52 protein-coding genes and 3 tRNA genes (1 of these 55 cut by a window edge) are annotated in these 57,052 nt (G+C 61.5%); 33 read left to right on the top strand and 22 right to left on the bottom strand.

The genetic code is table 11. The annotated features are described in order from the left end of the window. On the top strand, positions 1–247 hold the 3' end of the coding sequence (locus ACM64M_RS05675) for a glycosyltransferase (protein WP_416227700.1). Its footprint begins 980 nt before the window's first position; only the last 247 of its 1,227 coding nucleotides appear in the window; its start codon lies off the left edge, out of view; it ends in the stop codon at positions 245–247. A 7-nt stretch (positions 248–254) separates the two neighbouring features. Here the strand turns inward: ACM64M_RS05675 and secF are convergent, their stop codons facing one another. The 3 genes from secF to yajC all read right to left on the bottom strand — a co-directional run bounded on the left by secF (position 255) and on the right by yajC (position 3,242). Further along, the gene (gene secF, locus ACM64M_RS05670; RefSeq protein WP_416227699.1) at positions 255–1,235 is read right to left on the bottom strand and encodes a protein translocase subunit SecF; all 981 of its coding nucleotides are present in this window, start codon (positions 1,233–1,235) and stop codon (positions 255–257) included. A 15-nt stretch (positions 1,236–1,250) separates the two neighbouring features. After that, positions 1,251–2,843 (bottom strand): protein translocase subunit SecD, encoded by a 1,593-nt coding sequence (secD, locus tag ACM64M_RS05665; RefSeq protein WP_416227698.1) that lies wholly within the window; start codon positions 2,841–2,843, stop codon positions 1,251–1,253. Between the two features lie 72 nt (positions 2,844–2,915). Beyond that, positions 2,916–3,242: a preprotein translocase subunit YajC gene (yajC, locus tag ACM64M_RS05660; RefSeq protein WP_416227697.1), complete on the bottom strand. Its 327-nt coding sequence runs from the start codon at positions 3,240–3,242 to the stop codon at positions 2,916–2,918. 261 nt (positions 3,243–3,503) lie between these two features. Here yajC and ACM64M_RS05655 point away from each other — a divergent pair. The 4 genes from ACM64M_RS05655 to ACM64M_RS05640 all read left to right on the top strand — a co-directional run bounded on the left by ACM64M_RS05655 (position 3,504) and on the right by ACM64M_RS05640 (position 7,233). Then, a tRNA-Pro gene (locus ACM64M_RS05655) sits at positions 3,504–3,580 on the top strand. Positions 3,581–3,697: 117 nt separating this feature from the next. After that, complete coding sequence (locus tag ACM64M_RS05650; RefSeq protein ID WP_416227696.1) at positions 3,698–5,827, top strand: TonB-dependent receptor plug domain-containing protein; 2,130 nt, start codon at positions 3,698–3,700, stop codon at positions 5,825–5,827. Between the two features lie 35 nt (positions 5,828–5,862). Next, a complete protein-coding gene (locus tag ACM64M_RS05645) occupies positions 5,863–6,756 on the top strand; it encodes an HpcH/HpaI aldolase/citrate lyase family protein (RefSeq protein ID WP_416227695.1) in 894 nt (297 codons plus the stop codon). Between the two features lie 63 nt (positions 6,757–6,819). Beyond that, positions 6,820–7,233, top strand: coding sequence for a holin family protein (locus ACM64M_RS05640; protein WP_416227694.1), 414 nt, complete (start codon positions 6,820–6,822; stop codon positions 7,231–7,233). 16 nt (positions 7,234–7,249) lie between these two features. Here ACM64M_RS05640 and ACM64M_RS05635 read toward each other — a convergent pair whose 3' ends face one another. Then, positions 7,250–7,651 (bottom strand): hypothetical protein, encoded by a 402-nt coding sequence (locus tag ACM64M_RS05635; protein WP_416227693.1) that lies wholly within the window; start codon positions 7,649–7,651, stop codon positions 7,250–7,252. Positions 7,652–7,796: 145 nt separating this feature from the next. Between ACM64M_RS05635 and ACM64M_RS05630 the strand changes: the two genes are divergently transcribed. From ACM64M_RS05630 to ACM64M_RS05605, 6 genes are all read left to right on the top strand, one after another. Next, a complete protein-coding gene (locus ACM64M_RS05630; protein ID WP_416227692.1) occupies positions 7,797–8,237 on the top strand; it encodes a type II 3-dehydroquinate dehydratase in 441 nt (146 codons plus the stop codon). A gap of 143 nt (positions 8,238–8,380) precedes the next feature. Continuing rightward, a complete protein-coding gene (accB, locus tag ACM64M_RS05625; protein WP_416227863.1) occupies positions 8,381–8,824 on the top strand; it encodes an acetyl-CoA carboxylase biotin carboxyl carrier protein in 444 nt (147 codons plus the stop codon). Positions 8,825–8,835: 11 nt separating this feature from the next. Further along, positions 8,836–10,185 (top strand): acetyl-CoA carboxylase biotin carboxylase subunit, encoded by a 1,350-nt coding sequence (accC, locus tag ACM64M_RS05620; protein ID WP_416227691.1) that lies wholly within the window; start codon positions 8,836–8,838, stop codon positions 10,183–10,185. Positions 10,186–10,598: 413 nt separating this feature from the next. After that, entirely contained in the window at positions 10,599–11,255 is a 657-nt protein-coding gene (locus ACM64M_RS05615; RefSeq protein ID WP_416227690.1) for a hypothetical protein, read from the top strand. Next, positions 11,255–11,941, top strand: coding sequence for a toll/interleukin-1 receptor domain-containing protein (locus tag ACM64M_RS05610; protein ID WP_416227689.1), 687 nt, complete (start codon positions 11,255–11,257; stop codon positions 11,939–11,941). The genes ACM64M_RS05615 and ACM64M_RS05610 overlap by 1 nt, the downstream gene beginning before the upstream one ends. 207 nt (positions 11,942–12,148) lie before the next feature. Then, positions 12,149–13,489 (top strand): NAD(P)/FAD-dependent oxidoreductase, encoded by a 1,341-nt coding sequence (locus tag ACM64M_RS05605; protein WP_416227862.1) that lies wholly within the window; start codon positions 12,149–12,151, stop codon positions 13,487–13,489. Between the two features lie 15 nt (positions 13,490–13,504). Here ACM64M_RS05605 and ACM64M_RS05600 read toward each other — a convergent pair whose 3' ends face one another. Both ACM64M_RS05600 and ACM64M_RS05595 read right to left on the bottom strand, forming a co-directional pair. Further along, a complete protein-coding gene (locus ACM64M_RS05600) occupies positions 13,505–13,951 on the bottom strand; it encodes a GFA family protein (RefSeq protein WP_416227688.1) in 447 nt (148 codons plus the stop codon). Next, positions 13,948–14,409 (bottom strand): Lrp/AsnC family transcriptional regulator, encoded by a 462-nt coding sequence (locus tag ACM64M_RS05595; protein WP_416227687.1) that lies wholly within the window; start codon positions 14,407–14,409, stop codon positions 13,948–13,950. The genes ACM64M_RS05600 and ACM64M_RS05595 overlap by 4 nt, the downstream gene beginning before the upstream one ends. A 278-nt stretch (positions 14,410–14,687) precedes the next feature. Between ACM64M_RS05595 and ACM64M_RS05590 the strand changes: the two genes are divergently transcribed. From ACM64M_RS05590 to ACM64M_RS05565, 6 genes are all read left to right on the top strand, one after another. Next, positions 14,688–16,499, top strand: coding sequence for a histidine kinase dimerization/phospho-acceptor domain-containing protein (locus ACM64M_RS05590; protein ID WP_416227686.1), 1,812 nt, complete (start codon positions 14,688–14,690; stop codon positions 16,497–16,499). A gap of 135 nt (positions 16,500–16,634) precedes the next feature. Then, positions 16,635–17,633, top strand: coding sequence for a polysaccharide deacetylase family protein (locus tag ACM64M_RS05585; protein WP_416227685.1), 999 nt, complete (start codon positions 16,635–16,637; stop codon positions 17,631–17,633). A gap of 132 nt (positions 17,634–17,765) precedes the next feature. Continuing rightward, positions 17,766–17,841, top strand: a tRNA-Ile gene (locus ACM64M_RS05580). 54 nt (positions 17,842–17,895) lie between these two features. Further along, positions 17,896–17,972, top strand: a tRNA-Pro gene (locus tag ACM64M_RS05575). Between the two features lie 167 nt (positions 17,973–18,139). After that, complete coding sequence (locus ACM64M_RS05570) at positions 18,140–19,597, top strand: DUF1800 domain-containing protein (protein ID WP_416227684.1); 1,458 nt, start codon at positions 18,140–18,142, stop codon at positions 19,595–19,597. 5 nt (positions 19,598–19,602) lie between these two features. Further along, positions 19,603–20,787 carry a DUF1501 domain-containing protein gene (locus tag ACM64M_RS05565; RefSeq protein WP_416227683.1) on the top strand — a complete coding sequence of 395 codons (1,185 nt, stop codon included), beginning with the start codon at positions 19,603–19,605 and terminating at the stop codon, positions 20,785–20,787. Positions 20,788–20,791: 4 nt separating this feature from the next. On the opposite strand, the gene ACM64M_RS05560 is transcribed toward ACM64M_RS05565, so the two are convergent. The 3 genes from ACM64M_RS05560 to ACM64M_RS05550 form a co-directional block, all read right to left on the bottom strand. Next, a complete protein-coding gene (locus ACM64M_RS05560) occupies positions 20,792–21,913 on the bottom strand; it encodes a lysylphosphatidylglycerol synthase transmembrane domain-containing protein (protein ID WP_416227682.1) in 1,122 nt (373 codons plus the stop codon). Beyond that, positions 21,910–23,145, bottom strand: coding sequence for a glycosyltransferase (locus tag ACM64M_RS05555; RefSeq protein ID WP_416227681.1), 1,236 nt, complete (start codon positions 23,143–23,145; stop codon positions 21,910–21,912). Before ACM64M_RS05555 ends, ACM64M_RS05560 begins: the two co-directional genes overlap by 4 nt. Before the next feature lie 216 nt (positions 23,146–23,361). After that, positions 23,362–24,810, bottom strand: coding sequence for a M28 family peptidase (locus tag ACM64M_RS05550; protein ID WP_416227680.1), 1,449 nt, complete (start codon positions 24,808–24,810; stop codon positions 23,362–23,364). Positions 24,811–24,924: 114 nt separating this feature from the next. Here ACM64M_RS05550 and ettA point away from each other — a divergent pair, with 114 nt between their 5' ends. After that, the gene (gene ettA, locus ACM64M_RS05545; RefSeq protein ID WP_416227679.1) at positions 24,925–26,598 is read left to right on the top strand and encodes an energy-dependent translational throttle protein EttA; all 1,674 of its coding nucleotides are present in this window, start codon (positions 24,925–24,927) and stop codon (positions 26,596–26,598) included. Positions 26,599–26,709: 111 nt separating this feature from the next. Further along, complete coding sequence (locus ACM64M_RS05540; RefSeq protein WP_416227678.1) at positions 26,710–27,390, top strand: GGDEF domain-containing protein; 681 nt, start codon at positions 26,710–26,712, stop codon at positions 27,388–27,390. On the opposite strand, the gene ACM64M_RS05535 is transcribed toward ACM64M_RS05540, so the two are convergent. After that, on the bottom strand, positions 27,387–27,968 hold the full coding sequence (locus ACM64M_RS05535; protein WP_416227677.1) for a pyridoxamine 5'-phosphate oxidase family protein: 582 nt from the start codon (positions 27,966–27,968) through the stop codon (positions 27,387–27,389). The two genes, ACM64M_RS05540 and ACM64M_RS05535, sit on opposite strands and share 4 nt — an antisense overlap. A 191-nt stretch (positions 27,969–28,159) precedes the next feature. Here ACM64M_RS05535 and ACM64M_RS05530 point away from each other — a divergent pair, with 191 nt between their 5' ends. Together ACM64M_RS05530 and ACM64M_RS05525 are read left to right on the top strand one after the other, a co-directional pair. Beyond that, complete coding sequence (locus ACM64M_RS05530) at positions 28,160–29,248, top strand: RcnB family protein (RefSeq protein WP_416227676.1); 1,089 nt, start codon at positions 28,160–28,162, stop codon at positions 29,246–29,248. 110 nt (positions 29,249–29,358) lie between these two features. Further along, positions 29,359–30,027: a prolyl hydroxylase family protein gene (locus ACM64M_RS05525; RefSeq protein WP_416227675.1), complete on the top strand. Its 669-nt coding sequence runs from the start codon at positions 29,359–29,361 to the stop codon at positions 30,025–30,027. Between the two features lie 48 nt (positions 30,028–30,075). On the opposite strand, the gene ACM64M_RS05520 is transcribed toward ACM64M_RS05525, so the two are convergent. Next, positions 30,076–31,683, bottom strand: coding sequence for a lysine--tRNA ligase (locus tag ACM64M_RS05520; protein WP_416227674.1), 1,608 nt, complete (start codon positions 31,681–31,683; stop codon positions 30,076–30,078). 308 nt (positions 31,684–31,991) lie between these two features. On the opposite strand from ACM64M_RS05520, the gene ACM64M_RS05515 reads away from it, so the two are divergent. The 6 genes from ACM64M_RS05515 to ACM64M_RS05490 all read left to right on the top strand — a co-directional run bounded on the left by ACM64M_RS05515 (position 31,992) and on the right by ACM64M_RS05490 (position 39,178). Continuing rightward, positions 31,992–32,390, top strand: a complete 399-nt coding sequence (locus ACM64M_RS05515; RefSeq protein WP_416227673.1) for a hypothetical protein — start codon at positions 31,992–31,994, stop codon at positions 32,388–32,390. A 33-nt stretch (positions 32,391–32,423) separates the two neighbouring features. Continuing rightward, positions 32,424–33,524 carry a transporter gene (locus tag ACM64M_RS05510; RefSeq protein ID WP_416227672.1) on the top strand — a complete coding sequence of 367 codons (1,101 nt, stop codon included), beginning with the start codon at positions 32,424–32,426 and terminating at the stop codon, positions 33,522–33,524. 144 nt (positions 33,525–33,668) lie between these two features. Beyond that, positions 33,669–36,461: an ATP-dependent DNA helicase gene (locus tag ACM64M_RS05505; protein ID WP_416227671.1), complete on the top strand. Its 2,793-nt coding sequence runs from the start codon at positions 33,669–33,671 to the stop codon at positions 36,459–36,461. Further along, the gene (locus ACM64M_RS05500; RefSeq protein ID WP_416227670.1) at positions 36,458–37,525 is read left to right on the top strand and encodes a helix-turn-helix domain-containing protein; all 1,068 of its coding nucleotides are present in this window, start codon (positions 36,458–36,460) and stop codon (positions 37,523–37,525) included. The genes ACM64M_RS05505 and ACM64M_RS05500 overlap by 4 nt, the downstream gene beginning before the upstream one ends. Positions 37,526–37,628: 103 nt before the next feature. Further along, positions 37,629–38,477 (top strand): sterol desaturase family protein, encoded by an 849-nt coding sequence (locus tag ACM64M_RS05495; protein ID WP_416227669.1) that lies wholly within the window; start codon positions 37,629–37,631, stop codon positions 38,475–38,477. 161 nt (positions 38,478–38,638) lie between these two features. Beyond that, complete coding sequence (locus ACM64M_RS05490; RefSeq protein ID WP_416227668.1) at positions 38,639–39,178, top strand: SixA phosphatase family protein; 540 nt, start codon at positions 38,639–38,641, stop codon at positions 39,176–39,178. Positions 39,179–39,184: 6 nt separating this feature from the next. On the opposite strand, the gene soxR is transcribed toward ACM64M_RS05490, so the two are convergent. Next, on the bottom strand, positions 39,185–39,634 hold the full coding sequence (gene soxR / locus ACM64M_RS05485; protein ID WP_416227667.1) for a redox-sensitive transcriptional activator SoxR: 450 nt from the start codon (positions 39,632–39,634) through the stop codon (positions 39,185–39,187). Between the two features lie 111 nt (positions 39,635–39,745). On the opposite strand from soxR, the gene ACM64M_RS05480 reads away from it, so the two are divergent. Next, the gene (locus ACM64M_RS05480; protein ID WP_416227666.1) at positions 39,746–40,150 is read left to right on the top strand and encodes a VOC family protein; all 405 of its coding nucleotides are present in this window, start codon (positions 39,746–39,748) and stop codon (positions 40,148–40,150) included. 2 nt (positions 40,151–40,152) lie between these two features. Here ACM64M_RS05480 and ACM64M_RS05475 read toward each other — a convergent pair whose 3' ends face one another. The 3 genes from ACM64M_RS05475 to ACM64M_RS05465 are packed head-to-tail and all read right to left on the bottom strand — an operon-like array spanning position 40,153 to position 42,086. Next, positions 40,153–40,782 (bottom strand): SOS response-associated peptidase, encoded by a 630-nt coding sequence (locus tag ACM64M_RS05475; RefSeq protein WP_416227665.1) that lies wholly within the window; start codon positions 40,780–40,782, stop codon positions 40,153–40,155. Positions 40,783–40,788: 6 nt separating this feature from the next. Continuing rightward, positions 40,789–41,706 (bottom strand): 4-hydroxybenzoate octaprenyltransferase, encoded by a 918-nt coding sequence (gene ubiA, locus ACM64M_RS05470; protein ID WP_416227664.1) that lies wholly within the window; start codon positions 41,704–41,706, stop codon positions 40,789–40,791. Further along, the gene (locus tag ACM64M_RS05465) at positions 41,703–42,086 is read right to left on the bottom strand and encodes a hypothetical protein (protein ID WP_416227663.1); all 384 of its coding nucleotides are present in this window, start codon (positions 42,084–42,086) and stop codon (positions 41,703–41,705) included. The genes ubiA and ACM64M_RS05465 overlap by 4 nt, the downstream gene beginning before the upstream one ends. Before the next feature lie 39 nt (positions 42,087–42,125). Between ACM64M_RS05465 and ACM64M_RS05460 the strand changes: the two genes are divergently transcribed. The 4 genes from ACM64M_RS05460 (at position 42,126) to ACM64M_RS05445 (ending at position 45,057) form a co-directional block, all read left to right on the top strand. Beyond that, positions 42,126–42,896 (top strand): 16S rRNA (uracil(1498)-N(3))-methyltransferase, encoded by a 771-nt coding sequence (locus ACM64M_RS05460; protein WP_416227662.1) that lies wholly within the window; start codon positions 42,126–42,128, stop codon positions 42,894–42,896. Between the two features lie 80 nt (positions 42,897–42,976). Then, positions 42,977–44,374 (top strand): glutamate--cysteine ligase, encoded by a 1,398-nt coding sequence (locus ACM64M_RS05455; RefSeq protein ID WP_416227661.1) that lies wholly within the window; start codon positions 42,977–42,979, stop codon positions 44,372–44,374. A 34-nt stretch (positions 44,375–44,408) separates the two neighbouring features. Further along, positions 44,409–44,711 (top strand): putative quinol monooxygenase, encoded by a 303-nt coding sequence (locus ACM64M_RS05450; RefSeq protein ID WP_416227660.1) that lies wholly within the window; start codon positions 44,409–44,411, stop codon positions 44,709–44,711. 43 nt (positions 44,712–44,754) lie between these two features. Next, positions 44,755–45,057 carry a putative quinol monooxygenase gene (locus ACM64M_RS05445; protein ID WP_416227659.1) on the top strand — a complete coding sequence of 101 codons (303 nt, stop codon included), beginning with the start codon at positions 44,755–44,757 and terminating at the stop codon, positions 45,055–45,057. Between the two features lie 6 nt (positions 45,058–45,063). Here the strand turns inward: ACM64M_RS05445 and ACM64M_RS05440 are convergent, their stop codons facing one another. The 5 genes from ACM64M_RS05440 to ACM64M_RS05420 all read right to left on the bottom strand — a co-directional run bounded on the left by ACM64M_RS05440 (position 45,064) and on the right by ACM64M_RS05420 (position 51,039). Further along, positions 45,064–46,488, bottom strand: coding sequence for a methyltransferase family protein (locus tag ACM64M_RS05440; RefSeq protein WP_416227658.1), 1,425 nt, complete (start codon positions 46,486–46,488; stop codon positions 45,064–45,066). A gap of 106 nt (positions 46,489–46,594) precedes the next feature. Then, the gene (locus ACM64M_RS05435; protein WP_416227657.1) at positions 46,595–47,953 is read right to left on the bottom strand and encodes a PQQ-binding-like beta-propeller repeat protein; all 1,359 of its coding nucleotides are present in this window, start codon (positions 47,951–47,953) and stop codon (positions 46,595–46,597) included. A gap of 51 nt (positions 47,954–48,004) precedes the next feature. Further along, positions 48,005–48,808 (bottom strand): tetratricopeptide repeat protein, encoded by an 804-nt coding sequence (locus tag ACM64M_RS05430; RefSeq protein WP_416227656.1) that lies wholly within the window; start codon positions 48,806–48,808, stop codon positions 48,005–48,007. Positions 48,809–49,013: 205 nt separating this feature from the next. Continuing rightward, positions 49,014–50,165: a glycosyltransferase gene (locus ACM64M_RS05425; RefSeq protein ID WP_416227655.1), complete on the bottom strand. Its 1,152-nt coding sequence runs from the start codon at positions 50,163–50,165 to the stop codon at positions 49,014–49,016. A 10-nt stretch (positions 50,166–50,175) separates the two neighbouring features. Further along, positions 50,176–51,039 carry an alpha/beta fold hydrolase gene (locus ACM64M_RS05420; protein ID WP_416227654.1) on the bottom strand — a complete coding sequence of 288 codons (864 nt, stop codon included), beginning with the start codon at positions 51,037–51,039 and terminating at the stop codon, positions 50,176–50,178. An 86-nt stretch (positions 51,040–51,125) separates the two neighbouring features. On the opposite strand from ACM64M_RS05420, the gene ACM64M_RS05415 reads away from it, so the two are divergent. Next, a complete protein-coding gene (locus ACM64M_RS05415) occupies positions 51,126–52,523 on the top strand; it encodes a protein adenylyltransferase SelO family protein (RefSeq protein WP_416227653.1) in 1,398 nt (465 codons plus the stop codon). 16 nt (positions 52,524–52,539) lie between these two features. On the opposite strand, the gene ACM64M_RS05410 is transcribed toward ACM64M_RS05415, so the two are convergent. Beyond that, positions 52,540–53,088, bottom strand: a complete 549-nt coding sequence (locus ACM64M_RS05410) for a hypothetical protein (RefSeq protein ID WP_416227652.1) — start codon at positions 53,086–53,088, stop codon at positions 52,540–52,542. A 28-nt stretch (positions 53,089–53,116) separates the two neighbouring features. Continuing rightward, a partial coding sequence (locus ACM64M_RS05405) for a hypothetical protein (protein WP_416227651.1) occupies positions 53,117–57,052 on the bottom strand: 3,936 nt, incomplete at its 5' end.

Genomic DNA, 57,052 nt, shown 5'->3' with positions numbered 1-57,052 from the left:
GGCGCTCGCCTGCGGCACGCCGGTGGTGACCTGCGACGTCGGCGGTGCGCGCGAACTGATCGCCAGTGACACAGCGGGGCGGTTGGTTGCACGCGATCCCGACAGCGTGGCAGCAGGGGTCAATGAAGTGCTCAACAACCCGCCCCCGCGCCGCGCGGTGGCGGATCTGGTCGAGCGTTTCAGCTGGGAAAACAACGCCGCAGAGCTGGCCGCGCATTACAACCGGATATTGCGCGCGGCGGCTTAGCCAGCTTTTAGATCTTGCCGAGAACAATCTTTTCCTGCTTGTCCACGTCGCTTTCCTGCGGGACAAAACTGTCCGAGTTGACACCCATCCAGATCAGCAGCGGCGCAGCGAGATAGACGCTCGAATAAGTGCCGACAAACAGGCCGAAAGTGATCGCGGCAACCATTCCGAACAGGCTGGCCGGGCCAAAGAACAGCAACGGCAGCAGCGCCACCAACAGGGTCAATGATGTCATTGCCGTGCGAGCAAGCGTTTCGTTGACCGACAGATCGAGCAATTCGGGCAGCGGCATCTTGCGAAATTTCTTCAGGTTTTCGCGGATGCGGTCGAAAATGACAATCGTGTCGTTGAGCGAATAGCCGATGATGGCGAGGATAGCGGCGATGATCTGCAGACTGAATTCGAGCTGAAACACCGCGAACAGGCCCAGCGTCAGCGAGACGTCATGAAACAACGCGAACAGCGCGCCCACGCCAAACTGCCATTCAAACCGGATCCAGATATAGATCGCCACCATCACCATCGCAGCCAACAGCGCGAGCGCGGCATCGTTGCGGAATTCTCCAGAAACCTTGCCCGAAACGCTATCGACGCCGTCGATCCTGACATCGGGATGGCCAGCGCTCATGGCGGTAACGATGGCGTTGGTCATCTGGTTGGCAAATTCGGGATTGCCTTCTGCCTCGGGCGGCAGCTTGACCCGGATCGAAACTTCGTTGGGCTCGCCAAACCGCTGAACGATGGGATCATCGACATTTTCGACCGCGGCGATGGTTTGCCGGAGTTCGGCGACCGGTGCCTCGGCGCTTTCGGTAAAGGTCGCGCGAATTTCCTGCCCACCGGCAAAATCGACCCCGAAATTCAGCCCCATTGTCGCCACAGCCGCCCAGCTCAGAGCGATCATCAGCATGCTGGCGATAAACAGCGGCACGCGCGGCTTGAGGAACTTGATATTGGTACCGTCGGGCACGAGCTTCAGCAGTTTCATTTCTCGCCTCCCTTTCTAGATATTGAGGTCTTTGGGGCGTTTCGCGCTGAGATAGCCCGAAACCCACATCTTGGTCAGCGTCACCGCCGTAAACACCGAGGTCATCAGCCCGATCACCAACACCACGGCAAAGCCGCGGATCGGTCCAGAGCCGAACCAGAACAGCAATACACCGGCAATCAGATTGGTGATGTTGGCATCGTAAATCGCGCGGCTCGCTTCTTTATAGCCGTTTTCGATTGCCGTGATGACCTTGCGTCCGCGCTTGCGTTCCTCGCGGATGCGTTCGTTGATGAGCACGTTGGCATCGACCGCTGCGCCGATTGTCAGAACAAAGCCCGCAATCCCCGGCAAGGTCAGCGTGAAATTGCCGATCGCCATGACACCGAGCAGGATCAGCACGTTGAACACCAGCGCAATCGTCGCATAAACCCCGAACCGGCCATAGCTTGCGATCATCAAGGCGATCACTGCCATGCTGCCGATAATCATCGCGATCAGCGCGCTGCGGATTGATTCCGCGCCCAGGTCCGGCCCGACCGTGCGTTCCTCGATCACCGTCAGCGGCACCGGCAGTGCGCCCGATTGCAGCGAAATCGCCAGCTGATTGGCGCTTTCGGCGGTGAAACTGCCCGAAATCTGCGCCGACCCTCCCAGGATCGGTTCGTTGAAAAACGGCGCAGAAATCACCTCGCCATCCAGGATGATCGCAAAGCGCTGGCCCACGTTCTCGGTCGAAAGCTGCGCAAACTTCTGTCCACCCTGCTGATCGAACTGAATGTTGACGATGTTTTCGTTGTTGCGTTGATCGACCCCGGCGCGGGCATTGATCAGGCTGTCGCCGCGAATTCCGCCCAGCCGTTTGACCGCCTCGAACTGCCCTTCCATGTCGGAGCCTGTCTGATACGGAAATATCTGGCTCCCCGGATTGGCGATCCCGGCTTGGGTGTTGGTGGGAAGCGCCTGTTGATCGACCAGCTTGAATTCGAGCTGCGCGGTCTGGCCAAGCTGTTCCTTGAGCGCTAGCGGATCTTGCAGACCCGGCACCTGCACCACGATGCGGGTATCGCCCTGACGGATGATCGTCGGTTCGCGCGTGCCGAGCAGGTCGATCCTGCGGCGCACAACTTCCACTGCGCCCTCCATCGCCGAATTGAGCGCGGTCGCCTGACCGCTATCGGTCGGTGTCAGCACCATGCGCTGCCCGTCAACCACGCTCAGGTCCCATTCCTGCCGCAGCCCTTCGCCCATCATCAGCGGTTCGAGCACGCCGCGCGCCCGGTCGATGTCGGCCGCAGAATCGAGGATGAAGGAAAACACCCCATCCGCGCGCGATGTATCGCCGTATTCAATCTCTGGGCTGGCTGCTTCGAGTGCGGTCTTGACCGCCTCTTCCATGTTTTCCAGCCGCTGCTGCGCGACATCTTCGGGTTTAGCCTCCAGCAACAGATGCGATCCGCCCGCCAGATCGAGCCCAAGATTGACCTGTGGCGCATCCTCGCCAAGGTCGATCCCCTCAGGCGCAAGCAGCGATGGCAGCGCCGCAGCGGCCAGCGCCAACGTCACGGCCCATAGTGAAATCTTTTTCCAGAGTGGAATTTCAAGCATTGCAGCCCAGTCTAACCCTTATGAAGAACATCTTTGCGGTCTGCCGACAGCGGTCTGGTGATCGACGGAACATCAGTCGTTGGCGGGCTTGCCGCCCGGTTCGATCAGATCAGCAATCGTATGCTTGACCGCTTTGACCTTTACATTCGGGGCCAGCTCAATTTCGGCATAGGTTTCATCAACCTTGACCACTTTGCCGACAAGGCCGCCCTGCGTGACCACCTGATCGCCCTTTTTCAGACCGCCAATGCGCTGCTGATGCTCTTTCTGACGCTTCATCTGCGGTCGGATGATGAGAAACCAGAAAATCACCACCATGCCGACAATCGGCAGCCAGTTGATCCACGCCGGTGGCGCTCCGGCAGCGCCCGCTCCAGCAGCGGCAAGAAGGTCAAACATGTGTCTACGAGCCTATCGATGATGGTCAGATATTTGCCGACAGGGCTGGATCAAGGTCGCTTTCGCCCACCTCTTCCCATCCCGTCTGCGATGTAAGTGGGCGCGGTTAGCAGCAATGCAAGCGCGCGGCAATTGACGCTGTGGGCAAGCACGCAAATGGCGCGCCCGGACCGCGCCTGATCTGGTCGCCGCGAAATTCGCTTGCGGAAGCGGCTTGCCAGACAAAAACCCCCGCCCTATAGCGCGCGCCTCCACTGGATACGGGAAGTAGCGCAGCCTGGTAGCGCATCACACTGGGGGTGTGGGGGTCGCAGGTTCGAATCCTGTCTTCCCGACCAGTGGAGCATTCACCTTGACGTCAGACGAAACGGCTGCACCATTGCGTTTGTCGATGCGAGTGGGCCGTTGGTCCCCTGTGGCTATTCCGATGTTTCGTTCAGGCGCAAGGAACTTTCATGTACGCCTTTCGTCTTTGTAGCCCTTTGAACCCTGCTCTGCTCCTTTCAGGTGCTGCTGCGCTCAGCCTGTTTGCGGCCCCGGCGCTTGCAAAAGGGTCGGCGTCCAACGAAACCAGCGAAGATTCCATCGACGAAACCGGCGCAGCATCGACCGAAGCAGGAACCCGCCGCACCTTTACGCCAGAGGATTTCGCCCGCTTCGCCCCGCGCAGCGCGCTCGATATGGCGCAGCAAATACCGGGATTCTCGATCCAGTCAGGCGGCGGTGCACGCGGTCTGGGACAGGCCGACACCAATGTCCTGATCAACGGCCGCCGCGTTTCGGGCAAATCGAACGGCCCGCGCGAAGCACTCCAGCGAATTCCCGCCGAAGAGGTCGTGCGGCTCGAACTGGTCGATGGCGCGGCGCTCGAGATTGGTGGGCTTTCGGGGCAAGTGCTCAATGTCATTACCCGCAGCACCGGCGGCATTACCGGACAGTTCCGTTTTCGACCTGAATTTCGTAGCAAGGGCACACCGGCGCGATTGTTGGACGGTTCGCTATCTTTGGCCGGCGGCGGTGAAAAGACCGAATGGACCCTCGCGCTGGAAAACGATTCAAACCGGCGCGGCGATCAAGGCGTAGAGCGCGTCTTTGATGCCGCAGGCGCATTGATCGACACCCGCGAAGAACAAAGCAATTTCAATTCCGACCGGCTCAGCCTGTCGGGCTCCTATGCCCGCATCGCAGACAATGGCAATGTGTTGAATGCGACCGGCGAAGTGCACGGCTTTTTCTTCTCAGAGCGTGAGACATCCGAGCGATCGGGACTGATTTCGCCCTCTCGCCGTAGCCGGTTGTTCACCAGCGAAGAGGACGAATTCAGATTTGAAGTCGGGATGGATTACGAATTTGTCCTGGGCGCCGGGCGGTTCAAACTGATTGCACTGCACAGCTATGAAAACAGCCCGACCCTATCGCATTCTCTGACCACATTTGCCGATGGCAGCGCGCCATCAGGTTCTGTGTTTGAACAGGATGCCAACGAATATGAAAGCATCGCGCGCACCGAATATTCTGCCGCCGGACTTGGCGGGAATCTGGTGTTTGCCGCCGAGGCCGTGCGCAATATTCTGGACATCACCGCCGCGCTGCAGGAACGCGATTTTGCCGGCGCGCTGCAACCCACCCCGCTGCCAGGAGCGAGCGCCCGCGTGGATGAAGACCGCGCCGATCTGAGCGTCACCTATGGCCGCGCGCTTGCGCCGACATTGCAATTCCAAAGCTCGCTCGGGGCGGAATATTCAAAGATCAGCCAGACCGGCGCGCTGGGGCTGACGCGAACATTTTACCGCCCCAAAGGCTTTGTGTCGCTCGATTGGAAAGCGGGAGAGAGCCTCAACATTTCCGGGCGTGCCGAACGGGTGGTGGGACAGCTCGACTTCTTCGATTTCCTTAGCACGGTTGATCTCAATCAGGACCGCGAGAATGTCACCAATGCGCAATTGGTCCCGCAGCAAAGCTGGGTCTTCGAAATTGAGGCGACGGTTGGGCTGGCGGCGCTTGGTTCGATCAATCTGCGGACATTTTATGAAGACATCTCCGACATCGTCGACCAGATCCCGATTGCGGGCGGCGGTCAGGCTCCGGGCAATATTGCAGCGGCAAAATTCTATGGGTTGAGCGGCGATCTGACGCTGCTTTCCGAAGGGATTGGCTGGCGCGGTACGCGGCTTGATGTGCGGCTGGAACTGACCGATTCCTCGGTGCTCGACCCGTTGCTGGGCACACCGCGCAAATTATCGAACAACACGCTTAGCGAAGTGGACGTGGATCTGCGCCACGATTTTTCCGGCACTGCTTGGGCCGTGGGCGGCTCTGCCCGCGTTGAGGAACTGGCGAAGGACGTGCGGATCGATGAGGTCTCACTGCGCAGCGAAGGCGGCGCATTTGTTTCCGCCTTTGTCGAAAACAAGGATATCGCCGGGCTAACCATGCGCGCCAGCGTGGGCAACCTGGCGGGGCGCGCCAACCGCTTTGACCGGACCGTGTTCATCGACCGCGCGGCGGGAATCGTCGATTTCACCGAGGACCGCGACCGCAGCTTTGGCGCGATCTTCACGCTAGCGATTGAAGGTTCATTCTGAGACTTCTACGCAGTCCGATGAGAAAAGGATTTGCGATGAGTGATTGCCCTGCCCCCTGCCCGCCTCTGCGCATGCGCAGCTGGCTGTTCGCCCCTGGCGACAGCGAAAAGAAGATGAGCAAGGCGATTGCGAGCGAGGCGGACATTGCATTGCTCGATCTGGAGGATTCGGTGGTCCCGGCACGCAAGGCCGAGGCGCGGTCCATGGTCGCAGCGGCGATTGCGGCTGCGGAAAACCGGGCGCGCGTTTGGGTTCGAGTAAACCCGCTATCTGGCGGATTGACCGAGGCCGATCTGGACGCAGTGATCCCAGCTGGTCCCGGCGGCATTTTCCTGCCCAAGGCAGAGGGCGGCCATGATGTCGCGGCGCTTGACGCAATGTTGACCCCGCGCGAGGCGGCGGCGGGGATTGCTCCCGGCTCCACCAGAGTGGCTGCGCTGGTGACCGAGACCGCCGCCGCAATGTTTACCACCGGCACCTATGATGGCGCGCCTCGGCTGGTGGCGATGAGCTGGGGCGCGGAGGACCTGTCGAGCGAGTTAGGCGCGAGCCAGCAGCGCGGGGCGGATGGCGAATACACCCATGTCTATGAACTGGCGCGCAGCCTGTGCTTGCTCGGCGCGGTCAAGGCCGGGGTCGCTCCGATCGAGACAGTGCAGCCTGAATTCCGTGATCTTGAGGCGCTGGAACGGCGCGCGCGCAGCGTCCGCGCGTCGGGTTATCGCGGGATGTTGGCGATTCACCCGGCGCAGGTCGGCCCGATCAACGCCGCCTTCACCCCAAGTGCGGATGAAATAGCCCATGCCCGCGCCGTGGTGCAGGCCTTTGCCGATGCTCCCGAGGCGGGCACGGTGGCGCTGGATGGCAATATGCTCGACCGTCCGCATCTGGCGCTGGCCGAACGCTTGCTGGCAGAGGTCGGCGGTTAGGGCACTTTCCTACACGAACCTATTTGGTTATTCGTGGCGCGACTCAGCACAGGAGCGCGCATTATGGCCATACTCGAAACCCTGATCGGCCCGATCACCTCGATCCTCGACAAGATTATTCCGGACAAGGAAGCGCGGGCCAAGGCGCAGTTTGAACTGCTCAAACTCGAAGGGACTCAGGAAATGGCGCTGATCGAGGCGCGTTTGCAGGCCATCGTCGCAGAGGCGCAGTCGCCCGACCCCTGGACCAGCCGCGCGCGCCCCAGCTTTCTGTATGTGATGTATGCTCTCATCCTGTTTGCCGTGCCAATGGGGGTGATCGCCGCCTTCGACCCGATCACTGCGCATGCCATCGGCGAAGGCATGACCGCCTACCTCGCCGCCCTGCCAGAGCCGCTCTATGCGCTGTTTGGGACGGGGTATCTGGGTTACACAGCGGCGCGTCAATGGGGTAAGGTCAAGGGCGTGGATCGGTAGCACCATCCGACCTGCGTCATTGCGGGAAGTGCTCCACATGAGTCTCCGCCGTGCGACCATAATAGACAACCCGGCGGCCGCTGAACGAGGCCAGATAACCTGCACAGCCCGCGGCCTTCGCCTGCGCGCAAAAGTCGGCATAGGTGTAGTCGACGCTGCCGCTTTGCGCCCAGCGCACCAGCGCTTGGACCCCGGCGCTATCAAAATCTGCCGCAACCACGTCGCCGGCCGGCAAAAGCGCAAATTCCGCGCTCGTGCCGTCAGGCGTGTAATAGATTTGAGTGCTGCGCCGGTAATCGACGGCATAGCCCTCAAACCCGGAACTGGCGAGTTTACCGATGATCTCGGGAAAGCTGAGCGTATCGTCGCAAGCAGCCTTTTGGCATGCTTCCGCCGTAGCAAACTGTAAGTCGTCCATGCGCAATTCCTTTCGGTGATGTTGAGTCGTGGCCGGGCAGCAAATTCTGATTCTCGCGTTGCAAAACAAGGGCGCAAACTGCAACCACGATCCTGCTGGACGCCTCGCCCTTTCCCGCATAGGCGATCCGCGTTAACACCCCTCAATGACCAACACCATCTACGTCCTGAACGGCCCCAATCTCAACCTGCTCGGCACGCGTGAGCCGGAGATATACGGCACCACCACGCTCGACGAAATCGCCGGTGACCTTGAGGATCGCGCCCGTGAACTGGGCCTCACCATCGACATGCGCCAGACCAATCACGAAGGCATGTTGATTGACTGGCTGCATGAGGCGCAGGCGGAAGGCGCGCGGGCAGTGCTGCTCAATGCGGCGGCCTATACTCACACTTCGATTGCCCTGCTCGACGCGATAAAGGCGATCCGCACCCCCGTGATTGAGGTCCATCTGTCCGATCCCAAGACCCGCGAGCATTTCCGTCACCTGTCCTATGTCGGCATGGCAGCGGCGCTGACGGTGGAAGGGCACGGGGCCGACAGCTACCGCCTCGCGCTCGAAGCCGTAGCGTCAGGCACAGTCTGATCGCGGGTGAGAATGCAATGTCGATTGCACATTCTGCACGCATTGCCACTTGCCAGCCGCAATTCGCGTGAATAGTCACGCGTGAAACCAAAAAAGGGGCATGCATGGCTGACACAAAGCCAAGTGCGGGGCGCAAGTCCGGCATGAATATCGATACAGCGCTGGTGCGCGAGCTGGCCGAACTTCTGAACGAAACCGGCCTTACCGAAATCGAAGTCGAGGATGACGACCGCAAGATCCGCGTCGCGCGCGGCGGTATGGTCACCTCTGCTCAGGCCGCGCCTGCCTTCGCCGCACCCAGCGCTCCTGCTGCCGCTGCTCCGGTGTCCGAAGCCAAACCCGAGCCCGCGCCGGTTGATGCGCTCAAATCGCCAATGGTCGGTACGGTCTATCTCGCCGCCGAACCCGGCGCTGCCAATTTCATCAAGATTGGCGATAAAGTCAGTGAAGGCGATACGCTGCTGATCGTCGAAGCGATGAAAGTCATGAACCCCATCACCGCTGACAAGCCGGGGACGATCAAGGCGATCCTGGTAGAGAACGCTCAGCCGGTCGAATATGACCAGCCGCTCGTCGTGATCGGCTGATCGGGCGAGCTATGGGAATTACCCGCATATTGATCGCCAACCGGGGCGAAATTGCGCTGCGCATCCACCGCGCGGCGCATGAAATGGGGATCGAGACGGTCGCGGTCCACTCTACCGCCGATGCCGATGCCATGCATGTGCGGCTGGCCAATCGTGCCGTGTGCATTGGCCCGCCGCCCGCCTCTGAAAGTTATCTCAACGTCGCCAACATCATTTCGGCCGCCGAAGTGGCCGAATGCGACGCGATCCACCCCGGCTATGGGTTTCTGTCGGAAAACGCCAAATTCGCCGAAATCGTTGAGGCACATGACATCGCCTGGATCGGGCCAAAGCCCGAACATATCCGCACCATGGGCGACAAGGTGGAGGCGAAACGCACCGCCGGCGCGCTGGGCCTGCCGCTGGTCCCCGGTTCGGACGGGGCGGTGTCCGACCCCGAAGAAGCCAAGAAAATCGCCGCAGAAATCGGCTATCCCGTCATCATCAAGGCCGCCAGCGGCGGCGGCGGGCGCGGCATGAAAGTGTGCGAGAGCGAGGACAAGCTCGAAACCTTGATGAAACAGGCCGGGTCAGAGGCCAAGGCCGCGTTCGGCGATGCCACCGTGTATATCGAGAAATATCTGGGCAATCCGCGCCACATCGAATTTCAGGTGTTCGGCGATGGAAAGGGCAACGCGATCCATCTGGGCGAGCGCGATTGTTCGCTGCAACGCCGTCACCAGAAAGTTCTCGAAGAAGCCCCCTCCCCCGTCATCAGCCATGACGAACGCATGCGCATGGGCGAAGTCTGTTCAAAGGCGATGCGCGACATGGCCTATCGCGGGGCGGGCACGATCGAATTCCTATGGGAAGACGGCGAGTTCTACTTCATCGAAATGAACACCCGGCTGCAGGTCGAACACCCGGTCACCGAGGCAATCACCGGGGTCGATCTGGTGCGCGAGCAGATCCGCATTGCGGCGGGAAAGCCGCTGTCTGTCAGTCAGGAAGAGCTGGAGTTCAGCGGCCACGCCATCGAATGCCGGATCAACGCAGAAGACCCGTTTACCTTTGCGCCTTCACCTGGAAAGGTCACCTATTACCATCCGGCAGGCGGGATGCATGTCCGCGTCGATTCCGGCCTTTACGCAGGCTATTCAATCCCGCCCTATTACGACAGCATGATCGCCAAACTGATCGTCTATGGCCGCAACCGCGAAGGTTGCATCATGCGCCTGCGCCGCGCGCTGGAGGAGATGGTGGTCGAAGGGGTGAAAACCAACATCCCGCTGCATCAGGAATTGCTGCGGCAGGACGATGTGCTGAACGGCGATTACTCGATCAAATGGCTCGAAGATTGGCTGGCGACGCGCGTGGTTTGATTGAGCAATAGAGCTCTTTCGGTTACCTTCGCCCCTCTTTTCGGATAGACTGGTCTGCGTGGTTTCGGGACGAGGCCAACTGGTTGGTTGTGATGCGGGGAACGGACTGAACCATGCGGAAATACGCTTCTTTACTGGCGGTTTCGGGCGGTCTTGCGCTGGCGACCTCGGGTTGCTCGGAACAGGCAGAAGAATCCGCATGCAGCGCCGAATATGATGCCGTAGCAACGTGTTCCGCCTTCTGTTGCAGTTCCGGTTGTGAAGGATGCGAAGCGGCCTGCGAAGGGGCAACCTGCGGAGGCGCTGGCTGCGGCGCATACGAGGGCGCAGCATGCGACAGCGCCGCTTGTTTCGCCGCCGCCTGCGGTGCGGTTGAATGCCAGCCCGGCGCATGTCAGGGTGCCAGCTGCGAAGTGTTAGCATGCGCTGCCTCGAATGACCGCCCTGACCTTGGCATCGAACCCTATCCGCAATGGCCGCCTGAACAGCCTTCGTGGACAACCCAGATTGATTACCTGATCGAGAGCCGCGAAGGGCTGTCGCTTTATGATGCCGCCACCCGGCTCCGCGATGCTCTCAGGGCGGCGGATTACAGCGCACATTCTTTTTATTCGGTGCCCGGTGGATTCGTGCTGGTCACGGTAACCGAACAGATTGATACCGAAGGCTATTCTATGCCTGGACGGTTCCGCTATGGCGCGCCGGGAGAAGGCCGTGAGGATTTGCTGACGCGCATCCGTGATCTCTTCCTCGTCCGACCTGAGTCCTATTATCGCTATGTCGCGATTGTGGTGAGCAATCGCAGCTTTCGCCCTGGCGAGAGCCGGTTGAACGCGCAGGAAGCCAACCGGAGGGTGGTGCAAGGTTCAACCGACCTGTCGCGCGACGCCCGCGACATTCGCTTTACCGACGATTTCAAGGTCAACGCGCTGATCTACGAATATGAAAACCCTGGCATCGGCATTGATCTGATCCCGGTAGAACCGCGGATGCTCGATGCGCGGCTGCATCTTGAACGCATGGGATTGGTCGGCACAATTCAGCGTGCCTTCGGACCGGAGAGCAATTGATGCGAGTCTTCATCAGCTATCGCCGTTCCGACAGCAAGGATGTCGCCGCGCGCATCGCCGACAATCTGGCAAGCGTGCGCGAGATCGACAGCGTGTTCCTCGACGTGGATTCTATCGCGCATGGCGAGAATTTCCCTCAGCGACTGGATACCGAAATCACCCGCGCCGATGTCTTTATCGCAGTCATCGGACCCGGCTGGCTCGGAGCAGTCGGAGAAAACGGTCAGCGCCGGATCTGGAGCGATGGCGATTTTGTCAGGCGTGAGATCAGCCGAGCTTTGGCAGCGGATAAGCGGATAATCCCTTGTCTTGTCGATGATGCGCAGATGCCGGGACCGCAGGACATCCCTGACGATATCGCCGCGCTGGCGGAAAAGAATGCCTGCGCGGTGCGCCACACCACTTTCCGCAGCGATTTTGAAATCCTGTGCGAAGCGGTGCTCAAACGCCGCCGCTCGGCCAACCAGACTCCGCTGGCGACCGCGCTTGGCGCGGCGTGGCGCGCGGGCGCAGGGCTTGCCTTGGCCGCAATTGTCGCGATTGCGATCGCAAGTTTCGGCATGTCGAGCCGAGGCGTTCCGCTGGAGACAATGTTGGGGGGCCGCGTTCAGCTTGCGCTGTTCCTGCTGCTGCTGGTGGGCATTTTCCAGATCAGCACCTATCGCTACTTGCGCCGCTATGGATAGGTTTGGCGCAGCCGCCCGCCGAGCCATAGATCAGCTAGCCGCGCGTGACCGGGAACCGTCTGCCAGGCCAATGCGTTGAGAGCGGTGACAGGGATGCACCAGAACGGCTCCGAGGGATCGGGAGCCTTAGGTCGGAACCAACAGATGAATCACCAATTCATCGCCGCAACCGATGCGGCCGAGGAAGAGCAGCGCGCGCCACCTGCAATGGTGCCCCCAAAATCCACGCAGCAGCAGCAGGCGCGCAAGACCCAGATCGTGGTCGTCGGCGGCGGCGCGGGCGGGCTGGAACTGGTGCGCAAATTGGGTGCCAAATACGGTCGCAAGCGGCACGATATCATTCTCGTCGATCAGAATCTGTCGCACATCTGGAAACCGCTGCTGCACGAAGTCGCAGCTGGGTCGCTCGATGCGAACCTCGATGAGGTCGGCTATCGCGGGCACTGCGCACGCTGGGGATACCGGTTCTTTCAGGGCAGCCTCGAAAGCATCGACCGCGAGGCGAAATCGATCCGTCTCGCCCCGGTGCTGGACGATCATGGCGAAGAGCTGATCGGCGGGCATACGATCCGTTATGACATTCTGGTGCTGGCGGTGGGGTCAATCTCTAACGATTTCGGTGTTCCAGGGGTGGCCGAACACTGCCTCTATCTCGACAGCCGCGAACAGGCGGACCGGTTCCGTACCAAATTGCTCAACCAATGTCTGCGCGTCAGCCGCGCCATGATCGCCAATCCTGCCGCCGATGAACGGGTCAGGGTAGCGATCGTGGGCGCTGGCGCAACCGGCGTGGAACTGGCCGCAGAACTCTACAACGCCGCGGGCGCGCTCAAACATTACGGGCTCGAAGTGTTTGATGAAACCCGCCTCGATGTAACCATCGTCGAGGCCGGTCCGCGCATCCTGCCTGCCTTGCCCGAAGAATTGTCGCACGCAGCGCGCGGAGAGCTTAATAAGCTGGGCGTGGTGGTGCGCGAAAACACTCAGGTGATCCTGGCGCGCAAAGGGGCTTTGGTCACCCAAACCGGCGATGTCATCGCTGCGGAACTGATGGTGTGGGCCGCCGGGGTAAAGGGCGCCGAATTCCTGAGCGGGCTTGGTCTGGCAACCAATCCGCGCAATCAGATTCTGGTGACCGCGACGCTCCAGACCGTGACCGACCCGGACATTTTCGCAATCGGCGATTGTGCATCCTACACCCCGCCCGACCAGGACGCTCCAGTGCCACCGCGTGCTCAGGCAGCGCACCAGATGGCGTCCACGGTGTTTACCAATATCCACCGCAAGCAAAAAGGCAAAAAACTCAAAAACTTCACCTACGAAGATAAGGGTTCGCTTATCTCGCTCAGCCGCTTTTCAACGGTGGGCAGCCTGATGGGCAATCTGGTCGGTGGGGCTCTGGCCGTGGAGGGGCGGATGGCGCGGTTGATCTACACGACGCTTTATCGCCTGCATCTGCTGGGCATTCACGGCTGGTTCCGGGGCATTGGCCTGATGGTGATCGGCCGCGTCAACCGGGTCGTGCGGCCAAAGCTCAAACTGCATTGATCGCGGCGGTACCGATTATTCGAAGGTGAAGCCCGCCGCTTGCGCTTCAGCGATGATTTGCGCGCCGGTCTTTCTTGAGCTGTCCTGCGCGATATCAAACCAGTCGGGCTTTTCATCGATAAAAATTTGATGTTTGATTGGCAGACCGCCGGGTAGCTCGAACAAGCCGGCGAGAAATGTGCGTGCGCCGGTTGGCTTGAATTTATACCACAGATTGCTGCCGCAGCGTGAGCAAAAGGCGCGTTCGGCCCAGTCGCTGGAATCATAGGTCGAAATGTGATCTTCGCCGTTCAGCACAAAGCCGTCACACTCGATCCCGGCGTACATCGTGCCGCCCCAACGCTGACACATGGTGCAGTGGCAAATGTCGATTTCCTTGTGCACACCGGTGATTGTCACCGTCACCGTGCCGCACAGGCAGTGTCCTTCGAGCGGTCCGTCAATCCGCTCGGCCTCACTCACAGCGGCACGCCCGGTTCATGTTTCGCCGTGCGGATCGTCAGCGAGGTCTTGACGCTGGCCACATTGGGCGCGGGCGTCAGCTTGCTGGTGAGGAATTCCTGAAAGCTTTGAAGATCTTTGCTTACAATCTTGAGAATAAAGTCGATCTCGCCATTGAGCATGTGGCATTCGCGCACCTCGGGCAGGTCACGCATATGATCCTCAAACTCGCGCAAGGCAGATTCGGCCTGACTCTTCAGGCTGACCATCGCAAATACGGTGATCGCAAAGCCCAGTTTCGACGGGTCAAGATCGGCGTGATAGCCGCGAATCACGCCGTCTTCTTCCAAGCCGCGGACTCGGCGCAAGCACGGCGGCGCGGTCAATCCAACGCGCTGCGCCAGTTCGACATTGGTCACCCGGCCCTCAGCCTGAAGTTCGCTGAGCAGGCGCTTGTCGATATCATCCAGATTCGCCATCGCGCAAAACACTCCTCGCTATGATTGCGCGCCACACACCAGCAATGCGCGCCCCCGATTGATTGCGTCGGCGCAGCAGATTGGCATACGCTTTAACAACAGTGTGCAAGAACACGCACGGCTTTGCACGTCTAAACCTAATTTAATTAGGTGTGCCAGCAATTGTCCCGCTTTGCAACGCGCTCGACAGGCGGCCTGTGACATTTCGGATCAGGTGCTATTCAGCTTCGGTCGCGCTGAATCCGGTATCCGCGTGACGGGATATGTTCGGGCGTGCCATGCATGCTTTTGTCCGCCGGTTGGAGCTGGAAATGTTTTTCGATGATCGCCTTGCGACAGTGCTGCGTCAGCGCGCGTCCAGCGACGTCGGGTTGCGCACGCAGTTCCGGCAATTGCTTGATATTCTGGGGGCAGTCCGCCCCGGTGAAAGCTCCGCACGCGATCCCGGACTGGTGGCCGCCGCGTGGTTGCGGATGGATGCTCTGGCGGACCAGATTTCGGCGAGCGACCGCGCAAAGATGATCCGCGAGCCCGGCTGGCGTTTCCGCAATCCCGAACTGGCCGCGCATCTCGCCGATTTTGAACCCGATGTCGCCTCCGCCGCGCTGGGCCGCGCGCAGCTTTCATCAGAGGATTGGTCTGCATTGATCCCGCGCCTGCCGGTGCGCGCGCGCGGATTTATGCGGCTGAGGCGCGATTTGCCGGTCGATGTGAGCATCCTGCTTGAACGGTTGGGCGTGCATGACCGTGGGCTGCCCACCCCACAAGCGCGATCGCCGGAATCTGCTGCAGAACATTCCCCCGAAACTGCGCCAGTAATTGTGCCGCAGTCCATTGCGCCTACGCCGTCGCCTACTCCCGATCTGCCGACTTCTCCGCCCTTTGACCCTGCGAGCGAAGGGCGCAGCGAAATTTCAGCGTTGGTCGAACGGATCGCTCAGTTCAAGCGGACCCGCGAAACATCGCGCGAAGCCGCCCAAGACGGAGATAGCAATGAACCACGTCTTCCGCTGGGCGAGGAACAATCGCGCGCACCCCGGCTGATTCAGGCCTTTGGCTTTGCCGCCGATGCAGGCGGTAGGATCGAATGGGCCGACGGCGAAGCCGCAGCGATGGTCATCGGCACGCGGCTAATCGCGCAGCAGCAATTGGGCAGCAACACTGGCCTAGGTCCGCTTGAACGCGCCTTTGCTCGCCGCCAGCCCATCGTCGCAGCATCAACGGAGCTTGATGGGGCAAGTGCGATTGCGGGCAAATGGACTTTGGATGCGCAACCGCGCTTTACCGATGACGGCAATTTCGCAGGCTATTTTGGACGTTTTCGCCGACCCGCCGGTTCGGGTGCCGCCGTCCCCAGCGCCGCCGCCCGCGACGCCGACCGCATCCGTCAACTCCTGCACGAATTGCGCACCCCGGTTACCGCCGTGCAAGGCTACGCCGAGGTCATACAGCAGCAATTGTTCGGCGGCGCGCCGCATGAATATCGCGCATTGGCCGCTGCAATAGCGGGCGATGCAGCTCGGATTTTGGCCGGGTTTGAGGAACTTGACCGCCTAGCACGGCTTGAAACCGGAGCGCTGGAAATTGATGCTGGCGAATCCGATCTGACCGATCTTGTTCACCGCACCATTCGCCAACTGGACCATGTCCTGCAGCCGCGCATGGCGGGGATTGCGCTGGAATCCGGCAATGGCCCCTATCTTGCCGCGCTCGACCCCGATCAGGCGGAGGCGCTGCTGTGGCGATTGCTGGCAACGCTGGGAGGAGGCTGTTCGGCAGGAGAGATGTTAGAGGCCGGCCTTTCGGCGCAAGGCGGGCTTATCCGGCTGACCTGCGATCTGCCCGCGCAATTGCTGGGCGAAGACGACATTTTCACCGCCGAGGCCAAGCCGATAGGAACCGCGATCAACGCCGGATTGTTTGGCGCGGGATTCGCCTTGCGGCTGGCCCGCGCTGAAGCGCGCGCTGCGGGCGGCGGTCTGACCCGCGACGGAGAGACAATTGTGCTGACATTGCCGCAGGTCAAAAAGACACTGGGTGAGACATATACCAGCGGCGCAGACGGCGGTGAGATTTCCGGCACCATCTGAATTCGCGGTAACGGATCGCTTACAAGTTTGGTGTAGCGCTCGGCGATGATGCCCGATGGTGGACCTTTGACCGGCGCAATGATCGCCCAACACGGAACGGCGTGCCAGCGTTATAAGTCGCTGCCGCGCGTATCAATGTTGACACCCCCTCACCCAGAGGCGGCCGCTTCTTTTGCCTTTGCACCCAAACCCGAAGCGCCAAGCAGGGTGCTGCTGACCGTCGATACAGAGGAAGAATTTGACTGGAACGGCCCCTTTACGCGTGACCGGCACGGGCTCCATCACGTCGCTGCGATCCCCCGGTTTCAACAATTCTGCGAGGAGATTGGCGCGTATCCGGTCTATCTGGTCGATTGGCCGATAGCTTGCGACCCGCGCGCGGCGGAGATCATTGGCGATGCGGTGCGGCGCGGGAAGGCCGAAATCGGGGTGCAGTTGCATCCTTGGGTCAACCCGCCCTTTGATGAAGCTGTCAATGCAGCCAATTCCTACGCCGGAAACTTGCCGGGCGACCTGGAAGCGGCCAAATTCTGCGCCCTACGCGACAAGATCGAACAGGCGTTCGGCACCGCGCCGCTGATTTACCGTGCGGGCAGATATGGTCTGGGGTCCGACACCGCCGCAATTCTGAAAGCGGGCGGGATTGCCGTTGACACGTCGGTGCGCTCGCTGTTCGATTACCGCGTGCAGCACGGCCCGGATTATTCCAACCATCCGCTAAAGCCCTATTGGGTGGATGACGAACGGACCTTGCTCGAACTGCCGGTGACAACTGTCTATTCAGGGCTGCTGCGCCGCATGGGAATGCAAATTCACCGGCTGCAGCGGCATATGCCAACCTTCTTCGCGGGTTTCTCGCGGCTAAAGCTGCTCGAACGCATCGCACTGACGCCCGAAGGTGTGACAGCAAAGGAAGCCATCAAAGGAATCGATATTGCACTTGGCGACCAATTGCCGGTGTTGGTCCTGTCGTTCCACAGCCCCTCACTGGCTCCGGGAAATACGCCCTATGCCAATGCGCCGGAGGATGTGGAGGCGTTGTATGATTGGTTTCGGCAGATATACGCGCATCTGGGGTCCCTCGGCGTCCGCAGCACCACCGTTGCAGAGATCATCGCAGCGGCAAAGCGGTGATGGCCAATGGCTGCCTGAATTGTTTGCCACGAGAATTTGCAGCGCCCTTTCTCGACACGCTTGTGTCTTGCCATAACCCGCTGTAGAGGCGGCGCTGCGTTCACCACCGGTAACGGTTGGAGTATGTCCGGGGGGCCTGTAGCTCAGCGGTTAGAGCTGGCCGCTCATAACGGCTAGGTCGCGGGTTCGAATCCTGCCGGGCCCACCACCACCCACCGGGTGGCTAACCGGCGGGAATTGGAACGCAGTTGAAATGAAATGTCGGGGAGTGGCGCAGCCTGGTAGCGCACCTGTTTTGGGTACAGGGGGTCGCAAGTTCGAATCTTGTCTCCCCGACCATTTCAACAAATACTGAATATTTTGGACACCATCAACGCGCGCGGCAATTGTCGCGGATCGCGGATGGCTGCGACAAAACATTACCAGAGAATACGTGACTTTGGTCGCGGGCCGAGGCACCTTTATCTCAACCAGATGCGGTGAGATATTTCAGCAAGAGGGCCATGATGAGCAAACCCAGCATCGCGCTCAATCGGTTCGGTTACGGCCTGCGCCGTGGGCAAATCGTGCCGGGCGACCCCGTCCGTTCCCTTTATGCGCAGATGGACGCCTTTGACCCTGCCCCGGCGATCTTGGCTGACCGGGAAGACACTTCGGCAAAGGCTGGTGAAATCCTCGAAATGTTGCGCAGCCTCCGCCGCGAACGGCAGTCTCAGGCAGCTGGCACCATGAATGAACAGGCGATGGAGCCGCAGATGCAGGGCGGCGCAGACCCGCTCAACGGCTTGCCGCCTGACGTGCGCCAATCCTATCAGACCGCAGCCCGCACCCTGCGCGAGGATGCCGGATTGCGCACCCGCATTGCAATCACCAGCACCGCCCCAATGATGGAACGGCTGGTGCATTTCTGGTCCAACCATTTCAGCGTCTCGGCGAAGAAGCCGGGCACACATTTTCAGGTCGCCAACCATGAATTTTCGGCGATCCGCCCGCATGTTCTGGGCAATTTCTCCGACCTGTTAAAGGCCGCGGTGCTGCATCCCGCGATGCTGCTCTATCTCGATCAGTTTCAGTCCGTCGGGCCGAACTCACCCTTTCAGCAAAGGCGTGCTCAGAGGCGGCGTCAGGGCAATGGTGGGGGACCGCGCGGGTTGAACGAAAACCTCGCGCGCGAGATTCTCGAACTGCATACGCTGGGGGTCGATGGCGGATATGATCAGGCGGATGTCACCGAATTTGCCCGCGCGCTGACCGGTTGGACGATCGGCGGCCTTGCCCGGATCGAAAGGTTCAGCGAGCCGCAACCGGGCGGCGCGGCGTTTGCCGAATTTGCCCATGAGCCCGGCAGTCGTCAGGTGCTGGGCCGCACTTACCGCGAAGGCGGCGCGGGGCAGGCGCTGGCGGTGCTCGATGACCTTGCCAGCCACCCATCCACTGCGCGTTTTATCGCCACCAAACTGGCGCGGCACTTTGCTGGCGACACACCGCCACAAAGCCTTGTTGCCCGGCTGGAAGCGGAGTTTCGGCGCAGCAATGGCGATCTTGCCAGCCTCACCCGCACATTAATCAATTCGCCCGAAGTCTGGACCGAAAGCCCGGTGAAATTCCGTCAACCGTTCGAATGGCTGGTGGCGGTGCTGCGAATCACGGGGATCGAATCGCTGAGCAACCGGCGGCTTTCAGGTGCTCTATCCGAGATTGGCCAAATGCCGTGGCTCGCGCCATCCCCTGCGGGCTATGATGATCTTGAGGGCAGTTGGGCCGGACCCGATGCGTTGTTGCGCCGGGTCGAAATGGCCGAAAGGATCGCGCGCGGCGCACCATCAGATGATGTCATGGCCCGCGCCGGAGCTGCGTTTCCGGGCGCGCTGACCGATCATACGCGGACATGGCTGGCGCGCGCGGAAAGCGGCACGCAGGCATTGGCATTGTTGCTGGTTTCCCCTGAAATGATGCGGAGGTAAATGCGATGACGATTATTCTCAACCGCCGCGCACTTCTGGCAGGCTCACTGACGCTGGGCGCGGCCAGCCTGACTTTTCCGCGCATGGCCTTTGCCAATGCACCGGGCGAAAAGAATGTCCTGCTGATCCTGCTGCGCGGCGCAGCGGACGGGATGGCGATGGCAGCGCCGATCGGCGATCCTGCATTTGCAGCGCTGCGGGGGCCGACATTGAGCGAATATGATGGCGCAAGGCAGGCGAGCGGATTCTTTGCCATTCACCCTGCGCTGACCAATGTGACCGCCGCGTTTGATGCAGGCGAGGCCCTGTTCATCCACGCCGCGGCAACGTCATACCGCGAACGCTCGCATTTCGACGGGCAGAACATGCTGGAGACGGGCGCGGCGCAGCCCTATGCGGCGGATGATGGTTGGCTTAACCGGCTGGTGACAATGCTGGCGCGCGAGGCAGGCGATAATCCTCCCAAGGCGCTGGCCATTGCGCCGACCATGCCGCTGGCGCTGCGGGGCAATGCGCCCGCCTCCAGCTATGCGCCCAGTGCCCTGCCCGAGGCGAGCGATGCCTTCATGGCGCGGGTTGCGATGCTCTATGAAGCCGATCCGCAACTTGCCGGATTGTGGCAGGCTGCGCTGGAGACGCAGGCGATGGCCAGCGCCGGAGGTGCAGGCGACACGATGCGGAATCTGCGCGATGCGCAGGCAGCGGGCGTATTGGTCGCGTCGCTGATGCGCGGAGCCGATGGTGCGCGGATTGCGATGATGGAGCTGGGCGGTTGGGATACCCATGCCAATCAACTGGGCGCGTTCCGCCGCAACGCGGGGCAGCTTGATGCCCTTCTGGGGGCCTATCAGACCGGCATGGGCGCGGCGTGGGCGGATACGATGGTATTCGTGGTGACTGAATTTGGCCGCACGGTACGGTTCAACGGCACCAACGGAACCGACCACGGAACGGCTTCGGCAGCGCTGGTTCTGGGCGGAGCGGTGAAAGGAGGTCGGGTGATTGCCGATTGGCCGGGCCTGCGCGAGGCGGACCTTTACGAAGGCCGCGACCTGCGCCCCACCACCGCGCTTGAACAGGTGCTTGCCGGATCGCTCGCCGAGCATCTGCGCCTTGATCCGCAGATGGCAATGACGCAGCTGTTTCCAGGCCGCAGCGGCAACGCGCTATCGGGGATCGTGAGGGGTTAGCTTGCTATTCGGCAGGTTGCGGCGGCGCAGCAGGTGCCGCTAACTTGATCCGTATTTTACGCGTCAGCAGAAAAAACAGGCAGGCCGCACCGGTCAGGGGCAGATAAAAGAACATCAGCCGCCACGCGCTCATTGCGGGCACCAGCACATCCACTGGGACAAACGGCGCAAACAGAAACAAGAACCCCGCTTCCGCACCGCCCGCCCCGCCCGGTGTTGGCACGATCGAGCTGATCGATTGCACCAGATATTGCAGCAGCCAGAACAGCACCGGTTGCCAATCAATCCCAAACGCCGCCAGCACAAGACCGGCGATTGAGAACCGCACCAGCCATTGCACCCCAGCGAGCGTGATATTGATCAGCGCCGCGCCCTTGCCGTGTCTAAGCGCCGCGCCCCAGTCCAACACGATATGGCTGACATACTCCCGGCCAGTGTCGACCATGCGAAACGCAAAGTTCCGAGCCCGGCGGCCGAACACGCCGCCCGCGACCATTGCGACAATCAATACAAGCCCCGCCGCAGCCATCGCTGCAATCAGCACCGTGGTCCTGATACCCGCCGAAAATCTTCCCCACAACACCGGATCACTGCCAAGAAATTCGAAAAGTGCAAACCCGCTTAGTCCGGCGCACAGCCCAACCAGACTGAACAGCACCAGCGCATCCTCCGCAGTCTGGAACGACACCAGCGTAAGCGCTCGGCGCACAGGCACACCTTCACCCATCAGAAACAGCACCTTGATCGGCATCCCGCCGGTTGCCGATGGCGTGACTGAATTGGCGACCATCATTCCGGTGATGACTTTAAGGGCGCGCGCAAATCCTAGATCTACCCCCAGGAACCGCGCCCAGATCGCCAGCCGTAGTGAATTGGAAAGCATCGGCACAAACACCAATGCTGCCGCCAATCCGAGCAATTCGGGCCGCGAAATGCGCTGCGACAGATCGATCCCTCCGAGTGACCAGACGAGCACGCCAACATTGATAAGCGCCACGATCGGCAGCACCGACAGCGCAAGGGTCAGCGAACGGCGCGACACATTGCGCCACGGATGCACCGCAGGCACATCCAGCAAAGGCGGCGCTGTATAGGGTCCAGTTTCGGGAAGAGATTCTTGGGTCAAGAGATGTCTGGCGCTTGCTGGAATCGGCGGCTCAATGGTCCATCTAGTCGCCGATCACGGGCTTTCAATGCCGCGCGATATTCGACATTGATCAGCTGTTCGAATGTTTGCGGCCAGCGGTTTTGCGAAGCTGCCAAGGCGAGCGATCGGACTCGCGCAGCGCCATAGTCTTCGCGCCAGATGCGGGTAACATTGCGCGCCATCGCCACCGCATCATCGATCGGTCCCAACAGGCCCGCACCTTCGGGTACCCGTTCGGGCATCGCCCCGCTCGCTACGCCGACCACCGGCAATCCTGACGCCTGCGCCTCCAGCACCGAAATGCCAAAAGTCTCATCCGCCATGCCGCTAACATAAATGTCGCTGCTCGCCAGCGCACGCGCCAGTTCGCGGCGGTCGGTCTCATATCCTGGAAACGCAATCGGCAGCCCGCGCGCCTCCTCCATCAGGCTGGCGCGCAATTTGCCGTCCCCCATTAGCACCATTTGCGCGCCGAGATCGCGCGGCAATTGCTTGAACATTTCTGTCAGAACATAGGCGCGCTTTTCATTGTCGAGCCGCCCCGCATAAATCAGCAATGGCCCTTCGGAGTGCGGCAGGCCCAGCTCGGCGCGAAAACCGGGATCGCGGTGATCGGGCGAAAACTGGTCAATATTGACGCCCAGCCCCAGAACACCGGTGTTGCGATAGCCAATTCCTGCCAGCATCCGTTGGGCTTCCTGATTAAGCGTATAGACCCGGTCAAACCGGTGATAGGTCATCCATGCATAGAAATAGCCAACATTTTTGAAGAAGGTTGCCGGATAATGGCCCGATAAATCCTTCATGACGCGGTAAATATGGGCATTGGGAAAATCGGTGCGATAGCCTGCGACCAGCGCGGTTTCGGGATAGCGTAACCGGTGCCGGATCGCGATCCATGGCAGCACCCATGGGCACAGGCTTTCGATTATGTTGGGCCGGTATTCGCGCAGCAATTCGAACACGGCATTGTTGCGATTGATCCAGCGATAATTGGGGCTTCCCCAAACTTGCGGCGCGCTCACTTCGGCAAAGATGGTGCGCCCGTTTACAGTGATCCGGTCTTGCGGCCCCGGCACAATCTGGAGCAGGCGGTGCTCGGTCCTGTCCTGAAAGAACTTCTGCTTTTCCTTGAGATAGGTTGAAATGCCGCCCCCCGCACTGGGAGACCAGCTTTGTGTAAGGTCGCAGATGAGGAGATTTTCTGACACAGCACACGCTCCCGCACATGGGTTGAGCGCGCCAGAGCAGGCTGAATGGCGGGGCAAGACAGGGCCCCTTGATACAGCAACCAGGCGCGCGAATTGGCCCGGCCCCTTTGCAATGCTGGAGTGTCACGCGCGCGACGAAGGCGAGTCAGTTCAAGGTCGCTTTTCTGGCTTTTGATTGACCGCTAAGCGACCAATTCGAACGGCGAACCGCGCGCCTCAGTTTTCCATCGTCGCCGGGGCACTGGGCAACGGCGCGCCGGTCTGGATCGACCGGCTTTCGTTGGCGAGGATGCCGACCACCTGCGTCCACACCGCAACATTCTGGCGCAATTGCACCGGATCAATCTTGTCGAGTGTGTCGTCAGGGGTGTGGTGCAGATCGAAATATCGGGTCCCGTCCTGTTGCAGATCGATGATCGCCCCGCCCTGATCCCTGACGATGTTCAGATCCGCCCCGCCGCTGGCGACATTGGAAGAATTTGCCACGCCAAACCGCGCCACCGCAGCGGCAATGCGGCCGTGCAAATCCGCATTGCTCTCGCGGAAATTGCTTTCGAAACGCCAGATGCGATCTGCCCCGAAATCGCTTTCCAGCCCGACGCCGATGGGTTCATCGATATGCGCCGCGCTATAGGCGGATGATCCGAACAGGCCGACTTCCTCTGCCCCTGCAAACAGTACACGAATGGTGCGCAGCGGTTGGCCAGATTTCTGCACATTGAGAGCAGCCGCTGCGATGATTCCGCATCCCGCCCCGTCGTCAAAAGCGCCCGGCGCATTCCACCAACTGTCAATATGGCAGGCGAGCAATACCGGCGGGAGGGCGGGATTGCGGCCAACAATCTCGCCCACGACATTACCGCTGACCGTGGTGCCGAGATTTTCCGGGGTCAGTGTCAGCTTCATCATGATCGGGCGGCCATTCGCGCGTTCGAACATCCGTTCCAGATTGGCCGCATCGGGCAGCGACAGTGCGCCTGCCGGGGTAGGGACCGGGCGTCCGACATCGGTGGAGCCATCGGCACGGCGAAAGGTCGTGCCCCCGGTATGCGGGTTGCGGTGATAATCGGTGCCGACCGATTTGATCACGGTAGCGACCGCGCCCTTTTGCTTGGCCAGTTCCGCGCCGATCCAGCGCGCCGGTCCGGCAAAGCCATATTGCGATCCGTCCTGTGTCGGGGTCATCGCATGCGAGATATAGGCGATCTTGCCCGTCAGGCTGTCCGCTGGCGCCGCTCGTAGAGCAGCGACGCTTTCGAACATCACGACCTCGGCAATGATCCCGTCCGGCCCGGTCGAAGCGCTGCCGCCCAGCGGTTGGATCACAAGCGGCTGCGGAAACGGGCTGGTGATTTCGGCGCGATGAAGATCGCCCGGTACCCATGTTTCCATCTCGAACGGCTCATCCGCAACATTGGCAAAGCCGTGTGCGTTCAACCAAGCCATTGCCCATGCGCGGCCCCGCGCCTCTGCCTCGGTCCCGGCCTGCCGCGGACCGACTTCGGTGGTGATTCCTTCGACGAAATCCCAAGCATAAGTGTCCGATGCAAGCGCGTGCGTTGCCGCCTCTTCCAATGTGGTCGCGTGGCCATGCCCATCAGCGGCTAGCGGGGCGGTGAGGCAAAGGGCGGCAAGTGCGGTGGCACCGAAAAGGGTCTGTTTCATCACCCCAAGCGCTATCGCCGCGATGCGAGTATGTCCAGCTTGCCCTACCCCATTGTGCCGCCTATCTGGGCGGCTGAACATTCCAGCATTTCTCTCGATCCAAAGGACGACCCCATGGCCGCGCAATACGCCTTTGTCATGAAAGGCATGACCAAGACTTTTCCCGGAGCACCCAAGCCAGTGCTGTCCGACATCAATCTGCAATTTTACCAAGGCGCGAAGATCGGCATTGTCGGCCCCAATGGCGCGGGCAAATCGACGCTGATGAAGATCATGGCCGGGATCGATAAGGATTTCACCGGCGAAGCTTGGCCGGGGGAACACATCACCGTCGGCTATCTGCCGCAGGAACCTGAACTCGACACCAGCAAGACCGTGCTCGAAAACGTCAAGGATGGCGCGCGCGAAATCGCCGATCTGGTTGACCGGTTCAACGCCATCTCCGCTGAAATGGCCGAACCTGACGCCGATTTTGAAAAGCTCGGCGATGAGATGAGCGAGTTGCAGACCAAGATTGACGCGGTGGATGGCTGGACGCTCGACAATCAACTTGAAATCGCGATGGAGGCTTTGCGTTGCCCTCCTTCGGACATGGGCGTGGAAAGCCTGTCTGGCGGGGAAAAGCGCCGCGTGGCACTGACCCGGCTGCTGATCCAGAAGCCCTCGATCCTGCTGCTCGATGAACCGACCAACCACCTCGATGCGGAAAGCGTCGAATGGCTCGAAAACCACCTCAAGGAATATGCGGGCGCGGTGCTGATGATCACCCACGATCGCTACTTTCTTGATAATGTCGTGGGGTGGATCCTCGAACTCGACCGGGGCACGTATTACCCCTACGAAGGCAATTATTCGACCTATCTTGAAAAGAAGGCAAAGCGGCTGGAACAGGAAAGCCGCGAGGAAAGCGGCAAGCAAAAGGCGCTGCAACGCGAACTGGAATGGATCCGGCAGACCCCCGCCGCGCGTCAGACCAAATCCAAGGCCCGCGTGCGCAAGTTCGAAGAATTGCAGGACGCACAGGCTGGCCGCTCTCCGGGCAAGGCGCAGATCGTCATTCAGGTCCCCGAACGACTTGGCGGCAAGGTGATCGAGGCCAAGAACCTCACCAAGGCTTATGGCGACAAGCTCTTGTTCGAAAACCTCTCTTTCATGCTGCCGCCAGGCGGGATCGTCGGCGTAATCGGCCCCAATGGCGCGGGCAAATCAACGCTGTTCCGAATGATAACCGGTCAGGAAACGCCTGACAGCGGCACCATCGAAATTGGCGAGACCGTGCATCTGGGCTATGTCGACCAATCGCGCGACGACCTGAATCCCAAGAATAACGTGTGGGAGGAAATCTCCGACGGTCTCGATTACATGCAGGTTAACGGCCATGATGCCTCCACTCGCGCCTATGTCGGGGCGTTCAATTTCAAAGGTGCGGATCAACAGAAAAACGTGGGCAAGCTGTCCGGGGGTGAACGCAACCGAGTGCATATGGCTAAGATGCTCAAGCAAGGCGGCAACGTGCTGCTGCTCGATGAGCCGACCAACGATCTCGACGTCGAAACTCTTGGCGCGCTGGAAGATGCGATCGAGAACTTCGCCGGCTGCGCGGTGGTTATCTCGCACGACCGCTTTTTCCTCGACCGCCTGGCGACGCACATCCTCGCGTTCGAAGGCAACAGCCACGTCGAGTGGTTCGAAGGCAATTTTGAAAGCTACGAAGAAGACAAACGGCGCAGGCTCGGTGATGCAGCCGATCGTCCGACGCGGCTTGCATACAAGAAGCTGACGCGGTGACGTAAACTGGGGTGCGGCGGAGTATTGCACGGCGGCACCCCTTTTCACTTTACGCTCCCTTAACTGTGCATCGGGCAAACCCCTTGGCCGTAGAGCACAAGAGGGGCAGCCATGGTGCAGGGGATCGAGCAGGCAAGTTTCAGTGATCCGGCGACCGCGCTGATTTTGGCAATTGCGATCACCGGGGCACTGACCTTATTTGCGCTGCGATCAGGCAGCGGTTTGCGCAAGCCGGTTGATCCGCTTTCGGGCTTCTTTGCTCCCGCCCGGTTCGCAGCCGAGATCGAAGAAACCGAGCGGCGAACCACACCTTTCAAACCGCGCGGGGCGATCCTGCACGGACAGATCGACAATCTTAGGCAGGTGCGGACGCTATGGGGGCCAGAAATCCGCGCCGATGCAGTGCGTCAGGTTGCACAGGTCATGCGCGCCGGGGTGCGCAAGAGCGATATGGTGGTCGGGGCAACCGATACAGACAGCGAAGGCTCCTTTACAATCCTTGCCGACGGTGCATCCGAGGCGGAGGCGAGCAGAATCGCTAAACGGCTGCTCAAGACACTTTCCCGGACCAAAGTTCTTGGCATCGGTGATGGAATACGCCTGACCGCCAGCTTTGGTGTTGCCGCGCGGCGGCTGGGGGAGAGCGAAACGCAATGGCGTGCGCGCGCCGATGCCGCGCTGACTGCCGCACAGAATTCGGGAGAAAATCAGATTATTACCGCCAGCGAGTGGGAAGAGATCATTCTGCTGCCCGCCCCGGTTGAACCCAATCCTGAGAACAAGGCCGCCTAGGGCGACACCCAACTCCCCTGCCACGCTCCGCCGTCACGTTCAAACCGGGCACGCACATGGCCGGTATGCGCGAGGTAGAACCAGTCGATTTCCTCGATCTCAACCAGCAAAACCGCGAAATTCGCCCGCGCCGGGACAAGCTGTGCGTCGGTCGGCTCCACACCCTCGAACTCGGGCGGCAGACCGGAAGTCGGCGTGTCGGAGGGGGTGCCCGGCCCGTCACCCAGATAACAGCGGCGCGCGAAATTATCCGACGCCGCCCATGCAGCATCGACAATTGGATCGCCGCACAGGATACGGCCTTGCCCGCGCACGCGGATCTGGACCTTTGCGCGCTGATCATAAAGCAGCACCGCCATCCGGGGATCGCGGCGGATCGCGGCTACCTTTGGCGCGCGAGTGTCGGTGTGAAAGCGCAAAGTCCATGCGGCGCTGTCAAACGCGCGCAGCACCATGATCCGCGCATCGACATCGCTGGTGACGACGGTCGGCACATGCATCGGCGACTTGCGATCCTTTGCCGCACCGGCCAACCGCTCGACCAGGTCGATCTGCACTTTTTCCAGCGATTCAAACATCACCCGCCATTTGCGACATCGCCGGCGCTGGTCAAGATGTTAAGTAAATTAGCCTTCAACATGAACGAAAGCCTCAACGAGTGGTTAAGGTCGCGGTCAGCGACTCGCAGATAAACCAAGGTAAGTTGGAAGCGTAGCAACCAACATCAATCAGGCCGTAGGTGGTGGAGCGGCAACATTGGAGGCATCTCATGGATATTACCTTGTTTCTAAAGGGTGGTGCGGTTTCCGCCATAGCGCTTGCCCTTTCCTTTGTCGCACCACCAGAAGCGGTTCAGGCGGCCACTTCCGTGAATGCCGAAACGCAGCAAGCCCGGCCCGATCGGCGCGCTCAGGAGCGCGTGGTGCGCCGCGCCGAACGGCAAGTGGCGCGCGATCAGGCTCGCCAAAATCGCGGGCAACAAGCTCAGCGGCGCAGCGAAGCGCGCCAAGAGGCACAACCACAGCAGGTCCAACGGCAACCGCGCGACCAGCGGGTAGACCGCCGCAGCGAACGCCGCGCTCAAAATGTTGAGCGGCGTAGTGATAACCGCGCCGACAATGTCGAGCGCCGGGGCGACCGCCGCGCACAGCAGTTTGACCGTCAAGGCCGCGACCGCGCCGCCAATCAGGTTGACCGCCGCAGCGAACGCCGCGCCAATCAGATTGAGAACCGGGGCGAGCGCCGCGCAGACAATATCGAACGGCGCGGCGATAACAGGGCTGGCCGGATTGACCAGCGTCAGGATCGCCGTTTCGATCAGCGCAGCGGCCGCAATTTTGAACGGCGCGATGAACGCCGGTATGAACCGCGCGAAGATCGCCGTTTTGACCAGCGGCAGGACCGCAGGATTGAACAGCGCGTCGATCGGCGCGTTGATCGGCGGATCGATAACCGCCGCGACCGGGCCGAAAACCGCGAATTTCGCCGCGACGGCTATCGTTCAGGCTACCGTGACGGACGGCGTTCGGAATACCGCGACCATCGCCGCTGGAACCGGCAAGCCTGGCGTTCGGATCGCCGTTACGGCTGGCGCGACTATCGCCAGTCCAATCGCAACGTCTTTCGTCTGGGCCGCTATTACGCACCGTATCGTTCTCATTACTATAACCGTCTGAGCATCGGCTTTTATCTCGACAGCCTGTTTTTCAGCTCGCGTTATTACATCAACGATCCGTGGTCCTATCGCCTGCCAGAGGTCTATGGCCCCTATCGCTGGGTGCGGTATTATGACGATGTGGTGCTGGTCGACATCTACACCGGCGAAGTGGTTGACGTGATCCACGACTTCTTCTGGTAAGCCGCCGATCCCGATCGGAACACATTGGCCCCCGCCCGAGCAATCCGGCGGGGGCTTTGTTTCATGCGAGCGGGCTTGCACCAGCGCGCTTGCTTGCTAATCATCGGGCCATGACAAAGACCGCCGCTGTTCCCGATCAGGATGCACTGTGCCGCGTAGGCAAAATCGTGCGCGAGCGCCTTTCCGCGGACCCTGAAATTTACCGCATCGAAACCGACAAGGCCGAAGTTTTCGCAGTCGGCGGATTTCTGAGCGCCGCCGAATGCGAAAGATTGTGCCTGATGGTCGATCAAACCGCGCGGCCATCCTCTTTGCACGAAATTGGCTATGACAGCGGGTTTCGCACTTCCTATTCTGGCGATCTCGACCCGCATGACAGCTTTGTCAAAGGGATCGGGCGGCGGATTGATGACCTGCTGGGCCTGCCGTCCGTCGTGGGAGAGGCGATTCAGGGCCAGCGTTACCTGCCGGGTCAACAATTCAAACCGCACAATGACTGGTTCTACACCACCGAAAAATACTGGCTCGACGAACGCAAACGCGGCGGTCAGCGCAGTTGGACAACCATGGCTTTCCTCAACGATGTCGAAGAAGGCGGCGAGACGCATTTCACCGAAATCGGCATCATGATCAAACCCCGGCCCGGCGTGCTGCTGATCTGGAACAACGCCCTGCCCGATGGCCGCCCCAACGAAGGCACGATGCACGCCGGAACCCCGGTGGTGAAAGGTGCCAAATACATCATCACCAAATGGTATCGCACGCGGGCGTGGAAGTAGGAAGATGGTATTGAATTGCGCGCCCACGGACAGGGTTGCGCAAATCCGTCACCTTGCCAGCGCCTCCGCGATCAGTTTGCGCGTCGGTTCCACTCCGTAAAGCGCAATGAAACTGCCCATACGCGGGCCCTGTTCGCTGCCCAGCAACGTTTCGTAAAGCGCGCGGAACCAGTCGCGCAGCGATTCGAACCCATATTCCTCGCGCTTGCCGATTTCATAGACCATCGTTTGCAGCACCTCGGCATCGGCCTGAGGCGGAGCGGCAGCAAGCTGCGTGTCGAGTTCAGTCAGGGCCAACACTTCCCCGCCCTGCGGCGCGCGCTTGGACAGCGTCGGAGCCAGAAAATCGCGGTTGTAATTCACCGCGCATTCGATCAGCCGCAGCAGAGCCGGATCGGTGACCGCCGCGCCGGTGTAGCTCGCCACATATTCGGCAAGGTTGGCCTGCGTCGCCTCCAGCCCCAACACGCTGACGAGGTTGAGCAGCAGGCTGTAAGGCACCGCCAGCGTATCCCCCGCACCCGGCGCTTCGGGCCCCGAAAGGCGCTCATTCGCACGCAGCAAATGCCACACTGGATTGCCCAACTGCTTGTCGAGCGATTGTTCAGCCAGCGCCCCGCGAAACTGCCAGTAATCGTCGATCGCCTTGGGGATCACCCCGGCGTGAAGCTGCTTGGCGCTCTTGGGATTGGCGAAGATGTAATAGCCCAGGCTTTCTTCGCTGCCATAGGTCAGCCATTCGTCAATCGTCAGGCCATTGCCTTTGGACTTGCTGATTTTCTCGCCCTTGGCATCCAGGAACAGCTCGTAAATCAGCCCCTCTGGCTTGTTCCCGCCCAGCACACGCGCGATCTTGCCCGACTGCACGCCGCTGTCGGTCAAATCCTTGCCATACATTTCATAATCGACGCCCAGTGCGACCCAGCGCATCGCCCAATCGACCTTCCACTGGCATTTGGCCATGCCGCCCAGCGCGCTCTGTTCGACCACGCTGCCGTCCTCGTCGGTGAAACGGATCACGCCCGCCGCCGCATCGACCACCGTAATCGGCACTTGCACCACCGCGCCCGTCGTCGGCGATACTGGCATCACCGGCGAATAGGTCTTGCGCCTCTCCTCGCCCAAGGTCGGCAGCATGATGTCCATGATCGCATCGTAATGCGTCAGCACCCCGCGCAGCGCGTCGTCAAACGCGCCGCTGTTGTAACGCTCCGACGAACTCACGAATTCATAATCAAAGCCGAACTGATCGAGAAACGCGCGCAGCATCGCGTTGTTATGCGCGGCAAAGCTATCATAGGGCGTGCCAAAGGGATTGGGTATCCGCGACAGCGGCTTGCCCAGATGCGAAGTTAGCATCTCCCGATTGGGCACGTTATCGGGCACTTTGCGCAGCCCGTCCATATCGTCCGAAAACGCGACGAGCCGCGTGGCCTGCCCGGTCAGCGCTTCATAGGCACGGCGCACCAGCGTGGTTCGCAGCACTTCCTGAAACGTGCCGATATGCGGCAGACCCGATGGGCCGTATCCGGTTTCGAACAGCACCGGCTCGCCATCTGCCTTTCCATCGCGCAACCGTTTGGCCAGACGCTGCGCCTCCTGAAAAGGCCAGGCCTTGGAATTGCGCGCGGTTTCGATCAGTGCATTATCGGTCATGGTGCCAGTCTTTATTGAAGGGGCGCTATTATGGATGGGACCAAATGTTGCAAGCGCGAAGGGCGACCGGACCCCTTGCAGATGCGAAACTGCTTGACACATTGGACCGGGTGTCAAGCAGGGTTTTTGGCATTTTTTGTTTATAATTCATAATCTTAACCTGAAATTACCAGCTTGACACTTTACCAACTTTTTCGCCGCGTCGGCGGTGCGCTATTGCCCATGCCTTAACGCGATCAGCGCGTGTAGGACAGCGGCTTGTCACTTGCGCTCAGGCGACCAGTCGCTAATCGGGCGGACCAAGGTCCATGAACAGAAACCGCCGCCCGTTCCTGCTTATTGCGCTCCTGCTGTCAATCGGGTTGCGGACCGTCTTTGGCGCGCCCTGCTGCATGTCGCCGGTGCAAGCTGCGGAGCATGCTCCCTTGGCGCAGGTCAGTGCGGAAAAGTCGCACCGCGCCCATCTTGCCGATCTTCGTGGGCCTGACGCACAAGCGGGCGAGGCGGAAGGTCATGCTGGACATGGCGACAATCCGACCGCAAAACCGTGCTGTTCAGCCTGTGGTCCGACTTTGCCGAGCGAACCGGTGCTGTTCACCAAGCGCGCGGTGTTGCTCGAAATGCCGCCACCCGCCGCGGTTCGCGCGCTCGTTACTCATCCCACTTTTACAGCCTATGAAGCGACGGGTCCTCCTTTGTTGATCTGAATACCGACAGTTCAGATCAACAGGAGTTTACAGATGAAAACGCTTTTGAAAGCGGGCACGACGCTCGCTGTAACCGGTTGCGCGCTTGTAACCAGCTTTGCCATTGGCTTTGCAGTCACCCCAGCAATCGCGGATGACGGTCCCGAGGCGATCAACGCGCTCGACCATGCTCCCATCGGGGTGATGGGCGACCACCGCCACGCCGCTGGCGAATGGATGGTCAGTTACCGGCTGATGCATATGGATATGGGCGGCACGCAGATCGGCACCAATTCGGTGACACCGCAGCAAGTCGTCACCACCGTTCCAAACCGGTTTTTCGGCGCTCCCGGCCAACCGCCGACCCTGCGCATTGTGCCAACATCTATGCGGATGGACATGCATATGGCGGGGGTCATGTACGGAATTTCCGATCAGATTACCCTGATGGTAATGGCCAATTACTGGACAAACGAAATGGACCACACCACTTTTCAGGGCGGAATGGGTATCGCTGAACTGGGCACATTCCGCACGACTCCCGGCGGGTTTGGCGACACTAAGATTGTCGCACTGATCGGGCTGACTGACACTGTGCATATCAATGCCGGGCTATCAATTCCGACCGGATCGAACAGCAAGACCGACGACATCCTGACCCCGATGGGCGGCAATCCGACCGTGCGTCTGCCATATCCAATGCAATTGGGATCTGGGACGTTTGATCTGGAACCGGGCATCACATACCGCGATCAAAGCGCCGCGTTTGGTTGGGGCGCACAGGTAAAGGGTACTGTTCGACTTGGCTCGAATGACGAAGGGTATGCGTATGGCGACCGCGCGATTGCGACCGCATGGATGGCGGCCTCGATCACTCCGGGCGTTGCATTGTCAGGTCGCATTCAGGCAGAGACATTAGGGCGCGTCGACGGAATAGATCCGCTGATCGCTGGGCCTGTGCAGACCGCCAACCCTGATTTTCAGGGTGGAGAGAGCGTTACCGGATTGATCGGTTTGAACTTTGCTGCGACCGGTGGGGCGCTGCGCGGTTGGCGGCTCGGGATCGAAGGTGGGATTCCGATCGTTCAGGATCTGAACGGTCCGCAAATGCCAACCGACTACACGCTGACAATGGGCGTGCAGAAGAGTTTTTGAGCCAGCCCTGAGGCACTTCGCCTCAAGGGTCGCAAGGGAGGGGCGGCTTGCTTGCCGGGCAGGTCGTCCCTCTTTCGCCAACGCTGCACTGCGCATGCCCTTCGCGCGTTTACATATCGGCCTTCCTTGGTCATCAACAAACATATGTCTGCCGCTTTCCCCCCTGCCAATCCGGTCCCGCTGCCTGCGCTCCATGCCAGCCATGGCGGGAATTGGCTGCGTCCGGCGAATGGTCAGACCGGTGCCGTTTCCAAAGGCGAGGCCATCATGGCCGCTGCCGATACGCCGGTGCTGCTGCTGAATGCGCCCTTGGTGGCGAGCCGGCTGGGCTATCCCGATCTTTCGGGGCTCGACCTGCTCGAACTGTTCGCCTTTGTCTATCCGGCGCGGTTCTGCGTGCCGACGGCGCGCGGGCTGGCAAAGGCGCTGGAACTGTCAGAGCCAGAGGGCGATGACGCCGTGCCTGCGTTCCTGCAACTGGCCGCAGGCGCTATGGTCGCTGCCTGCGAAGAGCCCGAATGGTTCGAACGCGCCGGGGCGTGGAGCGCGCTGCAATCGCTCGAACGGCTGCGCTGGCCCTGGGCGCAGGTGTTAAAACCGCACATTGTGCGCCCGGAGAAAGCGGAAAAGTGGCTGTTTTCCGCTCTGCCGCAATGGGAGGAGACGGGCGAGCGCGCCCCGCCCCGGCAGGTGGACCTGCCTCCCGATCAGGTGCTGGCGCAGCTCGATGCGCTGACCGGCGATGGTGCAGAGCGGCGCGAGGGGCAGCGGGCCTATGCGCAGGATGCCGCGCGCATCTTTGCCCCGCGCCAAAGGAGCGAACAGCCGCATATCGCATTGGCGCAGGCGGGCACGGGGATTGGTAAGACGCTGGGCTATCTTGCTCCGGCCTCGGTCTGGGCAGCGGCGTCGGGCGGGACGGTGTGGGTGTCGACCTTCACCAAGAATTTGCAGCGCCAGTTGCGCAGTGAAAGCCGCCGCGCCTGGCCCGTCAAACGCCCCGATGGCACGCCCCCGGTGGTGGTGCGCAAAGGGCGCGAGAATTACCTCTGCCTGCTCAATCTGGAGGATGCGCTGCAAGGCGGGTTCGCCGGACGCCCGGCGATCCTCGCGCATCTGGTGGCGCGCTGGGCAGCGTTCACCCGCGACGGCGACATGATCGGCGGCGATCTGCCCGGCTGGCTGGGCACTTTGTTTCGCAAACGCGGGATCGCCGCGCTGACCGATCAACGCGGCGAATGCATCTATGCCGGTTGCCCGCATTACCGCAAATGCTTCATCGAACGCGCCGCGCGGGACAGCGCGCAGGCCGATCTGGTGATTGCCAATCACGCGCTGGTGATGGTCAATGCCGCGCGTTCTCCATTTGGCGCGCGCGACCACGCCCAGCGCCCGACGCGGGTGATCTTTGACGAGGGGCACCATGTTTTCGAAGCCGCCGACAGCACCTTTGCCGCGACGCTTTCGGGGCAGGAGGCGATCGAGCTGCGGCGCTGGATCATGGGGCCCGAACGCGGCAGCCGGGGGCGCAGGCGGGGGCTGGCCGCGCGGCTCGCCGATCTCGCCAGCTATGACGATGAAGGCGGCGCGGCGATCGAGGCCGCGTGCAAGGCTGGCGCGGCGCTGCCCGGCGACGGCTGGCTTGGGCGGCTGCACGACGGTGAGCCCGCTGGGCCGATAGAAGCGTTGCTCGGCGCGGTGCGCAGCGTGACCTATGCCCGCGACGAAAGCGGCCAAGAGGCAGGCTATGGCATCGAAACCGAGGCCAGCGGCCTGCCCGGCGACATGATCGAAGCCGCAGGCACGGCGGCAGAGGCGCTCGCCGCAATCCGCAAACCCTTGATCCGGCTGGGCGGGCGGTTGGAGGCGATCATTGCCGACCCGCCTGACTGGCTCGATGCGCAGGGCCGTGCGCGGATCGAGGGCGCGCGCCATGCGCTGGGCTGGCGGGTCGATCTGCTCGCCGCGTGGGAAAGCCTGTTGGCGCGGCTAGGCGGTCCCGCCGACGCCGAATTTGTCGATTGGCTGGCGGTTGACCGCAGCGATGCGCGCGAATTTGACGTGGCCATCCATCGCCGCTGGCTTGACCCGATGAAACCCTTTGCCAAAGTGGTGCTCGAAGGGGCGCATGGCGTGATGATGACCAGCGCGACGCTGACCGACCGGGTGGAGGCGGGCGATCCATGGGACAGCGCGATTGCGCGCAGCGGCGCGGCGCATGTCGAATGCCAGCCGCTGCTATCCAGCGCGCACAGCCCGTTCGATTACGCCGCCCGCGCCGAAGTGCTGATCGTGACCGATGTAAAGAAGGGCGACCTGCCGGGGCTGGCGGGGGCCTATGCCCGGCTGATCGAAGCCTCGGGCGGCGGGGTGTTGGGCCTGTTCACCGCGATTCGGCGGCTGCGCAGCGTCCATGGGCGGATTGCCGACCGCTTGGCGCGCGAAGGTCTGCCGCTTTATGCGCAGCATGTCGATCCGATCGACACCGGGACTTTGGTCGATATTTTCCGCGATGATCCGCGCGCCAGCCTGTTGGGCACCGATGCCTTGCGTGATGGGGTTGACGTGCCGGGGCGTTCGCTGCGCTGCGTGGTGCTGGAAGCGGTGCCGTGGCCGCGCCCCGATATTCTCCATAAGGCGCGCCGGGCCGCGTCGACAGCGGGCGGCCAGTATGACGACCGCATAATCCGCGCGCGGCTGGCGCAGGCGTTCGGCCGGCTGATCCGGGGCAAGGACGATTGCGGCCATTTTGTCGTCCTTTCCCCCGCCTTCCCAACGCGGCTGCTTTCCGCCTTTCCAAATGGGGTCTGCGTGCGCCGCGTCACGCTGGACGAGGCGCAGGCGCGGATTACGGGCGGATTGATCGGCGAAAATGCCAGCCTGCCCAACAAAACCGGTGGCAAGATCGCGGCAGAGGCTCCAGATAGACGGCCATGATTCAGGATATCGATTTTCTCATCCGCCTGATCACGATCGGCGCTGGATTGATGCTGATCGCGCAATTCGTCGCGGGCGAAGTGCGCGACGCGATCAAGGTGCCGCTGGTGGCGATGATTGTTGGGGTCATTTTTTACCTTATCAATTCGGCCCCGGTTTTGGCGGACAGCGCACGTGACCCATGGATCGACCTGATTTCGATCTCGGTCCCGTTTTCAATCTGGCTGTTTGCCCGCAATCTGTTTGAGCGCACGCCCGACCGGCGGATCACGCTTGGGGTGGCGGCGGCGCTGTTGGCGGGCTGGTTTCTGGGCAATTTTGTCCCGGCGACCTGGCCTTTAGGATTTTTCTGGATTCATCTGGCGGCGCTGGTGCTGATCGGGGATTTGCTGCGCGTCGGGGTGTTTGAACGCGAGGATGATCTGGTTGAACAGCGCCGCACCGTGCGGCTGTGGCTGCCGTTGCTGGTGGCGGCGCAAGCGGGCGGTGTCATCCTGTTCGAAATGTTCGAAGCTATCACCGGCAGCCGCGGCGGCTATCCGGTCATGCAGCTTATCAACACGCTGCTCATTCTGGCGCTGATGCTGTTTGCGGGGCTGGCATTGCTGCGCACCGATCCGCAATTGCTGGTCGAGACGGAGGAGGCCGTGCCGCATCCTGATGAACCCCGGCAGCTTGATTTGTCGCCGTCGGAATCGGTGCTGCATGACCGGCTGATCGCAGCGATGGCGGCGGGCGCTTACCGCGAACCCGGCCTCACCATTGCGGGTCTGGCGGAGCAACTCGATACACCTGAACACCGCCTGCGCTCGCTCATCAATCGGCGCATGGGCTATCGCAATTTCTCCGCCTTTCTCAACCATCACCGGATTGGCGAAGCGCGCGAGAAATTGGCGAGCCGCGATGAAGTGGATTTGCCGGTGCTGACGATTGCGATGGATCTGGGATACAATTCGCTGCCAACCTTCAACCGCGCCTTTCGCGGCGAAACAGGCACCACGCCGAGCGATTTCAGGCGACTGGCCTTTGCCGAAAATGGCGTAAGCGACGCCGAACAATTCTGAAATTCGCCGTGCAATTCCGGAATTGTTCGGCATTTTCCGGGGTTGAAGGGACCGCCGCTCAGATTTCGGGCAATAACCGAATCGCAACAAGCAGGAACCCGACATGATGATTGATCCCGCAGCCGACGCGACCTTTGCCTACGCCCTTGAGCGGGTGGCGGACCATTTCATGTTTGGCATTTATTTCGATCTCAGCCGCTACCTCATTGCGGCGGGCGCGCTGACGCTGTTTCTGGTGGTGTTTCGCGGATGGGCCGAGGCGCGCCGGATTCAACGCGGCCGCCGCGCGACACGCACCGATTATGTCCGCGAACTCCTGTCTTCGATGCGCACGGTGGTGGTCTACGCCTTTGTTACGCTGGCGATTCTCGTTGGGCGTGAGACGGGGATCATCCTGCTTAAGCTGGAGAACGCGACGCTGTTCACGCTCCTGTGGCAATTTGCGTTGATCGTGATTGCCCACGATGCGTGGTTCTACTGGGCGCACCGCGCAATGCATCACAAACGAATGTTTCGAGCGACGCATCTGCATCACCACAAATCGCGCACCCCGACCCCGTGGACCGCCTACAGCTTCACCGCTACCGAGGCGGTGATCGAAGTCGCATTCGTGCCGGTTTTCCTGCTCATCACCAGCCAGCTTGGCATCGCATATGCCGGATTTGCGATCCTGTTTTTCATCTGGCACCAGATGATTCGCAACGTCATGGCCCATGCGGGCAGCGAATTGTTCCCGGCGGGCTGGGTCGACAACCCGTGGACAGACTGGATCAGCACCACCACGCATCACGACCTGCACCATTCCTCGGGCCACAATTACGGGTTTTATTTCACCTTTTGGGACCGCTGGATGGGCACCGAGCACCCGCGTTACAAGGAAGAGTTCCGCAAGCACGCCAAGCCGTTCATCACGCGGGGACCGCAGCCCGAAGACGCCACAGAGACCGCCTGACGATTGTTTCGCAGCCCGCGCTCTCCTCGCGCCCGGCTTGCCGCGGCAGTCTTTGGGACGCCCTCCCCAGTTTGGCGCCCCGAGGACTGCCGCATTTGCATTCCCATTGCTGCGTGGCATAGGACGCTGGTGTTGAGCCATGCTCCGGGGGACGCAGATTCGTGAAAATTCTTGGTCTCTTTCGCCATGCCAAATCCGAATGGGATGACACGGTAAAGCGTGATTTCGACCGCACGCTCAACGCTCGCGGGCGGCGCGGCGCGGAGGTGATGGGCGACCATATTCGCGCGCATGGCATACGGTGGGACCGGCTGATCGCCAGCCCGGCGGCGCGGGTGACAGAAACGCTTACCATTGGACTGCCGGAAATGCCCGTAATTCTGGATCAGCGGCTGTATCTCGCCAGCACCGATACGATCATCGAAGTCGCACAATCATATGCGGGCGATGGGGATAGCGAGGCGGAGGCCATCCTGATGTCGGGCCACAATCCGGGCCTACAGGAAATGATCCTCGAACTGGTTTCGCCCAGCCACGAAAACGAATTGTTCCGCGAGGCCTGTGTCAAATTTCCGACCGCCAGCTACGCCGTGCTCGAATGCAATGTCGATCACTGGGCCAATCTGAAGCCGCGCTGCGCGAAACTGGTGCATTTCGCCCGCCCGCGCGACATCGACGCGGAACTGGGGCCGGAATATTAGAGCGCTCTAAAGCACCTGACGCGGTCCCGGACCCTGCGCCCCCAGCCGGTCCCCCGGATTGTAGATCGCGCATTTTTCAAGGCTGAGGCATCCGCAGCCAATGCATCCATCAAGCCGGTCGCGGGTGCGCTCCAATTGCGCGATCCGCGCCTCGATGCGCGCCCTGATCGAAACGCTGATCGCCCGCCAATCGCGCGCGGTCGGGGTGCGTCCATGAGGAAGCTTGCGCAATTCTTCGTCTATCTCGCTCAGCGACAGCCCCAATTGCTGCGCGATGAGAATAAAGCTGACCCGGCGCAGGTCGGACCGCAAAAATCGCCGCTGATTGCCGCTGGTGCGCAGGGGTTCGATCAGGCGCTTGTCCTCGTAAAAACGGATCGCCGACACCGACAGCCCGGTGCGCCGAGCCATTTCGCCGATGGTGATGAGGTCCTTGTGGGATAGTGCTCTGCTCATCGCGCATGACTATCCGAAATATAGCTTGATCTCAAGTTAGGTTGAGATTGCATTGTCGCTGCACCAATGATTCGCAGGTGGACAATTCCGCCGCCAACAGGAGTGCAAACCATGCCAACAGGAACCATCGAACACGCCAACCTCACCGTCACCCATCCCGAACGCAGCGCCGAATTGCTGCGCCAATTGCTCGGCTGGGAAGTCCGCTGGAGCGGCAAATCCCAGATGGGCGGTGACACGATCCACGTCGGCGGACCCGGTAATGGCGCCGCCTACATCGCGCTCTACACCAATGACGACGTGCGCGCCGATACGGCGAGCAATGAAGGCCGCCGCTTTGCCAAGGGGCAGCCGCTCAACCATGTCGGATTGCTTGTCGATGATCTCGCCGCCGCCGAACAAGTGGTGATCGCCGCAGGGCTCACACCCTTCGGTCACGATGATTATGAACCGGGGCGGCGGTTCTATTTCTTCGACTGGGACGGGATCGAATTTGAGATGGTCAGTTACGATTAGGTTCAAAGCAGGCTTTGCTGGCTGGTCGCACCACGAACCCACGGTTGATCGGTGCGGTCGATTGTCAGTTCGCCTGTCCACGGCTGGCACAGTGACAGTGCGTCTTCGGGCGAACCAGAAACCCAGACATCGTAATCATCGCGCGCAAGCAGCACCGGCATCCGGCTGTGCACGTCCTCAACCGCTGAACCCGCGCTGCCTGTCATCACCATCGCAAAGCACGCGCCAAATTCGTCGCTGTCCCGCCATACGCCCGCGGCGGCGAACAGGTCTTGTCCGGGCAAGGCCAGCCAGGTGCGTGTCATGCTGCCTTTCGTCCCTTGCGCCTCCGCCCATGCGGTCAGCGGGATAAGGCACCGGCGCTGTTCAAATGAATGGCGCCAGAAAAAGCTGTCGAGCTTGTCGGTCCGGGCATTGTTGACGGGCTTGGGCTTTAACGGCTGGCCCGATTTGCCTTTCAGCACCAGCGGAAAACCCCAGTTCATCTGCTTCACCGCGCCCCCTGCGACAACCAGACCGGGGTAGCCGGGATAGACCTCTGCGCCGAAGTTAGCCCCGCCCGCGCTTTCGACTGTATCGAACCAGGCGGCGACCTCCGCTGTCCCCTTGGTCATACGGTAAAGGTTGCACATGACCCGCTATGCCCCCGCATTGCCGACCACAAAGCACGCCGCCGCCATCAGCGCCCCGGCCCAGCGGTTGGAGCGAAACCGCGCCAGCGGATTGTCGGGGTCCGCAGGGTCAAGGCTAACCACTTGCCAAACCAGATGCAGCGCCACTGGCAGCAGCGCCAGCACCGCAAACACATCGGGCCGATACAGCCAGATACCCAGCCCCCACAGTGCAATCGCCGCGCCATAGAATGCGGCAATCCCGGCATGGACCCGCGCGCCCATCGCCAGCGCCGATGAGCCAATGCCGATCATCGCATCATCCTCGCGGTCCTGCAGCGCATAGATCGTATCGTATCCGATCACCCAGCATATGCAGCCCGCATAGATCGCCGCCAGCGCATCCCAATTGTCCCCCATGCCGGGCCGCAATTGCACCCAACCGACCAGTAGGCCCCAGTTGAACACCATTCCCAGCCACGCCTGCGGCCACCAAGTGATGCGCTTCATAAAAGGATAGGCCGCAACCAGCGCAAGGCTGGCGAGTGCCACGATCTGTGCTTCGATGCGCAGTTGCAACAACACCACCATTCCGATCAGGCACAACGCGATGAGCCAGCCCCAAGCGGCGCGGCGCGACACCCGGCCGCTCGCCACTGGCCGTGCAGCGGTGCGAGCCACCTGCGCATCCAGCCGGGCATCGACAATGTCGTTGTAAACGCAGCCCGCGCCGCGCATCGCAATCGCTCCGACGAGCAGCCAGCCAAGCAGCACAAATTGCGGCCCCGCCCCGCTCAGCCAGACGCCAAACACACAGGGCCAGAACAGCAACCACCAGCCAATCGGGCGGTCGAACCGCGCCAGCTGCGCCAGATCGCGCAGGCGTTGCGGCAGCCGTTCGATCAGCCCGCGATGTTCGCTGTCGGGAACGACATCCGCGTTCAAGCCGTCACCTCACCCCGCGCCGCGCGCCAGCCGATCAGACAGGCGGCGAACATCACCACATTGCCGGCAAAATCGAGCATTCCGATCGAAGTCAGCACCGGCATTTCGTAATGGAAATACCAATTGAAAACGAAGAACGGGACGAGCACGACGGCGAACACCGCAAAGGCTCGCGCGGTCCATTTGACCACCAGCGCCATGATCCCGAACATCACCGCCTGCGCGCCGAAACAGGCGACCGAAAACCGCATGATGAAGCTGGAATCGCGATAAGGCTCTGTCAAGGCAAGGTCGATAACATTGGCCGGCGCCAACAGCGCCCATCCGCCCAGGCCAAGAAACACGGCAGCGATTATGGATTGGGCAATGCGTGCAGTCATGGCTTGCTCCATAGCGCCGCGCGCGCCAAGGGGGAAGCCATGCCCGCCAGCGCTTCCCCTCGTGTTCCTGCATGGCCCCCTAAGAGCGCGCCGCGCCTGTTTGTCGAACAGGCCCTCGCCGATGCAGCGTTGGTCGCGATCGAGGGCAACGCCGCACACTATCTGGGCAAGGTCATGCGGGTGGCAATCGGCGACGCGGTCATCCTGTGTGACGATCAGACTGGCGAATGGGCCGCCCGGGTGGTGGATGCGGGCAAGCGCAGCATCAGCCTTGAAGTGGTGGAGCGACTGCGCCCGCGTGAAGAGGTGCCAGATCTGTGGCTGTGCTCGGCGCTTTTGAAAAAGGACCGATTTGACCTCGTGCTGGAAAAAGCCACTGAACTCGGCACAGCCCAGATTCAACCGGTGCTCACCCGGCGCTGCGTTGCTGACAAACTTAATATGGAGCGGGCGCGCGTCATCACCGTCGAGGCTGCGGAGCAATGCGCGCGCACCGCTCTGCCCAAATTGGCAGAGCCGGTGAAATTGTTGGCGCTGCTCAAAGACTGGCCCGCAACCCGCGTGCTGTTCTTTGCCGACGAGGATGGGGGGCAACCGGCGGCCGACGCATTTGCCGCGCATGGCAGCCCCGCTGCAATCATCATCGGCCCCGAAGGCGGCTTTGACGATGCCGAACGCGCCGCTATCCGCGCGCATCCGCAAGCACGCGCGATCAGCCTTGGCCCGCGTATCCTGCGCGGAGAAACCGCTGCCATTGCCGCCCTGTCCGCATGGATGGCGCTGCGCGGCGATTGGTCAACTGCACGCTGACTTCGCAAGCCCCAAGCCGATTTGCGCTTCCCACGAGGCAATCGGTTTTCTAGGGCAACTCAATAGAGAAGGGTCCCCCGATGAGCACACGCGAAGCTTCCAGCGCTGATGAACCTGTGATCGAGACGATGGATGACCTCGTCGCGCCCATGCGCGGCGGCGAAAAGCCAAAGAGCGACTGGCGCATCGGCACCGAACACGAAAAGCTGGTCTACAAACGCGCCGCGCTTGGCGGGGATCGCCGCGCGCCGTCCTATGATGAACCTTGCGGCATCCGCGACCTGCTTACGGGCCTCACCGAATTCGGGTGGGAGCCGGTTGAAGAACGCGGACCGGACGGAACCAGCAACGTGATCGCGCTCAAGGGCGCAGACGGAGCAGTCAGCCTGGAACCCGCAGGACAGCTTGAATTGTCGGGCGCGCCGCTCGAAAACCTGCACCAGACTTGCGCTGAAACCGGGCGGCATCTGGAACAGGTCAAAGCCGTGGGGGAACGCTGCGGAGTCGGTTATCTTGGCCTTGGAATGTGGCCCGACAAGACCCGCGAAGAACTACCGATCATGCCCAAGGGCCGGTATGACATCATGCTGCGGCATATGCCGCGCGTCGGCAGCATGGGGCTCGACATGATGCTGCGGACCTGCACCATTCAGGTCAATCTGGATTACCAGAGCGAGGCGGACATGGTGCAGAAATTCCGCGTCGGGCTGGCGCTGCAACCTTTGGCGACCGCGCTGTTTGCCAATTCGCCCTTTACCGAGGGAAAGCCTAACGGGTTCCTGTCCTATCGCAGCCATATCTGGTCCGACACTGATCCGGCGCGCACCGGCATGTTGCCTTTCGTCTTTGAGGATGGGTTCGGATATGAACGATGGGCGCAATATATGCTTGATGTGCCGATGTATTTTGTCTTTCGTGAAGGCAAATATATTGATGCAGCGGGGCTGTCGTTCCGCGACTTCCTTGATGGAAAGCTCTCGGTCCTGCCGGGTGAGCGACCCCGGCCAAGCGATTGGTGGGATCATCTGTCCACCGCTTTTCCCGAAGTGCGCCTCAAGAGCTTTCTCGAAATGCGCGGCGCGGATGGCGGGCCGTGGAGCCGGATTTGCGCACTCCCGGCGTTCTGGGTCGGCCTGCTCTACGATCAAGGCGCGCTCGATGCGGCGTGGGATCTGGTCAAGCATTGGTCGATGGAGGAACGCGAGCGTTTGCGCAGCGATGCCCCGCGGCTTGGGCTGGCATCACCGATCCCCGGAGGAGGCACGCTGCAGGATCTGGGCCGCGAAGCGCTCGCCATCGCGCACCAAGGGCTCGCATCGCGGGCAAAACTGAATGCCAGCGGCGACAATGAGACCGGATATCTCGAAACGCTGGACGAAATCGTCAAAAGCGGCAAGGTTCCCGCTCAGCGCCTGCTCGATGCCTATTACGGCGAATGGGGCGAGGATGTATCGCAGGTCTACAGGCACTCTTTCTGATAGAAAGGGGCTATCTGACGGGGAGAGGGACGACATGCTGATTGTGCTGGCAGAGGCGGTTTTGGGCGAAGGGGCGCTGGACGCCGCGCGCACAGTGATGGCAACGATGGTCGCCGCATCGCGCGCAGAGGAAGGGTGCATCAGCTATGCCTATGCACAGGATGTGCTGGACCCGGCAAAGCTGCATATCGTCGAGAAATGGACCGACGATGCGGCGCTGGCGTTTCATTTTCAGACCCCGCACATGGCCGCGTTTCAACAGGCGCTCGCCGGGCTCGAAATCAAGATTACCGAACTGGCCAAATATCAGGCCGATGACGGTTCGCCCTTGATGTGATCGCCCATTTGTCAGGCCGAAGGATGATAAAGGAACCCCAGCCATGATGGTTGTCATCGGAAGCTTTCGGATACCGCCCAGCATGGTTGAGGTCGTGCGCGAGCCGATGGCGGTGATGATCGCTGCCAGCCGCGCCGAACGGGGCTGCATCGAATATGCCTATGCGCTTGATGTGCTGGACAAAGGGTTGGTGCGGGTGAGCGAGAAATGGGCGGACCGCGGCGCGCTGGAAGCGCATTTCCGCACCGCGCACATCGCCGAATGGCGCGCGCAGGTTTCGGCATTGGCGGTGACTGACCGCGAACTTGTCGCCTATGAAACCACCGATGACGGGTTCTATATCTAGCGCGCTTTACTCGGCGGGTTCCTGCACGGCGGGTCCAGCCACTTCGTGCCTTGCGCCCCGCCCCGACAGCCGCCCACCGGCCCACCGCCACGCCCGCGAGAGCGGCGCGGTGATCGTGCCATGCGCTTCCATCCAGTCATAATATTCACGGTATTTGGGGTCCTCTGCCAGCAGATGCGCCTCTTCGGTGCGCGCGCGCCAGTAATAGATCGCGTTGACCATCAGCAGGAAAAACGTGTTGCGGATCGCGTCCACCGGCGACCCGTTGGTCACCAGAAACGGCAGCACCGAACACCACCAGAACAGGTTCTTGGACAAATAGGCCGGGTGCCGGGTAAAGCGGTAGGGGCCATTGGTCAGCACCCCGCGATAGGTGAGGTTTGAAAATCGGATACCAAACGCCACCGTCGCCCAGGCATAGATCGCGGTCAGGAACACCAGCCACCCCGCCCAAACCCACAGCATTGCCGGATAGGCCGCCAGCCAGTGGCCCCAACCCGCTGTGCTGCTTTCATAGCTCAGGATCTGGTTGTTGCCGCCAAGGATGCCCCACACGAACGGCGGATAGCACAGCAGCGCCGCCAGCCAGCCGCCCAGAAACGGATTGCCGGACCGGATATGCGCATCGAGCGGGCGCAAGGTGAACAGATAGCCCACGGTACCGATCTGCACATCGATCAGAAACAACAGCGTGATCAGCAGCATCCCGATCTCCACCGGATTGGCGATAATCTCGGCAGGCTGCGCTTCGACCACAAAGGCAAATCCCGGTGGCAGGATCGAGATCATGAACGCGCCAAAGAACGCCTTGATAATCCATGCGCGCCAATGCTTCTTGATCGCCTCGATATCCCAATCCTCACGCGGGATCAGGCCAAGCGTGCCCGCGACCAACGCGCCGAAATGCCAGGTGCTGTCCTTGGGATCGATCATGTAGCGGTCGAGCCAGATGACATAGGGCACGCACAGCACCACCATCGGGATGATGGCGAAACCCAGCACCTCCATCGCAAACAGATAGGGGCCGTCCCAATACCAGCGGCACAGGCAATACAGCGCGCCGATGATCGCCCAGGTCGCCCACAGTCCGGCAATCTTGACCGAGGAGACCGGCAAGACGTCCTGCACACCGCGAGACAAGCTCCAGTCAAGCCCGGTCGAGGGCCGCAGATGCACCCGGTCCACCAACAATGACCAGAGCGCCATCGGCCCGGCGGTAAACACCATCGCGGTCAGCGCAGCATAGGGACCGGACAGAACGCCATATTCACCCTCCAGCCCGATCGCTTGCGCGAATGCGGGAAAGGTGCGGCAAAACATGATCCATGCAAACAGGCCCAGCAGGCCCGCCAGCCCTACGCCTGACGACACATCGCTTTGCGGCAAGGCGGCGCGTGCAGGGGCCGCAGCAGAAGTCAATTTCGCATCCATCACCCCCTGCCCTGTAACGGCAAAGGGTTAATTGTCCGGTGCGTTTCTGCGCCAAGTTTCATGCGGGGACAGACCGCCCGCAATCGTTAACCGGCTGGCGGCGCGATCACCGCCAGGCGTGGATCGTCCCGCTGTCGTCGAGGACATAGAGGTGCCCGTCGGCCACGATCGGCGGCAGGCTGACGGGTTGATCGACATCGGCGAACATTTGCGCCGATCCCTCGCCGGTGCTGACTTTCCAGATTTCGCCATTGGAGCTGGCGACCCACAGATGGCCGCCCGCGAGCACCGGACCGGTCCAGAAAATTGGACCTTCCTTGTCTTCTTCGTCGCGAAATTGCTGAAGCTGGCTGATCCAGCGCACCCGTCCGGTCGACCGGGCAATGGCCAGCAAACGCGCATCATCGGTTAGCGTAAAAATCCATTCACCCGCAATCGCCGGTGTGGAAATGCCCGCCAAGTTGAGTTCCCAGATACGCTGTCCGGTGACCAGTTCATAGGCGGCCATGCGTCCGCCCTGACCCAGCGCATAGACGCGGCCCGAATCGATGATCGGATCTGCGTCAATGTCAGTGAGCGAGCTGACGGTGGTCGAAATATTGGTCCGCGCCAAGGCGTCCGCCCACAGCGTCCGGCCATTTTCATAGCGATAAGCGCTGAGTTCGCCCGAGGAATATCCGGCGATCACCGTGCCATTGCCCGCTGCAGGGGCAGCCACCCCGAACACGCCGGATTGGGTAGTCGAACCGGATTCGTTCCACAGCAATGCACCATCAACGGCATTCAGAGCGAGGATCTGATTGTCCTGCGTCATCACATAGACTTGACCAAAGGCAATCGTTGGCGACCCGCGCAGGGGGCCCGCGGGTAGCACCTGCCAGAGAATTTCGCCCGTCATTGCGTCCAGCGCCTTGGCCTCGCCTGCGCCATTGGTGGCATAGACCCGGCCATTGTCATAGCTGACCCCGCCGCCAAACGCCGAAGGACGCATGTCGTCGCTCATCTCGGCGCTGGAATTCCAGATCCGTGCGCCGCTGCCCTTGTCGAAAGCATGGATCGTGCCGTCTGATCCGACCGCATACAGCATATTGCCGCCCACCACAGGAGCTGCGGCAAGCCGGACACTGCTGCTTGTCCCTTGGACCCGCGCGGTCCACGCCTTGGTCGGATTTTCGGGCAAGGCAAGGTGGCCGTAGGATTTGCTGGCCGAACCGCCCACTTGCGGCCATTCCGGATTTGCAGCGGCGGGGGGCAGGACCACCGTGACGCTGGCCAGTTCCGGGTCAACCACCGTCCCGCTTTCAATCACGCTCAGGATCGGGGTGCGATTGCCGACTGTTGGCGTGGTCTTCGTGCCGCCGCCAAACAGGCCGCCTCCGCCGCATCCCGCCAATGTCGCAGCCAGTGCGCCGATAGCCAGCGCACCCTTAATTCCCGTCAATCGCATATCTTTGTGTCCGATCATTCAATCTCTGTCATATTCAGGCTCGGTCAGGTTCAAGTCCTGCTTCAGGGCCTATTGCGCCGCTCCGGCGGGCGCTGCGCCGCCCACTGGCAAGACGCCTTCTTCTTCTAGCAGTTTTTCCACGTCTTCAATCGCATCTACGCCCAGCAAACCCGCCATCTGCCGCGCGCGAGAGCGGAGCGTTTCGGGTATCTCTTCGTCCTTGGAAATCTCGGCAAACAACGCGCCGGCTTCATCCCGGTTACCCGCTTCGAGATGGGCAATGGCGACCAATTCGCCCGCGCTGCCAAAGAAGGCATTGCCGGGAACCGCCAGCCGTTCAAGCCGCGCGATCACATCGGCAGGTTCACGATCGTCAAAATTCGTGCTGATTTCGCGGATGAGCGCAAGGTCACGCATCGGCTGCGGAGCCTCTGGATCGGCCGCAATCGCGGCGTAGAGTTCAACCGCGCGCGCCTGTTCGCCCTGTTCCAGAGCAGATGCCGCCTGCAGGAACCGCGCGACCGTGCGCGCACCGGGAGAGCCATCTTCAACCAGCGGCGCGACCTTTTCGTCGGCCCCGGCAAAATCCCCAGCATCGACCGAATCGAGCGCGCCGATGATTGCCTCAGATTGGCGTTCAAGCCCGGTTTCGGTCGAGCTGTCCCAATACCAATATCCCAGCATGGCCGCGATCAGCAGCGCAAAACCTCCGCCCAGCACCGCACCATATTTGCGCAGGAACTGCGTCGTGTCCTCTTGCCGCACAGCCTCATCAATTTCGCGCATGAGGATTTCGTCTTCACGCGACGGAGCACCGGGAGCATCATCGCGGGGCTCTTGACCGGCAGGGGGTTGAGTTGGAGTGCGCGCCACGGGGCCGATTTTCCTCGTTACAATTGGATTAGCATTGCGCGGCTCTTTAAGCAGGGCAAGGGCCGCGCGCAATGGCGCTGCGCCGCGCGTTCACATAACAGATCGGCTGTGCGGGGCGGAATGACAGCATTTGTCATGCCAAGCCTTTGCCTTGCACAAGTTGAACGCCCTATGAAGGCACACCGGGCGGCCAAACGGATAGCGGTCAAAAGTCCCTTCGCAGCGCTTCGGCATAGAGCGAACGATAGGCGGCGATCATATGCGAATGGTCGAAATGGGCCCGCGCTTTATCACGGTTGGCCCGGCCCAGTTCGGCGCGCAGTGCGCCGTCTGCGGTCAATTCTTCAAGCATCACCGCCAGCGCCTCAGGATCACCGCGAACCGCGATGTAGGGGCGGTTGGGATCGGCCACCATTACCTTAATGTCGCCAACATCGGGCGCGGCAATGGGCAGCCCTGCGGCCATCGCCTCCACCACAGAAAGCGGGAATTGTTCGCTTTGCGATGACAGCGCAAAGATATCGAACAGGCCGATCACGCTCGCCGGGTTTCTGATCGCACCGGGTAAATGCACGCGGTCATTGATGTCGAGCGCGCTTGCCGCCGCCATGATTGCTTCGCGTTCCGGTCCCTCCCCCAGAATGACGAGATGCCAGTATTCGGGGAGATTGGCGCAGGCCTTCACCAGCATCGGCAACTGCTTGACCGCGCGCAGGCCAGCGATTGTGCCGATCCAGCGTTCGCCTTCGCGTTTGACGACGCGAAACGCGCCGGGCTGAGGCTGACCGCCGAATTTCGCGGTGTCGATGCCATTGGCGATGCGCCGGATGCGCGTGCGCGGCTGGTTCCATACCGATTGCGCAATGCCTTCCAGCACGGTGCTCGGCACCACCAGCGCATAGGCGCGGCCCAGCGCGATCCTGCGATACCAATTGCGGGGGGCTTTAAGCTGAAGCGCTTCATCCTGATTGAACCCGTCTTCATGATGGATCAGCGGGGGCAATTTGAACGCTTCGCCAAACACCGCATGCGCCATCACAGCATCCATCGCGCCCCAATTGTAGGTCAGCACCAGATCATAGCGTTTCATTGCCCGCGCAAGGGCCGCCAGCCGCGCTGGCCCGGGAAAGCCGGTGAGCGAGGGAAAATCCTCCGGAAACTGTACTGGCACCCCGCGCGCAATATATTCGCGCGCGGCTTTGTGTTCAGGCTGGCCCGAAACCACCGTGTGATCCAGCGCATCGCCAAAGGCGTTCATCAACTGCACCGCGCGCAGTTCCTTGCCCCCGGCGGCAAAGGTCGAATGAAGATGCAGCACTTTGGGCCGCGCTGCGGAGCCTTTGGCAGGAACCGTCATGGGATCGGGGTCAAACCTGCGCGAGCAACGCGTCGATTGCCGCGCGCGCTTCGGGTTCGTCCAGGGTCGGCGCATGGCCAACGCGCGGTACGGTGACGCTGGTCATGGCAGGGTTGCGCACCCCCATCTGCTTGACCGTATCCGGCGTCAGCAGGTCGGACAGCTCGCCGCGCAGCAACACCATCGGCACTCCGCGCAGCGCCTCATAGGCCAACCAGAGATTGGGCGGCGCGGCATTGCCGGGCTCTTTGAAAGGTTCGGCAATCGCCATGTCGTAATCAAAGCTGATCCGGCCATTCTGGGTGACGACCAGCGTTCGCTTGGCCATTTCCAGCCAGGTGTCGAGATCGTAATCGGGAAACGCCGGGCCGTGGAGTTCAGCAATTGCGCGTGCCGCGTGGATCCATGTGGGATAGCTGCGCCCATGCCCGACATAGCCGCCGATCCGGGCCACGCCCTCTGCATTAAGCTCTGGCCCGATGTCGTTCATTACCACAGCCGCGATGCGGCCAGGTTTCGCGGCAGCCAGCAGCATCGTCATCAAACCGCCCATCGATGTGCCGATGGCGATAAAGCGTTCAATACTGAGCTCGGTCAGCAATTTCTCCACGTCAATGACATATTGCGCCGGATTGTATGTCGCCGGGTCGGGGGCATAATCACTTTGGCCACGACCGCGCATGTCAGGCACGATCACGCGGCGCGTCGCTGCAATATGGCTCGCCAAATCGGCAAAATCGCGCGAATTGCGGGTGAGGCCATGCAGGCACAGCACCGGCGGTCCGGCATAATCGGCAGGCCCGTCATAATCACGGTAATAAAGCGATAGCCCATCGCTGCTGGTCCAGCTCCGGTCTTCATAATGATTGGCCATGAAAGGCGAAATTCCCATTTCTTCGCTGCAACAATTCGGCGAACGCGATGCTTGCTTGCGGTCGCGCTTATCCCCACTATCGCGGGATGAACGATCTTCCGCAAGGCACCACTTACACCCCCGACCCCGCGATCACCGAATTGGCCGATTGGCTGGGGGCGGAGGTGGCCGCAGCGGATTTCCCGCAGACCCATGTGCGGTTTCGCAACGACCGCGCGGCGCAAAGCGTGGGTCTGGACGGGCTGAGCGATGCCGAATGGAGCGCGCATTTCGGTCGATTCGTACCGCTGAAGGATAATTTGCCGAACCCGCTTGCGCTCAAATATCACGGGCATCAGTTTCGCAATTACAACCCCGACATTGGCGATGGGCGCGGGTTTCTGTTTGCGCAGATGCGAGATAGTGAGGGACGGTTGATGGACCTTGGCACCAAAGGTTCCGGCACCACGCCATTCAGCCGCAGCGGAGACGGGCGTCTGACATTGAAAGGCGCCATGCGCGAAATTCTGGCGACAGAAATGCTCGAAGCGCTGGGCGTCAACACCTCAAAGACATTCTCGGTGATCGAGACGGGCGAGAAGCTGATGCGCGGCGATGAGCCCTCTCCCACACGCTCTGCGGTGATGGTGCGGCTGTCGCATTCGCATATCCGCATCGGCACGTTTCAGCGGCTGCTCGCGTATGATGAAAAGGCGCAGATGGAAGCGCTGGTGCAATACTGTCTGACGCAATTTCCCGGGCCGCCGCCGCCCGAGAACGCTCCGGGACGCGAAGAACCAGCGGTGATGCTGATGCATCACGTGGTTGAGCGAATGGCCGATCTCGCCGCCAGCTATATGGTCGCCGGGTTCGTCCACGGCGTGCTCAACACCGACAATATGAACGTGACCGGCGAAAGTTTCGATTACGGACCGTGGCGCTGGCTGCCGCGCTGGGATCCCGGCTTTACCGCGGCCTATTTCGATCATGCGGGATTGTACTCCTTTGGCCGCCAGCCAGAGGCGCTGCATTGGAACTGCGGGCAATTTGCCGTGGCGCTGCGGTTGCTCGCAGAGACGGAGCCGCTGGTGTTTGCGATGGAACGGTTTGGGCCGCTGTATATGGAGGCGATTGCGCGGCGCTGGTGCTGGCGATTGGGTGTCGAACAGCGCGGGCTGGAGGTGGATTCGCGCATGGTCAGCGCCTGCGAAAAGGCGATGCGCGACACCGGCGCGCAGCCTGACGCGTTTTTCTTCGCGCATCGGGGCGGGCGCGGGCTTGATGGTGAGATCGGCGATTTGATCGCGGATTACGCCCCGCTTCCCTCAACGCATGAGTATTGGACCTGTGATGCGCCGGAAAGCATGGTGATCGAAGAGGTCGAGGCGCTGTGGTCGGCGATTGATGAAGGCGACGACTGGACCCCTCTGGAACGCAAGGTCGCCGCTATCCGGCGCATGGGAGAAGCGCATGGTCCGGCGCCTGTCCCCGCTGGCCAATCCTGACGCCCGACGCCTGACTTTATTGCCCGTCAGCCATAGCCTGCGGCTGAAGATCAATGCCAAACAGTTTCCAGCGACCCTGCTCCCACTGAAAATACATGTCGAAGCCGATGGAGATCGGGCGCATCTGAAACACGCCGCGCACCCGGAACACATCGTTGCTGACCAATTGCGGGGCTTCGTAATAGGTCGGCGGCACCAGCAGTGCATTGGACAAGTCAATATTCAGATTGCGGATCCCGGCGAACACTTCGGTCAGCCGCGCCGGGTTGAAATTGATCTGGAACCCCTGCGCCGAAATATCGCGCAGCACCGAATAATTGCCTGACTGATTGGCATGATCGACCGCGGCGACCGTCGACCACAGCAGCTTTGAAAGCTCAAGCTGGCTCGGGGTCGGGCGAATGGATGGCGGTGGCTGGACGGTCGGCTGGGCTTGCTGCGCGGGCTGAGCTTGTTGCGCGACAGCGGGCGCGAGCGGCAGCGCGGCCCCGGCAAAGACAAATGCAAGAAGAACGAAACGAAATGCCGGGGCGCTGGGCCCCGGCATCAGGTATTGTTTGGCCATAATCATCATGGCTGTGAGGTCTAACGGCTTACCATGCAACTTGGAAGCCGCCGCGTGCGCCGACCTCGCCGCTTTCAAAGCCAACGCCCATCCCGGCAGAGATCGAAGCGTTTTCCGAAACCCGCGCGCTGATGGCGAAGGTGCCTGCACCCTGGTCTTCGAAATAGCCGACCCCGCCCGACAGAGCAAAGCTGGTGCCGGCAGGAAGCATCGGGCTTTCCATCGCCAGCGCCATGGCGACGCCTTCGTTGGCGCGGTCGATGGCGCGGCGGTTGCTTTCAGTCACAGCGAACAAGGTGTCGACCCGGCTCGCATTGGATGCGCTGAGCGTTTGCAAGGCGAGAATGTTCGATGCGTTTGCGGCAATCCCGGCGGTGTTAGTATTAACCGAAGCCTGCGATGCAAATGCGCTCGTATCGACCAATCCGGTGCGGCCCAGCGTTCCAGTGGCATCGGTGGTGACCAGGAACAGCCCGCCGGTCTGGCTGGCCGTGCTGGCATCCAGCGATGCGACGACAACCTGTCCGTCATTGGTGGCTGAAGCGCCTTGACCGATAGCAACCGAGTTTGCCCCGGTGGCCGATGCCTGCGCACCCAGCGCGACCGCTCCGGCACCACTGGCGACCGATTGGTCACCCACGGCGACCGATTGCGCTCCGCTGGCCGCTGCAGCTTCACCCAGTGCGAGCGAGCGCACGCCAGAAGCGACCGCGAGGTGACCAAAGGCCTGTGCGCGCTCGGCAGTGGCTTCCGAACGCCAGCCAAACGCCGTTGCGCCCGGCCCCATCGCAATGGCCTGACCACCGACAACCGTTGTCGAAGGACCGCTGGCGATGGTTGCCCGTCCGGTTGCACCGTCACGATTGCCGCCGATAGCGATCGAATCGCCGCCGGTTGCCTGTGCGGTGTTGCCGATTGCAATCGCATTGCTGCCCGATGCGACCGCATCTTCGGCGGCGGCAAAGCTTTGATCGCCCGACGCCGTGGTCTGATGCCCGACTGCCGTTGCCATCGCTCCGGTGGCCTGTGCCTGCCAGCCGAATGCGCTGGCACCCGGTGTGTTGGCAATGGATTCACCGCCGATAGCCGTGGTCGAATTGCCCGATGCCAGGGCGGTGTCGCCCAGCGCCAGAGCGTCTACTCCGGTGGCAATCGCTTCATTGCCGATGGCGGTCGAAAAATCGCTTTGCGCATCGGCGTTCTCACCAATGGCCAGTGAGCGGACACCCTGCGCCGTGGCAAGGTGACCAAAGGCCTGCGCCCGTTCACCCGTTGCCATCGCGCGCCATCCATAGGCCGAGGCACCTGCACCCATCGCCACCGCTTCACCGCCAACCGCCGTGGTCGACGGGCCCGAAGCCACAGTGAAGGCCGCACCGGCGTTGTCCGAACCGATGGCAACTGCATCAATCCCGTTCGCCTGAGCGCCGGTGCCGACTGCCAGCGCGCCGGCTTCATTGGCACCGCTGAGCTCGCCCAGCGCCGTGCTGTTGGCGAATGTGGCCGAGGCATCGCGCCCGAAGGCTGCCGAATTGGCTCCGGTGGCCATCGCATTGGCGCCCACAGCGGTCGATCCGCTGGCAACCGCGCCAAAACCGATAGCGGTCGAATTGACCGATGTCGCCTGCGCGCCGTCACCAAAGGCGGTTGATCCTGCTGCCGAAGCAATCGCGCCGTCACCCACCGCCGTGCTATCAGTGCCGGTGCCGCTGGAGCCCGAGGTCACCAGCGTATTGGCATCGGTCGAACCGAGCACGCCGTTCATGTCGACGGTGACAAGCTGTGTCGCCCCGCCGGTGGCAAGCCCGGCAAATGTGTAGGTGTTGTTGGCATTGCCGATCGCAACCTCATTTGCGCCGGCCGTTACACCGTCGCCCAGCGCGATGGCATTGTCTCCAGTTGTGCTGGAAAGGTTACCAATCGCAATCGAGGCGAGACCTTCTGCGCTTGCCGCTTCACCCACTGCGAGCGAACGCACGCCGCCAGCATTGGCGAGGTGGCCAAACGCCTGCGCGCGTTCCGCATCCGCGACCGAACGCCAGCCGACTGCGGTTGCGCCGGGGCCCTGTGCAAAGGCTTCGCCGCCAATCGCGGTGGTCGAATTGCCATCTGCGGTCGCGCCGCTCCCTGCATCATCGCCGCCAATGGCAAGCGCGTCGATCCCGGTCGCGCTCGATGCGTTACCGATGGCGATCGATGCCAGCCCGCTGGCCGCGGCATTGTCACCTTGCGCGATGGCGAAATCTGCCGAGGCATTGGCCGCTTCGCCAACCGCGAGCGAACGAATGCCGGTGGCGTTGGCGAGGTGGCCAAAGGCCTGTGCGCGTTCTGCATCCGCGACTGAACGCCAGCCGACTGCGGTTGCACCGGGACCCTGCGCAAAGGCTTCGCCGCCCAGTGCGGTGGTCGAATTGCCCAATGCCGAGGCGCCTGAACCTGCGTCATCTCCGCCAAGCGCAACCGCATCGACGCCCGATGCGACCGAGGAATTACCGATGGCAATGGATGAAAGCCCGTCGGCTTCGGCGTTGTCGCCTTGCGCAATCGAGAAATCGCTGTTCGCAATCGCCGCTTCACCAATCGCCAGTGAGCGAATGCCGAGGGCGTTGGCAAGGTGACCGAACGCATGGGCGCGTTCCGCCGATGCTACCGAACGCCAGCCAACCGCGGTCGCGCCGGGGCCTTGAGCCAGCGATTCGCCGCCGACGGCCGTGGTCGAATTGCCCACCGCCGCCGCGCCAAACCCGGCATCATCGCCGCCAATGGCGAGCGCATCGACACCCGCCGCAACCGATGCGTTACCGATGGCAATGGACGAAAGCCCATCAGCTTCGGCGTTATCGCCCTGCGCAATCGAGAAATCGCTGTTCGCAATCGCCGCTTCACCTATCGCCAGCGAGCGAATGCCGAGGGCGTTGGCGAGATGGCCGAATGCCTGCGCGCGTTCCGCCGAAGCCACTGAACGCCAGCCGACAGCGGTTGCGCCGGGGCCCTGTGCGAAGGCTTCGCCGCCAATCGCGGTCGTCGAATTGCTCAGCGCCTGTGCGCCGGTCCCGGCATCATCGCCGCCAATTGCGACTGCATCGACGCCAGTTGCCTGCGAATCGTTGCCAATCGCTATCGCCGCATCGCCTGTTGCCACAGCCGCGCCGCCCGCGCTGTTCACCGCGAAGAACGCGAGCTCAGCAGCGTTGGCACCGCTCGCAGTCATATTCGCGGCGATATTTGCAGTGTTGGCGGCAATGTTGGTGGTGTTGGTGGCGATATCGTCGGTCGCATCGCTCAGCTGACCGAAGTTCACCGCATCAGTGTCGGCCGTGCCAGCGGCGACATTGACGATCCGGCGTTCGCTGCCCACCGCGCCAACCGAAACGGTGTCAGCCTGATCTGCGAGCGAGCCCGCACCCAGCGCGACAGAATTGGTGGCCGTGGCAGAGCTTTGGTTGCCGATTGCAACAGCGAGTTCTGCTGAGGCACTGGCCGCTTCGCCGACCGCGAGCGAACGGATGCCCGTCGCGCTGGCAAGGTGACCGAAAGCATGGGCGCGTTCTGCGTCTGCTACTGATCGCCAACCGACTGCGGTCGCGCCGGGGCCTTGAGCCAGCGATTCGCCGCCGATGGCCGTGGTCGAGTTGCCAACTGCCGCTGCGCCGAACCCAGCATCGTCGCCGCCGATGGCGAGCGCATCTACACCCGCCGCAACCGATGCGTTACCAATAGCGATGGACGAAAGTCCGTCAGCTTCGGCGTTATCGCCCTGTGCAATCGAGAAATCGCTGTTGGCAATCGCCGCTTCACCTATCGCCAGCGAGCGCACGCCCAAAGCGTTGGCAAGGTGACCGAATGCATGCGCCCGTTCTGCTGACGCTACTGAGCGCCAGCCCACGGCGGTCGCGCCGGGGCCTTGAGCCAGCGATTCGCCGCCGATGGCCGTGGTCGAGTTGCCAACTGCCGCTGCGCCGAA

The organism is Qipengyuania sp. ASV99 (assembly GCF_047872805.1).
GTDB lineage: Bacteria > Pseudomonadota > Alphaproteobacteria > Sphingomonadales > Sphingomonadaceae > Erythrobacter.
This window is presented reverse-complemented; position numbering and strand designations above follow the sequence as displayed.

What these genes read in the sequence shown, in the direction of transcription:
- ACM64M_RS05605 (WP_416227862.1), top strand. Translation starts at nt 12,149, where the DNA reads ATGGTGCCCCCAAAATCCACGCAGCAGCAGCAGGCGCGCAAGACCCAG.
- ACM64M_RS05500 (WP_416227670.1), top strand. Translation starts at nt 36,458, where the DNA reads ATGATTCAGGATATCGATTTTCTCATCCGCCTGATCACGATCGGCGCT.
- ettA (WP_416227679.1), top strand. Translation starts at nt 24,925, where the DNA reads ATGGCCGCGCAATACGCCTTTGTCATGAAAGGCATGACCAAGACTTTT.
- ACM64M_RS05460 (WP_416227662.1), top strand. Translation starts at nt 42,126, where the DNA reads ATGCCCGCCAGCGCTTCCCCTCGTGTTCCTGCATGGCCCCCTAAGAGC.
- accB (WP_416227863.1), top strand. Translation starts at nt 8,381, where the DNA reads ATGAATATCGATACAGCGCTGGTGCGCGAGCTGGCCGAACTTCTGAAC.
- ACM64M_RS05495 (WP_416227669.1), top strand. Translation starts at nt 37,629, where the DNA reads ATGATGATTGATCCCGCAGCCGACGCGACCTTTGCCTACGCCCTTGAG.
- secD (WP_416227698.1), bottom strand. Translation starts at nt 2,843, where the DNA reads ATGCTTGAAATTCCACTCTGGAAAAAGATTTCACTATGGGCCGTGACG.
- ACM64M_RS05465 (WP_416227663.1), bottom strand. Translation starts at nt 42,086, where the DNA reads ATGACTGCACGCATTGCCCAATCCATAATCGCTGCCGTGTTTCTTGGC.
- ACM64M_RS05550 (WP_416227680.1), bottom strand. Translation starts at nt 24,810, where the DNA reads ATGAAACAGACCCTTTTCGGTGCCACCGCACTTGCCGCCCTTTGCCTC.
- accC (WP_416227691.1), top strand. Translation starts at nt 8,836, where the DNA reads ATGGGAATTACCCGCATATTGATCGCCAACCGGGGCGAAATTGCGCTG.
- ACM64M_RS05410 (WP_416227652.1), bottom strand. Translation starts at nt 53,088, where the DNA reads ATGGCCAAACAATACCTGATGCCGGGGCCCAGCGCCCCGGCATTTCGT.
- ACM64M_RS05505 (WP_416227671.1), top strand. Translation starts at nt 33,669, where the DNA reads ATGTCTGCCGCTTTCCCCCCTGCCAATCCGGTCCCGCTGCCTGCGCTC.
- secF (WP_416227699.1), bottom strand. Translation starts at nt 1,235, where the DNA reads ATGAAACTGCTGAAGCTCGTGCCCGACGGTACCAATATCAAGTTCCTC.
- ACM64M_RS05420 (WP_416227654.1), bottom strand. Translation starts at nt 51,039, where the DNA reads ATGGCCAATCATTATGAAGACCGGAGCTGGACCAGCAGCGATGGGCTA.
- ACM64M_RS05435 (WP_416227657.1), bottom strand. Translation starts at nt 47,953, where the DNA reads ATGATCGGACACAAAGATATGCGATTGACGGGAATTAAGGGTGCGCTG.
- ACM64M_RS05480 (WP_416227666.1), top strand. Translation starts at nt 39,746, where the DNA reads ATGCCAACAGGAACCATCGAACACGCCAACCTCACCGTCACCCATCCC.
- ACM64M_RS05475 (WP_416227665.1), bottom strand. Translation starts at nt 40,782, where the DNA reads ATGTGCAACCTTTACCGTATGACCAAGGGGACAGCGGAGGTCGCCGCC.
- ACM64M_RS05520 (WP_416227674.1), bottom strand. Translation starts at nt 31,683, where the DNA reads ATGACCGATAATGCACTGATCGAAACCGCGCGCAATTCCAAGGCCTGG.
- ACM64M_RS05535 (WP_416227677.1), bottom strand. Translation starts at nt 27,968, where the DNA reads ATGTTTGAATCGCTGGAAAAAGTGCAGATCGACCTGGTCGAGCGGTTG.
- ACM64M_RS05650 (WP_416227696.1), top strand. Translation starts at nt 3,698, where the DNA reads ATGTACGCCTTTCGTCTTTGTAGCCCTTTGAACCCTGCTCTGCTCCTT.
- ACM64M_RS05455 (WP_416227661.1), top strand. Translation starts at nt 42,977, where the DNA reads ATGAGCACACGCGAAGCTTCCAGCGCTGATGAACCTGTGATCGAGACG.
- ACM64M_RS05450 (WP_416227660.1), top strand. Translation starts at nt 44,409, where the DNA reads ATGCTGATTGTGCTGGCAGAGGCGGTTTTGGGCGAAGGGGCGCTGGAC.
- ACM64M_RS05595 (WP_416227687.1), bottom strand. Translation starts at nt 14,409, where the DNA reads ATGGCGAATCTGGATGATATCGACAAGCGCCTGCTCAGCGAACTTCAG.
- ACM64M_RS05630 (WP_416227692.1), top strand. Translation starts at nt 7,797, where the DNA reads ATGACCAACACCATCTACGTCCTGAACGGCCCCAATCTCAACCTGCTC.
- soxR (WP_416227667.1), bottom strand. Translation starts at nt 39,634, where the DNA reads ATGAGCAGAGCACTATCCCACAAGGACCTCATCACCATCGGCGAAATG.
- ACM64M_RS05415 (WP_416227653.1), top strand. Translation starts at nt 51,126, where the DNA reads ATGAACGATCTTCCGCAAGGCACCACTTACACCCCCGACCCCGCGATC.
- ACM64M_RS05610 (WP_416227689.1), top strand. Translation starts at nt 11,255, where the DNA reads ATGCGAGTCTTCATCAGCTATCGCCGTTCCGACAGCAAGGATGTCGCC.
- ACM64M_RS05635 (WP_416227693.1), bottom strand. Translation starts at nt 7,651, where the DNA reads ATGGACGACTTACAGTTTGCTACGGCGGAAGCATGCCAAAAGGCTGCT.
- ACM64M_RS05525 (WP_416227675.1), top strand. Translation starts at nt 29,359, where the DNA reads ATGACAAAGACCGCCGCTGTTCCCGATCAGGATGCACTGTGCCGCGTA.
- ACM64M_RS05425 (WP_416227655.1), bottom strand. Translation starts at nt 50,165, where the DNA reads ATGACGGTTCCTGCCAAAGGCTCCGCAGCGCGGCCCAAAGTGCTGCAT.
- ACM64M_RS05515 (WP_416227673.1), top strand. Translation starts at nt 31,992, where the DNA reads ATGAACAGAAACCGCCGCCCGTTCCTGCTTATTGCGCTCCTGCTGTCA.
- ACM64M_RS05640 (WP_416227694.1), top strand. Translation starts at nt 6,820, where the DNA reads ATGGCCATACTCGAAACCCTGATCGGCCCGATCACCTCGATCCTCGAC.
- ACM64M_RS05590 (WP_416227686.1), top strand. Translation starts at nt 14,688, where the DNA reads ATGCATGCTTTTGTCCGCCGGTTGGAGCTGGAAATGTTTTTCGATGAT.
- ACM64M_RS05645 (WP_416227695.1), top strand. Translation starts at nt 5,863, where the DNA reads ATGAGTGATTGCCCTGCCCCCTGCCCGCCTCTGCGCATGCGCAGCTGG.
- ACM64M_RS05440 (WP_416227658.1), bottom strand. Translation starts at nt 46,488, where the DNA reads ATGGATGCGAAATTGACTTCTGCTGCGGCCCCTGCACGCGCCGCCTTG.
- ACM64M_RS05540 (WP_416227678.1), top strand. Translation starts at nt 26,710, where the DNA reads ATGGTGCAGGGGATCGAGCAGGCAAGTTTCAGTGATCCGGCGACCGCG.
- ACM64M_RS05565 (WP_416227683.1), top strand. Translation starts at nt 19,603, where the DNA reads ATGACGATTATTCTCAACCGCCGCGCACTTCTGGCAGGCTCACTGACG.
- ACM64M_RS05510 (WP_416227672.1), top strand. Translation starts at nt 32,424, where the DNA reads ATGAAAACGCTTTTGAAAGCGGGCACGACGCTCGCTGTAACCGGTTGC.
- ACM64M_RS05530 (WP_416227676.1), top strand. Translation starts at nt 28,160, where the DNA reads ATGGATATTACCTTGTTTCTAAAGGGTGGTGCGGTTTCCGCCATAGCG.
- ACM64M_RS05445 (WP_416227659.1), top strand. Translation starts at nt 44,755, where the DNA reads ATGATGGTTGTCATCGGAAGCTTTCGGATACCGCCCAGCATGGTTGAG.
- yajC (WP_416227697.1), bottom strand. Translation starts at nt 3,242, where the DNA reads ATGTTTGACCTTCTTGCCGCTGCTGGAGCGGGCGCTGCCGGAGCGCCA.
- ACM64M_RS05585 (WP_416227685.1), top strand. Translation starts at nt 16,635, where the DNA reads ATGTTGACACCCCCTCACCCAGAGGCGGCCGCTTCTTTTGCCTTTGCA.
- ACM64M_RS05570 (WP_416227684.1), top strand. Translation starts at nt 18,140, where the DNA reads ATGAGCAAACCCAGCATCGCGCTCAATCGGTTCGGTTACGGCCTGCGC.